At 70.1% G+C, this 41,090-nt stretch carries 45 protein-coding genes; 8 read left to right on the top strand and 37 right to left on the bottom strand.

Going from position 1 to position 41,090, the window contains the following annotated elements; genetic code table 11:
- Positions 1 to 430: 430 nt before the first annotated feature.
- The 6 genes from OG251_RS44855 to OG251_RS44830 all read right to left on the bottom strand — a co-directional run bounded on the left by OG251_RS44855 (position 431) and on the right by OG251_RS44830 (position 6,525).
- Positions 431 to 859 (bottom strand): hypothetical protein, encoded by a 429-nt coding sequence (locus OG251_RS44855; RefSeq protein WP_326683084.1) that lies wholly within the window; start codon positions 857 to 859, stop codon positions 431 to 433.
- Positions 860 to 929: 70 nt separating this feature from the next.
- Positions 930 to 1,463 (bottom strand): hypothetical protein, encoded by a 534-nt coding sequence (locus OG251_RS44850; RefSeq protein ID WP_326683083.1) that lies wholly within the window; start codon positions 1,461 to 1,463, stop codon positions 930 to 932.
- Position 1,464: 1 nt separating this feature from the next.
- Entirely contained in the window at positions 1,465 to 1,866 is a 402-nt protein-coding gene (locus tag OG251_RS44845) for a DUF3846 domain-containing protein (RefSeq protein WP_326683082.1), read from the bottom strand.
- A gap of 780 nt (positions 1,867 to 2,646) precedes the next feature.
- On the bottom strand, positions 2,647 to 3,204 hold the full coding sequence (gene tpg / locus OG251_RS44840) for a telomere-protecting terminal protein Tpg (RefSeq protein WP_326683081.1): 558 nt from the start codon (positions 3,202 to 3,204) through the stop codon (positions 2,647 to 2,649).
- A 3-nt stretch (positions 3,205 to 3,207) separates the two neighbouring features.
- Positions 3,208 to 5,406, bottom strand: coding sequence for a telomere-associated protein Tap (gene tap / locus OG251_RS44835; RefSeq protein ID WP_326683080.1), 2,199 nt, complete (start codon positions 5,404 to 5,406; stop codon positions 3,208 to 3,210).
- Between the two features lie 75 nt (positions 5,407 to 5,481).
- Positions 5,482 to 6,525, bottom strand: a complete 1,044-nt coding sequence (locus OG251_RS44830) for a DUF6292 family protein (RefSeq protein WP_326683079.1) — start codon at positions 6,523 to 6,525, stop codon at positions 5,482 to 5,484.
- A gap of 379 nt (positions 6,526 to 6,904) precedes the next feature.
- Between OG251_RS44830 and OG251_RS44825 the strand changes: the two genes are divergently transcribed.
- Together OG251_RS44825 and OG251_RS44820 are read left to right on the top strand one after the other, a co-directional pair.
- Positions 6,905 to 7,207, top strand: coding sequence for a hypothetical protein (locus OG251_RS44825; protein WP_326683078.1), 303 nt, complete (start codon positions 6,905 to 6,907; stop codon positions 7,205 to 7,207).
- A gap of 56 nt (positions 7,208 to 7,263) precedes the next feature.
- Positions 7,264 to 7,890: a type II toxin-antitoxin system prevent-host-death family antitoxin gene (locus OG251_RS44820; RefSeq protein ID WP_326683077.1), complete on the top strand. Its 627-nt coding sequence runs from the start codon at positions 7,264 to 7,266 to the stop codon at positions 7,888 to 7,890.
- A 134-nt stretch (positions 7,891 to 8,024) separates the two neighbouring features.
- Here the strand turns inward: OG251_RS44820 and OG251_RS44815 are convergent, their stop codons facing one another.
- From OG251_RS44815 to OG251_RS44760, 12 genes are all read right to left on the bottom strand, one after another.
- Positions 8,025 to 9,215, bottom strand: coding sequence for a hypothetical protein (locus OG251_RS44815; RefSeq protein ID WP_326683076.1), 1,191 nt, complete (start codon positions 9,213 to 9,215; stop codon positions 8,025 to 8,027).
- Positions 9,216 to 9,333: 118 nt separating this feature from the next.
- A complete protein-coding gene (locus OG251_RS44810) occupies positions 9,334 to 10,122 on the bottom strand; it encodes a hypothetical protein (RefSeq protein ID WP_326683075.1) in 789 nt (262 codons plus the stop codon).
- An 18-nt stretch (positions 10,123 to 10,140) separates the two neighbouring features.
- Positions 10,141 to 11,331 (bottom strand): NlpC/P60 family protein, encoded by a 1,191-nt coding sequence (locus OG251_RS44805; RefSeq protein ID WP_326683074.1) that lies wholly within the window; start codon positions 11,329 to 11,331, stop codon positions 10,141 to 10,143.
- Positions 11,332 to 11,333: 2 nt separating this feature from the next.
- Positions 11,334 to 12,074, bottom strand: coding sequence for a hypothetical protein (locus OG251_RS44800; RefSeq protein ID WP_326683073.1), 741 nt, complete (start codon positions 12,072 to 12,074; stop codon positions 11,334 to 11,336).
- A 2-nt stretch (positions 12,075 to 12,076) separates the two neighbouring features.
- Positions 12,077 to 13,999, bottom strand: coding sequence for a hypothetical protein (locus OG251_RS44795; RefSeq protein ID WP_326683072.1), 1,923 nt, complete (start codon positions 13,997 to 13,999; stop codon positions 12,077 to 12,079).
- A gap of 43 nt (positions 14,000 to 14,042) precedes the next feature.
- Positions 14,043 to 14,597 carry a hypothetical protein gene (locus OG251_RS44790; RefSeq protein WP_326683071.1) on the bottom strand — a complete coding sequence of 185 codons (555 nt, stop codon included), beginning with the start codon at positions 14,595 to 14,597 and terminating at the stop codon, positions 14,043 to 14,045.
- A 17-nt stretch (positions 14,598 to 14,614) separates the two neighbouring features.
- A complete protein-coding gene (locus OG251_RS44785) occupies positions 14,615 to 17,152 on the bottom strand; it encodes an ATP-binding protein (RefSeq protein WP_326683070.1) in 2,538 nt (845 codons plus the stop codon).
- Complete coding sequence (locus OG251_RS44780; protein WP_326683069.1) at positions 17,149 to 17,637, bottom strand: hypothetical protein; 489 nt, start codon at positions 17,635 to 17,637, stop codon at positions 17,149 to 17,151. The genes OG251_RS44785 and OG251_RS44780 overlap by 4 nt, the downstream gene beginning before the upstream one ends.
- 80 nt (positions 17,638 to 17,717) lie before the next feature.
- Entirely contained in the window at positions 17,718 to 17,951 is a 234-nt protein-coding gene (locus tag OG251_RS44775; RefSeq protein WP_326683068.1) for a TcpD family membrane protein, read from the bottom strand.
- A 69-nt stretch (positions 17,952 to 18,020) separates the two neighbouring features.
- Positions 18,021 to 19,052, bottom strand: a complete 1,032-nt coding sequence (locus tag OG251_RS44770; protein WP_326683067.1) for a conjugal transfer protein — start codon at positions 19,050 to 19,052, stop codon at positions 18,021 to 18,023.
- A gap of 104 nt (positions 19,053 to 19,156) precedes the next feature.
- Positions 19,157 to 21,361: a type IV secretory system conjugative DNA transfer family protein gene (locus OG251_RS44765; RefSeq protein WP_326683066.1), complete on the bottom strand. Its 2,205-nt coding sequence runs from the start codon at positions 21,359 to 21,361 to the stop codon at positions 19,157 to 19,159.
- Between the two features lie 143 nt (positions 21,362 to 21,504).
- Positions 21,505 to 22,185 carry a hypothetical protein gene (locus OG251_RS44760; protein WP_326683065.1) on the bottom strand — a complete coding sequence of 227 codons (681 nt, stop codon included), beginning with the start codon at positions 22,183 to 22,185 and terminating at the stop codon, positions 21,505 to 21,507.
- Positions 22,186 to 22,789: 604 nt separating this feature from the next.
- On the opposite strand from OG251_RS44760, the gene OG251_RS44755 reads away from it, so the two are divergent.
- Entirely contained in the window at positions 22,790 to 23,305 is a 516-nt protein-coding gene (locus tag OG251_RS44755) for a DUF6233 domain-containing protein (protein ID WP_326683064.1), read from the top strand.
- A gap of 37 nt (positions 23,306 to 23,342) precedes the next feature.
- Here OG251_RS44755 and OG251_RS44750 read toward each other — a convergent pair whose 3' ends face one another.
- The 4 genes from OG251_RS44750 to OG251_RS44735 all read right to left on the bottom strand — a co-directional run bounded on the left by OG251_RS44750 (position 23,343) and on the right by OG251_RS44735 (position 25,241).
- Positions 23,343 to 24,191, bottom strand: a complete 849-nt coding sequence (locus OG251_RS44750) for a hypothetical protein (RefSeq protein ID WP_326683063.1) — start codon at positions 24,189 to 24,191, stop codon at positions 23,343 to 23,345.
- Between the two features lie 178 nt (positions 24,192 to 24,369).
- Positions 24,370 to 24,636: a hypothetical protein gene (locus OG251_RS44745; RefSeq protein ID WP_326683062.1), complete on the bottom strand. Its 267-nt coding sequence runs from the start codon at positions 24,634 to 24,636 to the stop codon at positions 24,370 to 24,372.
- Complete coding sequence (locus tag OG251_RS44740; protein WP_326683061.1) at positions 24,633 to 24,935, bottom strand: hypothetical protein; 303 nt, start codon at positions 24,933 to 24,935, stop codon at positions 24,633 to 24,635. The genes OG251_RS44745 and OG251_RS44740 overlap by 4 nt, the downstream gene beginning before the upstream one ends.
- 24 nt (positions 24,936 to 24,959) lie before the next feature.
- Entirely contained in the window at positions 24,960 to 25,241 is a 282-nt protein-coding gene (locus OG251_RS44735; protein ID WP_326683060.1) for a hypothetical protein, read from the bottom strand.
- A 130-nt stretch (positions 25,242 to 25,371) separates the two neighbouring features.
- Between OG251_RS44735 and OG251_RS44730 the strand changes: the two genes are divergently transcribed.
- Both OG251_RS44730 and OG251_RS44725 read left to right on the top strand, forming a co-directional pair.
- Entirely contained in the window at positions 25,372 to 25,668 is a 297-nt protein-coding gene (locus tag OG251_RS44730) for a helix-turn-helix domain-containing protein (protein ID WP_326683059.1), read from the top strand.
- Positions 25,669 to 25,742: 74 nt separating this feature from the next.
- Entirely contained in the window at positions 25,743 to 26,165 is a 423-nt protein-coding gene (locus OG251_RS44725; RefSeq protein ID WP_326683058.1) for a hypothetical protein, read from the top strand.
- 66 nt (positions 26,166 to 26,231) lie between these two features.
- Here OG251_RS44725 and OG251_RS44720 read toward each other — a convergent pair whose 3' ends face one another.
- The 15 genes from OG251_RS44720 to OG251_RS44650 form a co-directional block, all read right to left on the bottom strand.
- Complete coding sequence (locus tag OG251_RS44720) at positions 26,232 to 27,167, bottom strand: hypothetical protein (RefSeq protein ID WP_326683057.1); 936 nt, start codon at positions 27,165 to 27,167, stop codon at positions 26,232 to 26,234.
- Positions 27,164 to 28,105, bottom strand: a complete 942-nt coding sequence (locus tag OG251_RS44715; RefSeq protein ID WP_326683056.1) for a ParA family protein — start codon at positions 28,103 to 28,105, stop codon at positions 27,164 to 27,166. The genes OG251_RS44720 and OG251_RS44715 overlap by 4 nt, the downstream gene beginning before the upstream one ends.
- Positions 28,106 to 28,259: 154 nt before the next feature.
- Positions 28,260 to 28,607 carry a hypothetical protein gene (locus OG251_RS44710; RefSeq protein WP_326683055.1) on the bottom strand — a complete coding sequence of 116 codons (348 nt, stop codon included), beginning with the start codon at positions 28,605 to 28,607 and terminating at the stop codon, positions 28,260 to 28,262.
- A 167-nt stretch (positions 28,608 to 28,774) separates the two neighbouring features.
- The gene (locus OG251_RS44705) at positions 28,775 to 30,661 is read right to left on the bottom strand and encodes a DUF2637 domain-containing protein (RefSeq protein WP_326683054.1); all 1,887 of its coding nucleotides are present in this window, start codon (positions 30,659 to 30,661) and stop codon (positions 28,775 to 28,777) included.
- Positions 30,662 to 30,813: 152 nt separating this feature from the next.
- Positions 30,814 to 31,302 (bottom strand): hypothetical protein, encoded by a 489-nt coding sequence (locus OG251_RS44700; RefSeq protein ID WP_326683053.1) that lies wholly within the window; start codon positions 31,300 to 31,302, stop codon positions 30,814 to 30,816.
- 239 nt (positions 31,303 to 31,541) lie between these two features.
- Positions 31,542 to 31,676, bottom strand: a complete 135-nt coding sequence (locus tag OG251_RS44695) for a hypothetical protein (protein WP_326683052.1) — start codon at positions 31,674 to 31,676, stop codon at positions 31,542 to 31,544.
- Positions 31,677 to 31,826: 150 nt separating this feature from the next.
- Positions 31,827 to 32,078: a hypothetical protein gene (locus tag OG251_RS44690; RefSeq protein ID WP_326683051.1), complete on the bottom strand. Its 252-nt coding sequence runs from the start codon at positions 32,076 to 32,078 to the stop codon at positions 31,827 to 31,829.
- An 83-nt stretch (positions 32,079 to 32,161) separates the two neighbouring features.
- A complete protein-coding gene (locus tag OG251_RS44685; RefSeq protein ID WP_326683050.1) occupies positions 32,162 to 32,377 on the bottom strand; it encodes a hypothetical protein in 216 nt (71 codons plus the stop codon).
- 91 nt (positions 32,378 to 32,468) lie between these two features.
- Positions 32,469 to 32,825, bottom strand: coding sequence for a ParB N-terminal domain-containing protein (locus tag OG251_RS44680; protein WP_326683049.1), 357 nt, complete (start codon positions 32,823 to 32,825; stop codon positions 32,469 to 32,471).
- Positions 32,826 to 32,831: 6 nt separating this feature from the next.
- The gene (locus OG251_RS44675) at positions 32,832 to 33,329 is read right to left on the bottom strand and encodes a hypothetical protein (RefSeq protein ID WP_326683048.1); all 498 of its coding nucleotides are present in this window, start codon (positions 33,327 to 33,329) and stop codon (positions 32,832 to 32,834) included.
- Positions 33,330 to 33,341: 12 nt separating this feature from the next.
- The gene (locus OG251_RS44670) at positions 33,342 to 33,527 is read right to left on the bottom strand and encodes a hypothetical protein (protein ID WP_326683047.1); all 186 of its coding nucleotides are present in this window, start codon (positions 33,525 to 33,527) and stop codon (positions 33,342 to 33,344) included.
- 180 nt (positions 33,528 to 33,707) lie between these two features.
- Positions 33,708 to 35,825 (bottom strand): FtsK/SpoIIIE domain-containing protein, encoded by a 2,118-nt coding sequence (locus OG251_RS44665; RefSeq protein ID WP_326683046.1) that lies wholly within the window; start codon positions 35,823 to 35,825, stop codon positions 33,708 to 33,710.
- Positions 35,822 to 36,604 carry a hypothetical protein gene (locus OG251_RS44660; protein ID WP_326683045.1) on the bottom strand — a complete coding sequence of 261 codons (783 nt, stop codon included), beginning with the start codon at positions 36,602 to 36,604 and terminating at the stop codon, positions 35,822 to 35,824. The genes OG251_RS44665 and OG251_RS44660 overlap by 4 nt, the downstream gene beginning before the upstream one ends.
- Positions 36,604 to 36,879 carry a hypothetical protein gene (locus tag OG251_RS44655; protein WP_326683044.1) on the bottom strand — a complete coding sequence of 92 codons (276 nt, stop codon included), beginning with the start codon at positions 36,877 to 36,879 and terminating at the stop codon, positions 36,604 to 36,606. Before OG251_RS44655 ends, OG251_RS44660 begins: the two co-directional genes overlap by 1 nt.
- A complete protein-coding gene (locus OG251_RS44650; protein ID WP_326683043.1) occupies positions 36,879 to 37,346 on the bottom strand; it encodes an RNA polymerase sigma factor in 468 nt (155 codons plus the stop codon). The genes OG251_RS44655 and OG251_RS44650 overlap by 1 nt, the downstream gene beginning before the upstream one ends.
- A 210-nt stretch (positions 37,347 to 37,556) precedes the next feature.
- Here OG251_RS44650 and OG251_RS44645 point away from each other — a divergent pair, with 210 nt between their 5' ends.
- From OG251_RS44645 to OG251_RS44635, 3 genes are all read left to right on the top strand, one after another.
- The gene (locus tag OG251_RS44645) at positions 37,557 to 38,348 is read left to right on the top strand and encodes a GntR family transcriptional regulator (RefSeq protein ID WP_326683042.1); all 792 of its coding nucleotides are present in this window, start codon (positions 37,557 to 37,559) and stop codon (positions 38,346 to 38,348) included.
- Positions 38,349 to 38,461: 113 nt separating this feature from the next.
- A complete protein-coding gene (locus OG251_RS44640; protein ID WP_326683041.1) occupies positions 38,462 to 38,746 on the top strand; it encodes an acyltransferase in 285 nt (94 codons plus the stop codon).
- A 206-nt stretch (positions 38,747 to 38,952) separates the two neighbouring features.
- Positions 38,953 to 39,906, top strand: a complete 954-nt coding sequence (locus tag OG251_RS44635) for a hypothetical protein (RefSeq protein ID WP_326683040.1) — start codon at positions 38,953 to 38,955, stop codon at positions 39,904 to 39,906.
- Positions 39,907 to 41,090 lie beyond the last annotated feature (1,184 nt).

The raw sequence follows: 41,090 nt of genomic DNA, 5'->3' as shown, positions 1-41,090 counted from the left end.
GGTCCCACAGCGCTGCGCGCTGTGCAAGCGGCGCGGCTCGCTTCGCTCACCGCCCGAGGCTGCGCCTCGGGCAACTCCCCCGCTTCGCGGGGGAGTTGTGGCCCTTCCGCTTCGCTTCAGGGCCAACGGCAGGGCTTTGCCCTGCCGTTGGGTGAGATCCGCTTCGCTCCCTCACCCTGGCCCCTTGCGGCTCCGCCTTCAGGGGCAAGAGCCCGCTGCGCGGGCAGCTGGCTACAGGGTGGGGGCGGTCGGCGGAAAGGCGGCGGGGCGTGCGTCAAACTGTGGGGTAGCTAAACTCTGGACTGAGGTGCATCCACCCCAAATGATGCATGTACCTTTGGTGGAATCAGCCCATACACCCTGGACGCGGGAGCCTTCCAAAGCGAAACAGCCCCGAACCAGACTGGTTCGGGGCTGCTTTCATGACCGATTAGACGTCCGGGGCGTCTGTGTATTCCGCATCGGACAACGGCCCACCGTATTCCCCGGACTCGCTGCTGTAGCAGTAGGCGTCGAACAGCTGGGACTTAGTGAGCGGCTTCGGTTTGCCGTCGTGGAATTTCCATCCGCAGACGCGGTCTTCCGTGCCCCAGGTTCGCATAACCATGACGCTAGAGTTTGTCCCCTTTACGGCGACACCCAGCAAGTCACAGAAAGGGATTCCCATTTCAATGACCGGCAAGAATCCATGGTCTTCGCGCTGGGCAAAGTGAAATTGCCTAACGGCTGCTCCTCCGAGCCCTTGGACGCTCAGGGTGAGCGTGTGAATTCCGTCGCCCGCCTTCTCCAGCAGCGATTCGAAGAGATCGAATGCGCGCTCCATATCGTCGTCACTCGGAATGGGGAGGAGAACTGACATGTGCTTCCTTCTTTCACGCTTTGGGCGCGGCCGGGGGCGCCACCCCCCGGCCGCTGGTGGTGGGGCAGGGTCAGGCGGTCGTGCGTCCGGTGCATCCGGGGTGCCGGAAGCGGGAGGGGGGATTGCCCTTGCGGGGCCTCAGGTGGGACCAGTACTTGATTCCGATCCAGCCGCAGAGATCGCAGCGCAGGAGCCACGGATTGTCTGCTCCGGGATATCCGCCGAGTGCGGTCCAGGAACGGACAGAAAGGCGGTACCGGGCCCACAGGGCGGCCGAGCGGTTATGGGGCTTGTCCATGCGGCGGTGGAGCAGCGGCACGGGGCCGTGTCCCGATTCCGGGACGGAATCATCGGGGGCCTTCTGGCCGGGTGCGATTCGTCCGGCGTCGAATTCGTCGCAGAGGTACCGGGCCGCTGTGTCCTTGCCGATGGCTCCGGCAGAGACACGAACTTCGATGTGCATTCCGGCGGGAGTGGTAATTCCGGCGGGAATGGCGAACCACGCGCGGTGCCAGCGGAATACCAGTCCGATGTAATTCCCGGTCAGGGTGACCGGGTATCGGCATTCCATGTCCGCTGCGCCGAGTGTGTACCTGTCGGCCATTTCAGATTCCCCGGTTGTCGCGCTGGCTGGGGATCTTGGCGTCGCCCACGGTGCAGTGGAATTCCACGATCGCGGTGATCTGATCCGTCGTCAGCGGGAGGCTGTTGCCGTGCCCGTCCGTGCCGCCGGTGATGACGGCGGTGCCGTAGTAGTTCTGGTGCTGCGGGCGGTGGGCGGCGTAGAGCGCCGTTGCGCCCGAGTTGACCGGGGCTCCGCTGTAGACCCCGGTGTCGTCCAGCCACATGGTCAGCTGCGGGCTGATGTCGACGGCGGTGATGGTCTGGCACCCGATCGCGGTGTAGAGCACCTGGAGGGTGCCTGCGGCGGGCCACTCGATCAGCATGAACCGGCCGTCGGCTTCGAGCCGGAGGGCGAGCGGGATGCTCTGCTGAGTGTCAGTCACTTTGTGTCCCCTTGCGTTGATTTGAGCTTTGGACTGTTGGCCGACTGCCACCGCCGACCAACAAGAAAAGACTACATCCCTTACCTACTTCCGAGGGCTGTTCCTGGCCCTAAAACCGCAGGTCAACCCATATGGAGACACCCCCGCCGGGCGTTGTCGTGTCGCCGCCGTCACTGCCGCGCAGCGGCCGTGACATCGTCCGGCAGCGCGGAGCGCTCGGGGCGGCGCGGAGCGCTGGTCCGCTTGGCCGGACGGTCCCGCCGTGGGAAGCGGAGCGCCCCCGGCGGGGAGGGTGGCGGGGTCGAGCGCGCGGAGCGCGCGGCCGGGAAGCGGAGCGGACCGGCGGCCCCGCCACCCTCGGGCGTGAGAGCGCGGAGCGCTCGGTCCGGGGAGCGGAGCGGACCGGCGCGCCCCGGTGGGGGTGAGGAGCGGAGCGGATCACCCCCACCAGCGGCGTCACGTCAACGCCCGGCGGGGGTGACTCCAGCAAGGAAGGGCCTCAACCACGACGTCTGCGCGCCCTTCACACCCTCGCTGCGCCCCGTCCAACCACGACGTCTGCGCGCCCTTCACACCCTCGCTGCGCCCCGTCCAACCACGACGTCTGCGCGCCCTTCACACCCTCGCTGCGCCCCGTCCAACCACGACGTCTGCGCGCCCTTCAGTAGCTGATGCTGTCGGGGATCTTGAAACTTTCGGGCCACCGGCTGACCCGGCGACAGCATCTGGCAGGGGCCCCGAACCTCACGCCGGTTCGGGACCCCTGCCGTGGGCGGGTGATCACAGCTCGATGTCGAGCCGCTCCACATCGGTGAACTCCACGCCCAGCCCTTGGGCGCGGGAGTTGTTGGCGCGGAAGTACATCTGCGCGAGTCCGTTGGCCGCAATCTGCTGGAGCTGCTGGTCGGTGGCGCCCTGCTCCCGTGCGGTGAACAGCTGGTCGGCGAACTCAGGCGGCAGGGCCTGGGTGATGTCGCGGATCCGGGCGTCGTCGGTCGTGCCCGATTCTGCGGTGAACCCGAACCGGGCGCGGGTGGAGACGACCAGGCCGTCCGTGGACGCTGCCTTCTTCCGCGCCTTCGCGCGGATCTGCGGCTGCCACCGCTTCTTGACTTCGCTCTCCATGCGGGAGCGGAGGTCCTTGCGGGGCCGCTTGAGCTTGCCCGTCACGTACCGCTCCACGGTGCGCTGGGAGATCCCGAGGGCCTGGGCGGCGGCCTTGGTGCCCTTGAGCTGCTTGACGAGGTAGTTCATCTGCGCTTGGGCGCTCTGCGGGATGCGGCGGGTGAACGCCCCCTCAAGTGCGCGGTCGAGGCTGTCCCCGAGCGAGTCGACCATGGGTTACTCCCCTTCTCCGGCGCTCTGGTCGGTCTTGATCAGGTTGGAGACGTTGACCACGCCGCCGCGCTCCTCGAACAGCTGCTCCGCCCACAGGACGGTCTGTGTGCCCTGCCACTTGACCATTCCGGGCGAGACCCCGAGCCGGAACGTGCCCGGCACGGGCTTGCCCTCCTCGGTGTGCGGGAGGACGTCCAGTGGGGACGGGCCGGGCGAGGGGTAGACGATCGCGTCGGTGCCGATGGCGACCGGGTACAGGTCGGCGGCGGCTGCCGTCTTCATCAGCTTGCGGTGCAGGCCGGTGCGCTGGGTGGCCAGCACAGCGGCCCGGATGTCGGGGCGCCAGGTCCACCGGTCCAGCGCCGGGTAGGGCTCGTAGTACGGCACCTGGCCCCGGGAGCGCTGGCGCAGCTTGCCGATGGCGCCCTTCGCCGTCGCCTTGATCGCGTTCTCCAGCAGGCCCATGGTCGGGTCGACCTGCTTGCGCCGCGCCATCGCGTCGAGGAACTCCTGGCCTCCGAGGTCGGTGGTGACGCCCATGTCGGCCATCGTGTGCACGTATGCGTCGCGCAGTCGCTTGTACCAGGAGTCGAGGTAGCGGCCTGTCTGGGTGCGGACGTACGCCTCGATGGGCGCGACGTCGAAGCCGAGCTCCACCGCGTAGGCGACGGTCGGGGTGGCGTACCAGGCCGGGCCGGTGGGGCGGTCGCCCTTCGGCGTGAACGGGGAGGGCAGCCGGTCGCCGTCGACGGTGCGGCCGTTGATCCGGACGCGGGACAGGTCGACGTGGGACAGGTCGACCAGCCACGAGCCGGGCAGCGCCGGATCGAACTGCGGGTTGCCGGTCAGGTGGGTCGGCCCGTTCAGCCCGACCGTGAGCCCGTTCGCGGCCGCGGCGAAGCTCATGTTGAGGTCGACGACGACCAGGTACGGGTTCACGCACTCGTCATCGGTCAGCGGCCGGCACCAGTCGTAGGGCTCCTCCATCAGCATCTCGGCCGGGGTGCGCAGGTGGTGCCGGGCGAACTTCCCCTTCAGGACCGGGTGTTCGTCGGGGACCTCGCACTCCACCACGGGGTAGAGCTGGGTGAGCGCGTCGTCGTTGAAGGCCCGCTTGAACTCGCCGGTGGCCGGGTCCTTCTCCGCGCGGGTCGGCGGGCGCAGCGCGGTCATCAGCTCCAGGCCGGTCGTCGCGGTGGTGCCGCGCGGCGTGATCACCCGGGCCGCGTACAGACCGAGGTACTGGACGAGGTCGGCCGGGTGCATCGTCGGCAGCTGCGGGTTGTCCTTCTTGTCCCACTCGCGGGCGTCCAGCGCGTTCCAGGGCAGGATGCACAGCTGAACGCAGCGACGCCGGGAGCCTTCCGGGTCGCGGTAGACGCGGGCCCACGGGCCGAATCCGCGCTGGCTCATCTGGAGCCCGGCCCTGGTGATCTGCTTGACCACCTTGTGGCTCTCCGGCAGCCGGCTCGCGTGCCGCTCCTCCTCCGACAGGACGACCGGCAGGCCGAAGCGCTCCAGGGCGGCGGCGGTGAGGACGAGGATCGGGTCGGCGTCGCGGCCGTTGCGGTGCAGGCGGGCCTGCCCGAGCCGGGCCTCGGTCAGCGTCCAGTCGATCAGGGCGGGGATCGTCTTGGCGGGCACGTCCAGGACCAGGCCGCCGACGCAGTACGCAGACACCTGCCCGTCCTCGCAGTCGATGACCGCGAGAGGGCCGTTCTCGAAGCGCGGGTCGACAGGGCCGGCCGCCGCCTTCTTCGCCGCCGCCTTCTTCGCACCCGGGCGCCGCGACGTCGCCGACGGCCTGGTGGTGCCTGCCGCCTCGGTCTTCGGCCGGGACGACGGAACAGCGGCGGCAGGCACGGCGGGGGTCGGCTCCGGGGCCGGGCCGGTGAACGCTTCGGGGACCACCAGGGCCGGGGCAGCGGCGGGCGCGTCGGCGGCCGGGGCGGGGTAGCGGGCGGCGAGGCCCTCCAGCAGCCGGGCGTACGCGGCGCGCTTCGGCGGCCGCGGCTCGGTCCGACCGGCCTCCCAGTTCCCCACGGCCTCCCGGCGGGCGTCCAGCGCCGTGGCGATCTGCGCCTGACTCAGCCCCGCCGCCTCCCGCAGACGCTTGCGCTCCGCAGGGGTCGGCAGATCGTCCTGCGCGACTTGCTCCAGCAGCGCATCGACCGCGCTGAACAGCTCGTTCTCAGTGGACACAGAGGTCACCTCCAATAGACAGCATACCCGATCGCGCATTGAGTCGCGCACTCAATCGCACATGAATCGCCACTGCTAGGCGGTTGACCTCTCGCAGGGAAGGTTGAGGGCGGCGGTGAGGGCTTCGGGCGGGGGCGTGGTGCCCGCTGCGAGGTAGCGGATGCCGTTGCCTTCCGGCGGTACGGCCGCGCCACGGCCGAGCGGGTGGCGGCGGGACGTCGCGGTGCGCCATCCCTGCCGCTCGTCCCAGACAAGCGCGGGCGCTGGGACCACGGCCGCGTCGAGGGCGAGCACGGCAACAACGTGGTCGTCGGCGGGGTGCTGGATGTCGGGCGCGGCCGTGGTGGTGGTCCAGCCGGCGCCGTGCATGGCGGCGGCGACAGCGGCCAGGTACGGGGCGGCGTCGCGGGCGCGGAGGACGGCTTCGGCCCGGACGGTCGCACGGCGGACCTGTCCGGCCGGGTAGCCGAGGGCCACCGCGGCTTCCTTCGGGCTCAACTCCGGTCGGGCGCCGATGAGATCGGCGATGCGGTCGGCACGGAGGCGGGTCAGGGCATCCTGCGCGGTGCTGGTGTACACGCCCAGCTCGGCAGTGACCGTGGCCGCACTGATCGTGGGGTCCGCATCGAGGAGCGGAGCGGTACGGGCCAGCAGCTGATCGCGCGGGACCTGGTCCCCGGTGCCCTCCGGACGTCCGGTCACGGTGGCCCTACCGGGGCGGCCGGTCCGGTAGCGGTGCACGACACCCCTGGGCCAGTGCTCCACCCCGCCCACCTCCGTCACGTGCTCGGTCAGCAACGGGTGATGCTTGTACGTGCCCCAGGTACGCGGGGCGACACCGAGCACGGCGGCGGCCTCCCGGCGGTCCAGGAGGTCATCGTCCTCGTGCTCCTGGACGTCGTCCTCGGACCGCAGCGACGGGACCGGTGCACCGGTCAGGAACGCGTCGACCTGGTCGCCGTCGTACAGGAGCGTCCGCGCGCCGGACGAGCTGACCGGCGCCGGGTGGCCGGCGGATTTGTGGTGCGCGGCGTTGAGATAGGACTGGAGCTGTATCCCCTGCTGCGCGGCCAGGTCCGCGAGCGTGCGCACGAGATGACGGCGGCCTGCACAGATCACGGGGAGACTCCTCAACACGGCTCTACAAATGAGTACTGAGCTTTCCTACCGGTCCAGCGTACGGGTACGCTCACCGGGCAAGGCCGACCCTGCGGGGTGTGCTTTGGACCGGCCGGTACCCGTGCCACCCGCGCAAGCGGACTCCGGGTACCGGCCACTTCGCCTTCAGGCCCTGCTCGCGCTCGCCGCGGCGGTCCTGGGGCCAGTAGCGGGGCCGCCACCGGCCCCAGGGGTCCTGGCCGTACTCCGGGGACCCGGACCTATCCCGCGCACCCATACGGCACGGTCTGCCCCGACCCTATCCAGCACGACCGCCGGACTTCGACACGCCCTCTGCGGTGCGACGTAACTGCGACACACGACCTGATCTAGTCGCCACATGGACGAGATCACCGGGATGAGAATCGTGTACGACCTGCTGAAACCTTTGAGCTCTGGGGACCGCGTAGCCGCGCTGGGATGGCTGACGGCGATGCTGGGCGAGAGCGAGCTGTCGCCCTCGGACCGGGCCGCCGCCGAGGTGATCATGACGGGCGGCGTGCTGTCGTACCAGCTGTACGCCCGCGGTGCCGCCCTGGCCGCACTCGGCAAGCTCGCCCCCGCAGCACGCAGCCGAACACAACGGTGGGTGTCCTCCGTGCTCCTGGCCCCGAGCCCCGCAGCAAAACCTGTCACCTCATGACAGTGAAACCGCATCTGACTTGACATCAAAACCTTAAGGTCCTTAAGGTCCTAGGCATGAGCAAGAAAGTTGGAATCGAGAAAGCTCGCGGGATTCTGGGTGACCTCGTCGCCGGAGTGCACGCCTCGGGAACCGACGTCATCCTGACCCGCAACGGCCGGCCGGTAGCACGCATCACCACCCTGGAGGACACGACCGTGACCACAACCCTGCCGCTGACCATCACGCGATCCACGTGGAATGAGGAGATCACTCCTCACCCCACGAGCCGCTGGGTGCTGGCCACTGAACGCGTCGGGGAGCGGGACACCATGATCACGCTGTCCGAGCCCGGCAGCCACGAGAGCGTCGGATCGGTCGTCATCGGCGCCGCCCACGATGACGAAGAACTCATCCGGGAATGGGCCGAGATCCTGACACGCACCGTCACCGTGCTGGAGGCTGCCCGTCCGCGCATCGATGAGGCGCTGGCCACGGTCGAGAGCGCACGTCTTGACTGGGAGACCTCGGACCCCGGAGCGGAGTCCGAGGAAGCGCGCGAGGCCCTGGACGACGCCAAACGGCAGTCCGACGCCCTGCGCAAGGAAATCTGGTCCGAGGTCCGCGACGCCTTCAGGCTCAGCGACAACCCTGCGGCCGCTTTCAAGCGCTGGTACGACGGAATCAACTCCCTCGCGCTGTAACACCTCGCAGCGTGGCCCCTGCCGGTCGAACCGGCAGGGGCCACGCTGCGTTCGCCGCCCGACGCTGCGCCCCGTCTCCCCAGCGACGACGGCCCCGCCGGATTCACCGGCGGGGCCATTCCGGAATGGCGGTCTCAGTTCAGCTCCTCCAGCGCGGCGCGGAGGGTGGTCATGTCCGCCCCCGCCATCGGGTAGCTGATGTAGTCAAGCTCGCCCATGACCTCGCCCGCCTCATCGGACGGGGTGACCAGGAGATAGGTGGTGTCGTCCGCGCCAACACCGTTCTTCTCTGCCCAGTCCAGGACCACGCTGGGGATGTCGAGCCCGACGCGGCCAGGCTCGACGGCGCGGGCGTCGGGGGACTCGCCCCGCACGACGGACCAGACCGCGGTGTGGCCGATGTCCAGGTACTCGCGGCCCCCGGCTCCTGCCGCAGGACGCCCGGCGGCGGCGTCCCCCATCAGGTCCAGCCCGGCCGAGGTGGACCAGGTGGCGATATGGGTCAGGCTGCTGGTGTCCCTGCCGTATCCCGGGATCTGCCCGTCGCTCTCGCTGGGCTCCCACTCACCGTCACGCCAGGCCGCTGCGTCCGACGCGAACGGGCCACCGAGCTGCCCCGCGTCGTATCCCATCGACCACACGGTGGTCTCGCCCCGGCGCCGCAGGTACAGACCGCCCGCGTTGTCCTCGTAGAGGTCCACCGTGAACTGTGCCCGAATGAGCTTCCGGCCCCGGTCCGCGATGTCCTGCACGGTCGGCGTCGACTTCCTCACGCGGCCGGCCAGGAGGATCTGGCCGCCCCGCCCGTAGGCGTCGATGGCGCGGGCGTAGGCGATCTGACGGTCTTGCGCCTTCGCTGTGGCCACCTGCTGTGCCTTCTCGGCCTCTTCGGTGGTCCACTCGGCGACGAGCATGTACGCCTCCGCGTCGCCCGCTCCCTCCGCTCCGTCCTCGTACCCGTCGATACCGGGCACGTCTGTGTGGTCGAAGAGAGGGGTTTCCCGGCCGTCCTCGTCGCTCTCGGGAGCGGCGCCCTGCGCCTCGTTGCGGACGGTCTCCTCGTACAGGGCGCGGGCCTCGTCGTAGTCCTCGGTGTCCTGCTGCCAGTCGACGCCTGCGGGGTTGCTGTAGAGGACGGCGAACCGGTGCTGCCCGTCGGGGTCGGAGTACGCCCGGACCTCGACTCGAATGCCCTTCTGCCCATGCTCGTTCTTGGCGTAGGTCTCGCGGACGAGCCCGCCGGCCTCGGCGGCGTCCGCGAATTCGCCCTCGCGGTCCTCGGTGATGTCGAGTCCCTGGAGGGTGGACCTGATGACGCGCAGCATGTGATCTCCCTTGACCGTTCCGGGAGCTCCCCCGGACAACACGAAATTAGCACCCCCCTAATTCCGAAAGCAAGGAGGGTCCTAATATTCGCATTAGCGGTCTAGTGCCGACCTGTGCTCAAGCAGTCCGGGAGGTCGCCCAGTCGATGATGTCGCCACGGCGTCGCGGGTGGTCCTGGAGCAACTCCAGTAGCCGGTCAGCGAGTTCGAGGGCGGTCTCCGGGTCGTCGTCGCGGATGTGGTGCCAGAGGCTGTGGGCGTTGCGGAGGGCGCGGAGGGTGTCCGAGTGCGGTTCGGCCCCGGCCGCGAGGCGGCGTTCTGCGGCCTCCAGGAGCAGTTCCAGGGTCTCGGTGGTCCGGGCGGTACTGGGGTCGCTGAGGGCCAGCCAGGCACGGACGGTGAGCGCGCCGAGGGTGTCGGGGTGGGTGGGGCCCTGCTCGGCGGCCAGCTCGGTTTCCATGCGGTCGGCGGCGGCGCTTGCGGCGCCGGGGTCACCGGCTGCGCGGTGCGCGGCAATCTCGGTGAGCGCCTGGTGGTGAGTGGTGGAGGGGGTCACCGCGGCTTCGGCGGGGAGCTGGAGGATGGGGCAGAGCTGGGTGTCGTTGTCATCGAGGACCAGGAGAAAGGGGTCTTTGCGTGGTGTGGGGTGGGGGGTGTCGAGAACGGTCGTGGTGCCGTCGAGATCCACGATGAGGGGCACGGTGGAGTGAAGGTCCTTGACCAGGGCCCGGACGGGCCGGCCGAGGTAGGCCGCTTTGATGCGGACTTCGGAGAGGGCTTCGCGGCGGGTCTCTTCGGGGGTGGCGCCGGGCTCGGTGAGGATGTCTTCGCCGTCGATGGCCATCGTTCCGGTTGATGTGACGGTGATGGTGTAGACGGGCGTGGCCGGGACGTCTGTGCGGGTCATGGTTCTGAACTTTCTGGGTTATCCGCCGTTGGGGAAATATGGGGGCGCCCATCCCAGATAGGTGGAGCCCCATTTCGTTTCGAATTCGGTTGCGTCGGCTACGTCGATGTATCCGGGGCGGCGAATGTCGTTGCTCACCACTTTGCCGTTTCCGATATAGATGGCGACGTGTCCGGCGGGGTGTCCGGTCTCCCAGTACATGAGCGCCCCGGGTGAGGGGTTCCGGTCTTTAGAATGCTTCATCCCTTCAGGCATATTCTTATAGTTGTCCACTGCATAGCGGACACCGGATTGATTCCATCCGTAGGCGATGGCTACGAATTTCAAGCACAGCCGGAACCATTTTTTTCCGCCCGTTCTCGATTCGCGTCTTGCCCATGCGATGGCCTCTTCCGCGCTTCGCGGGTTCTTCACTACCTTTGGCCATGAGGAGTTGCCGTCATAGAACGGATTCCCAGGCTTTCCCTGATTTTGTGCATTGTCGGGGTAGCATTCACCGCTGCTGCCCGGGGGGCCTTGATTTCCTTGCGGCGTATCGATTTCGGCGGTATGCCCTTCGCCGGTGCGGTCCAGATTGATTCCCGCGTGCTGGGCAATCTCCCGGGCGGCGCTTTCCTGCCCCATATACAGCTCAATGGTTGCGACGTCCGGGCGCTGGACTTCGAGGATGAGCGCCCGGACGCTTTTGGTTTCCCATCCCGGAACGTCGGTGAGCCCTGGGGGGTCTCCGTCTTCCGCTCCGTAGAAGAACATGGATGCGGCGTACCGGGGCTGCATGATCTGTTTCCGGCTTCCCCAGCCCATTGACGGCCTCTGCTGAAAGAGGCCGATGGAATCCAGGTGCCCATAGGGGAGGTTGAGGAGCGTGCTTTCCTGAAGGGCAGTCATCAAGGCAATGAGCGTGGCGCGTCCGGAGAGCCCTTTCGTCTGCGCCACGGAGTCGATGATCAGGGCGTTTTCTTTCTGATTCTTGCGGGTCTGCGCGCCGGGTGTCTGTGCGCTGTCGTCGCCGAGGTCGCCCAGCTCGGCGCCGGGGGAACCCCGGCGCCCGCAGGAATCCGCGCTGGCCTGCCCTGCTCCGCTGGCTCCGATCAGGCCGACGATCAGCAGGAAGACGATGAAGAGCAGGGCGGCCGCTCCGGATGCCTTCAGGGTGGCCGCGCGCCCGAATACGGTGGTCGCGGTTTGGAGTGCGGCGCGTCCCTCCACGGCTACAGGCCCAGCATCCGGGAGACGCGCCACTCCGCTCCGAGTGCCATCAACTCGACTTGCAGCGTGGGGTGTTCGGTGTAGTCGGTGTATCCCTGGACGGAGACGTCGGCCGTGGCGGTGCGCCATACCCGCAGGGGGGTGTCGACGGGCAGCGCTGCCCCGGCCGGGCGGACGTCCACAGTGGTCACGGTGGAGATGCCTCCCCTGCTGACGAGCCGTCCGTATGCGGGGTCGGCGGACTCGCTGAGGTTCATGGCCAGGCTCCGCGTCATGTAGGGCGCTGCGCGCCGCACTGCTGCGGTGTGGTCGCCGTCCTCGGGCGGGTTGCGGGTGAGGTAGTGGCGGACTGCCGCTTCCGCGACGGCGGCGGGGTCGCTCATGTCGACGGCCGCCGGGTCCTGGCTCGGCTCGGGCGCCGGTGCCGGGCTGGGTGTCCCGGCCGGTTTGTCGTCGGCGGAGGCGGTACTCGTGGCGACCTTGGACGCGGGATCTCCCGCCGGCCACAGCAGCCGGGCGCCCGCGCCGATGACGAGCACCAGGAGCACGATCACGAGAGCAGCGGTCGGAGTGATCGGGTCGCGGCGCCTCTCCTCGCGCACCCATTGCGCGGTCCGGCGGCTGGCCCCTCGGTAATGGGCCTTCTTGGCCCTGCGCCGCTCGCGCCGGGACTCGGTGGGAGCGTCCTCGGGGTACTCCCAGCCCCGGAGGATCTCGCGCCACTCATCGGGCGAATCCGTCACGTCTAGGCTCCTTCGGACGGGCGCCGCGGCTTGCTGGGCCGAGAGCTTCGGGGGACAACGGACTTGTGGCGGGGCTTGTCCTGGTGGGGCCGGTCCGAGGGACCCGAGCCGGTTTCGGGATAGAAGACCCGGGGCTTCTGCCTCTGGGAGGGGCCTGTCGGCTTCACTACCTCACCCTTGATGATCTTTGTTCCTGGGGCGGGGGGCGGGGGCGGGACCGTGCGGAAGGTGGGGGGATCGCCGCCAGTCCGGGGGGAGCCGCCACCTCCTCCGGGGGGACCGCCGGCCCCGGGGGAACCTCCCGGGGGAGGGGGTGCAGTACCGGGGCCGGGAGCGCTTCCGCCGGGCGCTCCGCCGCCCGTGGGGAGTGAGGGCCGGGGTGTGGGCGGCAGTCCCGGCGGGGGCGCCGTGGGGCCCTTCCCGGGGCCGGGCGGGCGGGTGATCGTCACGGTCGTCGGTGGCGGGGTGGACGTGGGTGGCCCGTGGTATGTGCTCGGGCCGAGCACGAGCGGGCCGCCCCCGGAGGGGCCGCCTCCCCCGCCGCCGGGCCTGGGAGTCGGGATGTGGACGGGTGCCTGCGGGCCCGCCCCCTCTTTGCGGACTGCCTGGCGGGTGGCCCTGCCGATGGCGCGGTAGCCGAGGTACATCAGGCCGCCGATCGCGGCGGGTGATCCCCCGCCGACGCCGAAGATCGCCGCGATGATGCCCCGGAGCCTCAGGGCGGTGATGGCTGCGGCGATGGTGAGCCCGGTGGACGGCAGCCAGCCGTAGACACCCATCATCGCGGAGCATGCGGTCTGCACCGCCAGGACGGCCCCCAGGACAAGCGTCACGATGACCGACTCAAGGGCTTTGCCGAGCAGTTGATCGAACCAGGCGTGTCCCCATTGGCGCGGACGCCCGGGGATGACCCACAGCGAGGCGAAGAATACGCCGCAGAGCAGCAGCATCAATGCGGCGATGAGACTCGCGAGCGAGGAAAAGGCAAGCGTGATGATCAGGAACGCGAAAATGATGACGCTGATCAGGGCGGGAATCATGACCGATGCCCGGAGCAGGGGACTGTGGCCTTCACGCCACGCCACGGAGGCACTTCCTACGGCTTCTTCCGTGACCGTGTCCTCCAGCCAGTCTCCGCGCTTTTCCTTGTCGGTTCCCTGATCGAGGAGCCCTTTTCCGTATTTCTCGCACACTTCAAGACTGCCGAATTCTGCCAGGCACCACGGAGTGGCAACGTAGGTGCGCCATACAGAATCCGCGGACCGGCGCAGTGTGTCGTCACGTCCAACGCCCGTGAATTTCGGCTGGTGATCCATTTTGAACGGGAATTCGCCGGACCCGTCCCCCACTCCCGCGCCCGCCGCCTGCATCGTGACCCCGGCGCCCACAGTGCGCACCGTGTCGACTCCGGACACCCACGCCTGAGGGGTACTCAGGAGCGATACGGATACGACGGCGGAGACGAGCACCCACATCACCTGTGAGATACCGCCCCCGCCGCCGCCCCCTTTGCTGGACTGCGCGAAAGCGACCAGAGCACCGGCAGCGAGAGCGGACGGGAACAGAATGACGCTCAGTTCCTGCGCGGCGCCGCCGATGCTTTTCGTGATGGCGTCTTCGAGTTCGGGCACGCTCGTGAGCTGGAAAATCCATTGCACACACACCACGCACGCATTGCCGATGACAGCCACCAGGATCATGCAGAGATCCGGAATGGTTTCCAGCATGGTGTCAATTGCGTCGAAGAGGCCGAGATCGGAGTCGAGCATCCACAGACTTGTATTTGAATACGTTTCGTAAAGCGTTCCCTGGCCTTTGGGTACCGGGGCGCTGGGAGAGGGCATCAGGTCGCCCGTGCCCACGGGATCGATGTCGGCCGCGTGAGCGTGCCCGGCCGCAGCGAAAAGGGTCGTCAGGCCGAACATCAGGGGAATGGCGAGGGTCCGCAGACGCGGTACGTGAGTCATGTCAGCGCCCCAGTGCGGCGCGGAGGGGCGACCCGTGGCCGGTGTCGCCGGGGTGCACGGTCGCCTGCTGGTCGACCGTCCAGCCGTCGCCCTCCTGGACCAGGCGCAGCGCGCGGTATGCCGTGGTGCGGTCCTTGCCGGGCCACTGCACGGTGTAGGTGATCAGCACCCCGATGCCGGGCGGGTGCTCGGCCGTGGCCGGTAGATCGACCGCGCCGGACGCGGAGACGGGGCCGGTGTCGGCGCGGTCGGGTCCGCCGGTGGTCCTGGTCCGGCGGGGGGCGGGGGTGGAGCCGTCCGCGTAGGTCGGCGGTTCCGCCCCGGCCGAAGGGAGCGCGGAGGGTTCGGGGGCCGGGGCGGGGGCGTGCGCGGCGACGCATGCCGCGACGGACCCGCCGCGCAGCCGGCCGGAGGTGAGTGCGCATGCCGTGGGCCAGTCGCCCCGCGTCTTGGCCTCCTGGTACGTGCGGGCGACCGCGTACGGCTCCGTCTCCGGGGCACGGGCGGTGTCGTCGGCGGTGGTGCAGCCGGTCGTGAGGAGTCCGGCTGTGATCATGGCGCGTGCTGCCCGCCTCATACTGCCCCTGCCGTCTCTTTGTCGGTGTCGGCCCGCTGCTGCGCCTTCGGTGAGGTGTCCAGCATCTGTTGCAGTTCGAGCGACGGAATGTCCCACTGGGCGGTCGCGCAGCGGAAGTTGGGGTCCCGGATGATGCTGTGTCCGTGCCTGATCGTCCCGTCGGGGTGGCGGCCGATTGCCTGGATCAGGGCTCGGACGAAATCGGTCTGCGGGAGGCCGCAGAGGGCGGCCAGTGCGTTCTGTTCCGCCTCGGTGGTGAGCTGGAAACCGACGACGGTACGCAGCTGCTCCACGACGCCGACGATTTTGGAGAGGGCCACGGCGTCTTGGGTGTCCAGGATCAGATGTGTGCCGAGGGCGCGGCCCACTCGGGCGATGTACGACAAAAACGCCATTCCCTGGCGGGTGGCGGTGAGTACGTGCACCTCGGGGACGGCCAGGAGCTTGGGGAGCCCGCGCAGATCTCTGCGCCCGGCGGCGGTGACGCCGAATGCCAGCATGGAGTGCATGAGCGCCACGGAGATCCGCTGTGCGGGGTTCCACTGCTCCTGGTGCGTCGCGGCGTCGGGCAGGGAGAGGCCGGGCATCTGGACGACCCATACACCCGGTTCCGGGACGAGGAGCGTGGACTCGGCGGCCGGCCGCCCCATGAACGGAGCGCCGAGGCCGGTCTCCGCCAGCTCGTACAGCGCTTCGCCGGTTTCCCGGGCGAGGCCGTCCTCCATGCCGCGCAGGTACTCGATCACTTTCCAGGTGGCGGGGTCACCGCGCTTGATGACCTCATTGGTCGCGCGGGTGATGGGGGTCTCCGCACCCCGGGCCCGCAGGTGCGGCGGCACGGCGATGCTGAGCTGCGCGGGCACCTCGACCTGCGCCGCCTCCGATCCCCCCAGCAGCCGGAACAGGTCGGCGAATCCGGCGTACTTCCCCGTGGCCTGTACGAGATGCGCGTTCAGCCCGTACGCCCTGGCGGCGGTCACCACGCCGCCAAGGTCCCCCTTGAAGTCGAGCGCCATCGTGAACGCCCCGCGAAACGCCGCGTCGAGCATGCACATCGCCACGGCGGTGGACTTGCCCCGCCCGGACCGGCCGATGACTGCCGTGGTGGTGGCGTCGCCCTGATCCGATCCGGCGGTCACGTCGAGCCGCACCGTGCCGGGTGTGCTGCCGGTTAGGTAGCCGATGATGGGGCCGCGCTCCTCACCCACCTGAGCACCGCCCCAGAACCAACTGGCGGAGAGGCCCGTCACGTCCCGGACGTGACCGAGGTCGGGCACCCGGAGCCGGTCCCCCGGCAGTGCCTCGCACCAGAGTTCGCGCTGCTCGTCCTCCGCCACCCCGACTTCGATGCTGAGTCCGACGTAGTGGGAGATCACCGCGTCGGTACGGGCCCGGAGGTCATCCAGGGACACGGTGCTCGTGACCACGATCCGCGGGTGGTCCTCGACCAGGTCGACGCCGTCGCGGGACATGGTGAGCTGAAGCTCCTCCATCATGTGCTCGGTCTGCTCGATCTCGCGGCCGGGGTCTTCGGCCGACTGCCGGGAAGCAGACCTTCGCTGCTCCTTCGCGACTTTCCGCGCCGTGTTGGCCTTGCTCTGTGCGTCCCGCTTGGGCAGCACCCTGAACCGGACGGACGCCTCGGGGGAGACGGGCTGGGGGAGGGCGCTGCCGATGTCGTCCGCGTCGCTGAGCTGGTCCTCGGGGACGTAGGTGATGTCGGAGAGGGCCCGGAGCCATTCGCCGCCGCCGGGCGTCTGCATCTGTGCCGGGAATCCGGTCATGGTCAGCACCGATGTCCACGCCGCCACACTGCCGTCGCTGCCGATCACCCGCAGGTGATCGGGGTACGGCTCGACTCGGCCACGGGTCAGCGTCGCGACTTTCGCGCCGCTGATGATTCCGGCCTGCGCGGCGGGGACCGGCGTGGCCCGGTACTGCTCACGGCTGATCATCCAGGCGAGCGTCTCGACCGGGGCCGGCTCCGCCTTCCACGGCGACGCCTCCAGACGGCGGGCGAGGCGCCGCATCTGCCCGGACAGCCGGGCCAGTTCCCGGTTTCCGACCGTGGGCGCCCCCGTCCCGAGGGCTTCGCGCATACCGCGACGTCCGGCCTGCTGGGCGGTGCTGGTGCGGTAGGTCAGACGGACTCCCAACAGGAGGTGCCGGGCGTCCATACCGATCTGCTCCAGGCGCTTCACCCGCAGGTCCGCCCACGCCTGCCAGTCCCCGCAGCGGAACATCTGCTCGGCCTCCTGCGCGTAGTCGTCCGCCCGCAGCGGCGACCACAGCACCCGCAAGTGGCAGTCGTACCCGGCCAGCGTCCGCCCCAGCGCGCTGTCCGCCTGGTCCAGCTCCGCATCCCGCTCCGCGGTGCTCATCAGGTCGGTGTTCGAGGACGCCAGCACGTACCAGGCGTCGGCGTAGCTGTCGGTGATGAGCAGGCCGTCCGCGAGTGCTTCGTACTGCGGTGGCGGCGCCGACCGCTCCCCCCCGATCCCGAGGAGTGTCCCGAGGCGCTGTCCAAGCTTCATGCTGCGATCCCCCGCGTCCGTCGTGCTTTGCGGCCGTGCGCCCTGACGACGGCATCGGGTCCGTACAGCCGTGGCCGTGCGCCGAGCCGCAGCGCGCTGCCCGCCCCGGCCGGGGCGGTGTCCGTGTCCGGGCCGAGCCACCGCTCCACGGCCGGGCCGAGCACCGAGGACTCTGTGAGCAGAGTGAGTCGGGGGGCCCACCGGCCCCGCCGGCCGATCCACTCGGCGCGGGTCGCTGCCCTCCGGCCGCCGCAGATCACGGGGCGGTGCCCCACCACCAGGTACCGGGCGGTGAGGGTCCAGGAGGTCAGGGTGATACGGCGGCTTGCCCTCCGGCTCGGTTGCGCCCCGTAGGTCACGATGAGCCCGGGGGGCAGCAGATAGGCCGTGGCCGTGAATTTGGACGGCAGACCGAAGACGAGCAACAGGATTCCGTCCCATGCCACATAGAGGGCGAGGCCGAGCACGAGAATCCGGCGGGGCACTCCCTCCCCCAGGTCAAGTCCAAGAAGTTCATGCTGCCGGGTTTCCAGACTGAAATGGTCGGTGTATGTGTGTCCGGTCCTCACGCTTCACTCACCTTGGACCAGACGGCACCGATGACCGCCTGAACGGTTTCGGGTGAATAGACTGTCGCGCCCACGAAAACGGACGCGGTGAAGCACGTGATCAACTTCCCCCATTCCTCTTTGAAGAAGAACATTCCCGCCCGTCCCATCAGGACGACGGCAAAGGCGTTCCCGCCGAGAACGAAAGCCCACTGCTTGAATTCAGAACCCGTCGTCAATGCCAGATTCATTTCCCAGCTCCATTTGATTGATCGATGTTGGAGGCCACCATTTTTTTGCTGACGTGCCGCGTATCGGGGTCACATCTGTCCGCCTTTCAGGTCGGCCACCTGCCACCGGGCGGCATTGCCACTGGACACACGGGCCAGCACGACGCGGTACGTCTGCTGGAGCGAGGCGCCGCCGACAGTCCAGGTGACAAGGGCGGTGCCGGTGCGGTCGTCCCCATTTCCGGCGTCGACCGCCCAGGAATCGAGGGCGGCGAGCGCGATTCCGGCGGGCAGCGGCGGCACCTTCGCGCCGGGAGCCGTGACTGCGTCGACGTCGCCGTGCGCGTACGCGGCCAGGAACCTGCGGACCGCGCCCTCGGTGCGCCGCGAGAGGTCGTGGTCGGTCTCCGGTACGGGCGGTGCGGGGATCTTGGGCCCGGCGGCGGGGATACCGACGAGTCCGGGCGGTCCGGTGACGACGACCCGGCCGCCCGTCTCCGCCACGGGGACGTCCAGCCCCACCCACCGGGCCGCCGCCCCCGGACCGGTCGCGGTGACCAGGACGTCCACGCGCACCCGGGCCCGGCGGTCGGGGCCCGGGGTCACCGCCCCGGGCTCCACCGCCGTGACGTCCTGGTGCCCGTGCCCGTCCCATCCCATCGCCGTGTCGGTGCTCGCGGGCAGGACGGCGGCCAGGAGCGCGGCGCGCTCCTCCGGGGCGTCCTCGTCCCACGTGAGGTACGCCCGCGCTGCCCGCGCGGCCACGGCCTGCGCGGCGGCGTCCGGGTAGGCCGGAGCCGTGGCGGCGGGGGCCTGCGGCGGGGCCTTGGCCTGCGGCGGCACGACCCACGACCGGACTCCGGTGACCACGGCGAGGCCGAGCACCGTCCAGACCAGACCGCGGCCCACACGGCGGGCGGCCACGGTCCCGGGCGGTTCGGTCTCAGGCGTCCAGGGAGCGGCCCGGCCGCCGGCCGGAGGGCCGGAATTGCGCTGACGCGCGGCCAGCTGTGCGCCCGCCGCTTCCCACTCGGCGGCGCCCGTCTGCGGGGGCGCCGCTTCCTCTTTCGCCGGTTCCGGCAGTCCAGCGATTTTCCGGGCGATCGTCCCTAGTGACGGCACCGGATACCTCCCCCGAATCAGCGCATAGCGCGCGGCGTCCGCAAATCGCGGCTCACCTTTAGAACGATTGAACGGGGCAACGGTTTCGGGGATACCGGACTCGACTATGAAACAGTTTTCGATTCGGCGGAATCCTTGGCGGTCTTCACGGAACCGTTTTTCTCCTGCCAGGCAGTCCAGGCCGCCAGCCACGATTTCAGCTCGGCCTCGCTGTAATAGACCTTCTGACCGTCCGTGATCCCCTCCGGGCGCTCGATTCCGCGCTCCGCGCTGCGCTTGAGATAGGACCGCACGGTGGCGGGAGCCCACGGCAGGATGCCGCGCTCGTGAGCCTCCGCCAGGCCGTACGTCTCGGGCAGGTCCTCGTCCTCCTGGCCCTCGTCGACTGCTGCCACGGGTGCTGCCACGGGTGCTGCCACGCTGCCTGCTGCCACGGGTCCTGAGCTGGGACGACACCCCGTTTCCCCCGTGCCTGCCGCAGGCGTGGCAGCAGTGAGTCGCTGCGGTCCGTACTTGCCTCCGGGGAGGAAATCGGTCACCGCGGCGGCCTCGCTCACCTCGGCCAGGATCTCGGCGGTGATCCATGGGGCCATCGCCCCCCGGTCGAACCAGGCGGGCGCCTGCGGGCATTTCGCGAGGAGGTCCGGGACTTCCGGGGTGATATAGCAGGGCTGCACTTCGCGGACCCACACATGGTCAGCATCGGGCGCCTTCCTTTTGTCCGAGTAGGCGCCCCTGCCCTTGATATCAGTGGGATATCCCAGCATGGGTGTGCTCTGCCCGAAAGCAACACCCCACGAGACGCGGTCCGTCTGCCCGACAGTGATCCGGGTACCGATCTGTGCACGCTCCATCGTGCCGCCGAAAAACGCGTTGGCGAATTGCTGTGTGCCGATGACGACACGGTGATCCGAGGAACGCCCCTGGAGAAGGATGATTCCCAGCCAGTCCGCGAAAGGCGGCGCCCCTTTCCCTTTCAGACCGTACCGCCACCAGCAATAGGCGAGTTTGAAAAGGGTGGGGAGTTCATCGATCACGAGTGTGCGGGGAACGAGCTGATCCCTGAGTGCGGGATCTGCGCCCTTTTCCATTGCGGCCTCTGCCGCCATCATCGAAGCGAGGAATTCACCGAAGGCGGCGATGCACTCGCGTACCGTCTTGTGCACGCGGACACCCGAAAACCCCTCGGCCTGCCGAAGGGAATTTCGCTTCGTGTCGAGAATGTCAACGAGACCACCGCTCTGACGAGCGTGCACAACCGGAATGTAGAGCGCCGTCGACTTTCCGGAACCGGTGTCCCCGGCCACACCCCAATGCGGCGTGGCAGTCTGCGTCATGATGACCGCGTCGACAATCTCTTCTCCCTCGATCGCCTTCCCGAAGAACACCGCGTACGGGTCTCCGGTGGATCTCCACGGGACGTATTCAGGAAGGACCGGCTTCTTTTTCGGCCTCGGCTTCGGGGTCCACTGGGCGTAATGCTCCCGGTCGGTCCGGGCCCATTTCGAATCCCACTCGCCCGGTACCCGGGCCTCAATGATCCGCTCGATCGCCGCCACCCCTTCGGGGCCGCCGATCCACTGCACCGGCAGCCGCAGCACGATGCGTGCACCGTCGGCCCGCATGTCGTCGGGGACGGCCAGCCATCGGGCGCGGGGCTCGGTCTCCTCCATCCGGAGGACCTGCCGCACAGCGGTCCAGATGCCCGGCCCGTAGATCTGACCGTCGCTCCACACGGGGGTGACGGACCACCAGCGCAGCGCGGACGGCCCGGTGATCGCGGCCACGGCCGCCACGGCGGCCAGCACCACCAGGACGGCGACCATGAGGTCGAGGTGCCGCCACATCCCCCACGCGGCCGGCAGCAGCGCGAGGCGCACCGCCGACCGTGCGGCACGGGGCCAGCGGTGCCAGGCGCGCAGCACCCGCCACACCCCCGCCAGGGAGCCGCCGAGCACGCGGAACGGGGCGGTGACGGCACGGGCGGCGCGGCGCTCCACGGCGGGTGGAGCCGTCGATCCGAGATCGGTCACCGGGGTCTCGGACCGGCGGTCGTCGGGCATCGGCGCGCCCGCGTGCCACCATGTCGCCTCGCTCCGGGGCTCCCCGGTCAGGTCCCGGCCGGAGACGTACCGCGCGACCGCTGCGGCCACGGCCCCGGCGGCGGCCTCGATGCTGGCGTTGAATTTTGCGTGATCAGCGGGGCCGCCCTGATTGGCCATCACGGTCAGGATCACGAGCAGGGCCAGGGCGGCGCCGCCGAGCCCGGCGGCGCCGCCGGGCAGCGGCAGATCAGTGAACAGCTCCATGCCGGGTCAACGCACCCCGGCCCCGATGGGGAGCGGGTCCGGGGGCGCGAATCCGGGCCGGCCGACCGGGGGCGGACGCGGCCAGCCGCACGTACGCGGTCGTCCCGACCGGCCACGGCCGCAGCACCGCGTGATCCCCGCCCCTAGGCCGAGCGAGTCGGCCCGGTGCCGTCCGTCCACCATCCGGTGATGGCGGCGGGGCGCCCTCCGACAGATCCACGGGGGCGGACCTCCCAGGTGTCGCCGTGATCGTCGCGGGCGGTCCGCATGACCCCGGAGCGGGCAAGGACCATGCCGCAGCGGTCGGCGGCGGAGCCGTCATCCGGCTCGGCCCGGAACGGGTAGCCCAGCACGCGGAGTTTTCCGCGCAGGTGGCCGTGCCGGTGGTACTCGGCCTCGACAGTCCGGATGACCCCGTTGAACGCGATGGTGAGCCGCCGGGGCTCGGGAGGTTCGGCGGTTTCCTCGCAGGGGCACCGGTCGGTGTAGGCCGTGCCGTCTGCGTACCTGGGGCGCGATGCCTGGTACCAGAGCCCATCGGCGCATACGCGTGCCGCGTGGCAGGGGCAGCCGGGGCAGTCCTCAGCGAGGCGGGCCCATACGTGTTCGTCACCGGCCGCGCCGGTGGGAACGTAGCTGTAGGCCCGAACTGCTGCGCTCGGTTTGGGAGTTGTCTCGTTGAGGCGTCGGGCCGCGGTGAACTTTTGGCCCTTCTCCCGCGCGGCTGCACGCGCCTTCCTGCTCGCGGTGCTCTGGTTCTTCGGCATGGCGTACTCCAACGCGACGGTGCCCACGCTTCCGTCGACCGTGTACGTCGGGGCCATCGGAAGAACTCGCTTCGCGGGCCCCTTGAGACCTTGGCCGACTGTGCCTCCAGGCGGCGTGGGCGCTGGGCGGCGGCGGCGAACGGCGTACGCGACTTGCCGTGTCCTCATGGTATCGAAGAGCGATGACACACACCCGGGAATCGGGCTGCTGTGTCCCCGGGGCCGGGCACGTGCGGCCGGGACTCCCACAGTGCGGCCCGCAATGTCCCACCAGCCCCACCCGTCACGGATTTGTATTCCTGCGTGCCCGGCCGTGCCCTGCTCCGCGTGAGCCGTTATCCCTTGAGCCGGTCCCGACCGGGGACCACGGAGCACTGGAGGACCCGTGATCGATATCCAGGACCACAGCCAGGAGGGGCACCACTGGACGTGCCCCGGGGGCCTGTCCGAGCATGATCCCTGCCCTTGCCGGGCGCCGGGCACCGGGACGGAGACGCAGGCGGAGCGCCATTACTGGGCGTGCCCCCGGGATCTGTCGGACGATCAGCCCTGTCACTGCGAGGGGATCGCGCTCGCTGAGGATGCGTACGATCTGGAGCCGCCCGACCTGACCGCCCGGGAGAGCTGCTGCTAGCCCCGGGGGCCGGATTACGGTGGTGGCATGCCGGACGAGCCGACCCTCCCCACGCCTGATGCCGCTCCGCCGGTCGTGGTGAGGACTCCCGAGGGTCAGACCCTGCGGGGTCGGCTGTACGCGCAGCGGGAGACGCCGCAGGGGTGGCTGCTGCTGGTGGGTCTCGTGCTCTGGCGCACCGTGGACGAGGAGCACGCGGCGCCGGGCGAGTACCGCTCCTGGATGCCTGCCGGGCAGGCGTCCAGGGTGCCCGGAGCGGATTACGGGGCGGTCGTCACGGACCGGATGCCCGACTGGACCAGTCCCCCGGCGCAGCCCGCTGTCCCGGCCGTCCCGGTACCGGGGTGGCGGATCGTCGCGGAGCGGCGCGCGGACGGCTCGGCGGTGCGCCGCACCGTGGTCCACCGTGCCGACTGCTGGCAGGCGCGTGATGCCCGGTACACCGAGACCACCGACGCGGGAGAGGCACGGGCGGCACTGTCGCGGCCGGGTGCACGCGGGTGCACGCAGTGCGGGACCGACATGTCACTGCGCCCGGAGTAGCGCCCGGGGCCCTGTGAGGGGCCCCGGGCGGTCGCTGTCAGCGCAGGTCTGCGGTCCACAGCCCCCGGGCGGCGACACCGCCGTCACGGGCCTGCGAGGCCCGTACGGCGGGGTCCGTGAGCGCCCTGCGGATGGCCTGCTGCCGCGACGTGCCGCAGGTGTGGGTGAGGACGGTTCCGGCCGCGTCCAGGATCAGCCACCAGCCCTCGATCTGCTCGCCGAGGTCGGGCTCCTCGGGCACCGGAACCGGGGCGAGCGCATCGGCGAAGACGCTTGCCTCTCCGGTGATCAGGAGGAGGTCGGCGGCGGCGCGGCCTCCGGCCCGGTAGTAGAGGGAGACGACGACGCCGCGCGAGGTGATCCCGCGCCGGTCGGTGTGGCTGACGACCGATCCGGGACGCAGGTGCTCGCCGTGCTCGGCCACGATCGCCTCTGCGTCCGTCGCGGGCTCGGCGGCCGGGGTCTGGGGGGCGGGCCCGGTGACAGCGGCGGGGGCGCGGGGGCCGACGAGCGGTGCGCAGTCGGGGCAGTGCGCGGCCTCGGTGCCCCACGGGCGCGCCCCGTGGCCGGTGAGGGGCCAGGGGGTGATGCCGAGCTCCTGGAGCCGGGAGAGGAGCGCGGCGCATCCTCGGCGGCGGGCGGCGCGGGTGGCGGGCGGCGCTTCGCGGTCGGTGTCGACGAGGTCCCACAGGTGGGTCGCGAGGTCCGCGAGGTGACCGGCGAGCCATGCGGGGACGGTGGTGGCGCCGCTCGCCACGTGGGCGGCAATCGCGCGGTACGCCGGGTCGTCGCTGTCCTGGTGCGTCTCCGCCAGCTCGGCGTCGTACGCCCGGACGAACCAGACCGGGAGGGAGAGGCGGTTCCTGGTGGCGGTGGTGGTGTTCATGGTGGCCCTTCCGTTCGTTGCTGCTGACCACCACAACGTGACACATTTACAAGCTGAACTACAAGTTGAACTACAACTTTGGTTGCCAGTTTTCCCCCATTCGGCCTACCCCCCGCCACACAGAAGAGCCCCCGCCGGATTCGGCGGGGGCTCCCGGAGAGCGACGTCCGGCGGCGGGTCAGGGGCCGGAGATCAGCGCCACCACCAGGACCTCACGGGCGGCGTCGTCCACCCGGTAGAGCACACTCGTCCACGCGGGACGGCCCCCCACCGTGAGCAGCGCGGTGTAGAGCCCCCCAACCCGGTCAGGGTAGATCTCCCCCGCCGCGTGCGGGTCGGCGCAGAGCCCCTTCTCGAACTGCACGACCGCCGTACGCTCCTCGGCGGTCGCCGTGGCGAGCGAGATACGGCCGGTGTCGCTGTAGACGACGGACCACGACGTCACCCGGTCTCCCCGAGGATCTGCGCCGACGTCCAGCGGCGCGCGGAGGAATCCGCACTCGCCGCCACGGCGGTCAGGACCTCCGGCCGGGTCCGCATGAGCAGCCGGTGACGCCAGGCGCGGACCAGGGCCGCGTACTGCTCCGGGTCATCGAGGTCGAGCCCCCCGAGCTGCTGCTCAAAAATCTCGCGGTCCGCCGGCGAAGCCGCGGTGAGCGCGGCGCGGAGCTGGGTGATCGTGCGCGGTCCCGCGTGTGCCTGCGTGCGGTACGGCTCTGGCCTCTCGGCCGGTGCTGCGCTCATGTCCGGGTCTCCCTGCGTCGTCGGTCAGGCGGCGCGCTTCGCGCCGGCCTTCTGGGCCTTGGCCTTGTCCGCCTCGCGCTGCGCCGCCGCCCGGTCGAGCCACCCGGGGTGCTCAGCCTCCACCAGGGTGCGCAGGTACTGACTCGTGATGCCGGATTCACGGGCGACGGCGGAGAGGTGCCCGAACCGGGTCGAGGTGATCGCCTCGGCGACGGCGGCGGCGAGGAGAGCGGCCTTGTCCTCGGCGGCCCGCTTCTCGGACTTCTCGGATTTGGCGCGCAGGGCCGCAAGGGGAGTGGTCGTCATGGGACCGAGGATGGCACGGCCACACGCGGACTACAAGCTTGGGTTGTAGGTCATTTACACATCGCGCCAGTGACCTTCCGCCCTCCGGCGCCGTTATGTCCCCAGCTCATAGAAAATGGGGAACCCGCATATGCCCAAGAACATGTCCACCGAGGACACACTCCGCATCACCGTCGCCGCACTCATGCGCGCCTGCGGCGAGACACAGGGCGACCTGGGCCATGGCATCCGCGTCAGCCAGGGACAGGTCAGCAGGAAGCAGCAGGGCAAAGCCCTGTGGTCCCTCTCCGACGTCGACCGGCTGTGCGCGCACTACGGCATCCCGGTGCCCGATCTGCTCGCCGGACCGACCCACGCCGTACAGATGCTCCCGGCCGCCCGCCGGGCGGCACTACTGGCCGGACGGCAGGAGGTCATCAGGATGTGACACCACGTCACTCGTACCGGTGGGGCGCAGCGCGCCACGGGACGGAGGCGCCGCGCCTCCGGCACCGTGGACGCATGCGCCCCTTGATTTTCACTGTTGTGACCGCCGCGCTCCTGACCGGCTGCATGTCCGTGCCCGCGACGGACAGCCCACCCGCACCCCAGCACGCCCCCGCCACCCATCCCGCACCCGCGCCGCCGGCCGTCCCCGTGCCGCCCGCCGCCCCCGCGCCGTACTCCGATGAGCTGACGAAGATCGAAGCCTCGCCCTCGGCCGCCGCGAAGAAGCGGACGGCACCGGCGAAGGCGGCGCCGCCCCGCCGGGCCCGCCCCTACCCCCGCCGGACGTACCGGGCCCCCGCTCCGCGTCGCGCCCAGCCCCGGACACCTGGTGTCCCCCGGGTCCCGTCCGGGGGCATGCGGTCGGTGTGCCGGGCCGCGCAGGGAGTCACCTCTCCGTCCCTGGCCGCTCTGTGCCGGAACGCCTGGGGGCGCTGAGACATCAACCCGCACACAGAACGGGGCCCCGCCACGCTGGCGGGGCCCCCTTCCTTCTGCGTACGGTCAGCCGGTCTTCGGCGGCTCCCAGCGGGCTGCATTGAGGATGGCGCGCGCCTCGGCGGCCACGGCGGCGCGAAGCTGTGCGAGGCGTGCGCGGCGCTCGCCGTCTTCCCCCTCTGCCGTCTCCGTCTCCGTCTCCGTCTCCGTCACGTCCAGCCATGCCGCGCGGAAGGCCGGTTTGTCGAGGGCTCCGCGAATCTCGCGGAGCCTCAGGAGCGCGGCCTCGATCACGTCCAGGACGTCAGGCTGACCGGCCTTCGGGGTCTCCCCGTTCGGCCCGTCCTTCTCGTCCTCCGCGTCCGTCGCGTTGAGACCGAGTTTCTTCGCGGCGGCCCGCAGCGAGGCGACGGTGATCTTGCCCGTGTCCAGTGCTTCCGTCACCACGTCCCGCGCCCTGGCCTCTCCGTGGGTCTCCACGATGGGAGCGAGGACCTTGGCCTGTGACGGCACGAGCGGGCGCTCCAGGGCCTTGACGACGGGCGCGACCAGGACCAGCCGCTTCGCGTCCTTGATGTACTCGTACACCGCGCTGCGGTCCATCTGGAGGACGGCGGCGGCGTACGCGTCCAGCGACGTGTACCCGGCCACCAGGTGCAGTTGGTCCTCTACGAAGAACTGGAGGGCGGTCCCGGCCTCGATGCGTCCGCGCACCCGGGCCGCGCGGACGCTCTCCATTTCGGTGAGCTTGGCAGCGCGGAGAGCGCGCTCCACGATGGCGAGACGCTCCTCCGGGGACCCGGTCACGGCCGCCCGGTCCAGCGGGGCAGGCGCGAACGGGTCGGGCGGCGGCGGCACCACTTCGGCGGCCCTGGTTCCGGAGCCGGCCGGAGCCTGGCCGTCACGGCGCGGCATCAGCCCGGCAAGCCCCGCCGCCCGCCCCTTGGTTCCCAGGAGAGCCCCCGTGGACTCGGCGGCTGCGGTGCTGTCAACGGTGGTCATGCGGCACGGTCCCATTCAGCGGCTCGGAGGAAGACCTCGCGGGCGAGATCTGACAGGTCTTCGGCTACCGATCCGGAGGTAGCCGACACGACGTGGTCACTGGTGGCGCGGCCCGCCTTGATGTCCCAGAACCGCGGATTGTCAGCGACGGCCCGCTCCAACTCGTGGGCGAGCATGCCGCGCGCCCGCGCGTCCACCCCCACACCCTCGGCGTATCGGATGAACGTCTCGAAGACGATCGACTCGTCCGTCTCCAGCTCTTCAGCGATCCACTTGAGAGCGCGACGGCGGATCGACGTCGACCCCTGCCCGCTACCGAAGAGCACGACACCGAGCAGTTCGAGATCCGGGTTCACCGTGCGCCGCACCAGATCGAATTGGAGCGCGATGCTGCCGAGTCCGTCATTGATCGACGCGCGGTCGGTCCGGGTGGGAGCGATCAGCCACCGCGCGGCAGCGAGCGCGAGTTGCTGGAGGGGCGGATTCTCCGGCGCCGAGTCGATGCCGATCAGGTCGTACTGACCGGCGATCGGCGCAAGGGAGATCGCGAGGGCGAGCGCCTGCCGCCGCTGAGCGAGGCGGTACGTCGACTGGAGCATGTCCGGCACAGCACTGACGTGCCGACCACCGACCACGACATCAAGCCCGGGTCGGACGTCCTTGATGGGGACAAGCGGGGTGCCGTGGCGCAGCGCCTCGTACATCGCTTCACCCTCATCGTCCCGGCCGGTCTTGCGGTAGCCGAGATCCCGGCCGATGTTGCCCTGGCCGTTCACGTCCACCAGCAGTACGGATGCGTCCGGGGTGGCCTCAGCGGCAAGTCCCCCTATGTTGCTGGTCAACGTGGTCTTCCCGACACCTCCTTTGCCGTTCCCGAAGACGTAGGTACGGGACAGTGCCGACCGGTCGAACAGCGGCACTTCGTCGTCTACCAGCATTTCTGGTTCCTCTGCTTTGGCTTGGCTCAGCAGCATCGTCCCACGGGGGCGCCGTCCGGCCGGCATGACGGTGTCGAAAATTTTCGACACCGAACGCGCATCGGCCCCGCCACGAGGGCGGGGCCGATGCGGTTGACGTCGGGCTGGGGGTCCGTCAGCTATGGATGGTGGCGCATGCCCGCTGGTCACGCCCCTGGAAGTTCACGCACAGCTGCGACCCGTCAGGGAACCGCCGGTTGATCCGCCACGTCGCAATCTCGTACTTGAGTCCTGCGGCCTGCTTCGAGGACGTGTCCTTCCACTTGGTCACGGTCTTGACCCGCGAGCCCCCCCTCCACAGGGAGACACGGGCACGCTCCCCCGCGTGCCATCCGTCGAGAGTGGCGCGCACCTCCCGGACATGCAGCGCGGTGCCGATGACACCGATACCCACGGGCCCGCTCTGTCCGGAGCCGCTTGCGTGAGCCGGTACGGTCGCGGCGAGCGCGGCGCCGACAGCCATTGTGATGATGATCTTTCGCATGCCCTCTCAACGGGCGACACGTCCGGCGGGTAACGCCCTGACGGGCCTATGACCTATGAGGTACGCGCGCCCTCGCGGTCCGGGGTAGAACAGAGAGAGGCCCGGGGCGATTGCCGCGCCCCGGGCCTCTCGCATCCGTCGACCGGTCAGACGGTGATCTCAGTCTGGCCGGGGATGACCGTGGCAGCGGTGTCCGCGAACCACGGGGCCGACAGGTCGGGGTCGTGGTCCGGGTAACCCTGAGCAATGAGCCCTTCAGCAGCCTTGCGGTAGGTGCTGGCGGTGGAAGCGGACGCCCCGCCAAGCCGCTCCGCGATGGCGGCGCCGTCCGCGTGAGGATTGGTCAGCAGCAGCCGCGCGACGACCCTTTCCTTGATCTGCACCTGCGACAGGTCGGACAGCGCCTCAGCGGACGCGGCACGCGCCCGCGTTTCGGCAGCCAGTTCCGCGATTTCGGCGGCGGTGCGCTCGCTTGCAGCGGCCAGCTCCGCGATTTCGGCAGCCGCGCGCAGATGTTCGGCGGCCTCCGCCTCAGCCTGAGCGGCCCGCGCTTCGGCCTCCTTCTCCTCAGCCTTCGCGCACTCCTCCCCTGCCCGCGCCTTCGCGATCCGTGCGGTCTCTTCGGCGGCCGTGCGCTCGCTTACGAGGAGCGCGGCCTTGCTTGCGGCGGCCCGCGCCCTCGCTTCGACGGTGCGCGCGGTCTCTTCGGCGGCCTCCTCCATGGCGGCAAGGCGCTCTTCCTCCGTCGCCGCCCGCTTGACCGCAGCGAGCGCCGCCCGCGCCTCCAGTTCGGCAGCCGCGCCCGTCCCCTCGGCCTCGGCCTCGGCCGCCCGGGTCGCCCCGGCGGTCTGGGCGCGGAGCACCGCCAACTCACCGGCACGGCGGGTTTCCTCCGCCTCGGCTGCCAGGACCGCGAGGCGTTCCCTGTGCGCGTCCTCGCGCGCCTGCCGCTGCTGCTCCCGCGCATCCTCGCGCGCCTGGACCGCGTCCCTGCGCGCGTCCTCCAGGCGCTGTCGCTCCACCCGGTCCTTGCGGTCCTTCTCGGCCCGGTCCGCGCGTTCCTTGCGCTGCCGCTCCCGCTCCTGCATCAGGTCCGGAAGGGCGCGGGCGTCCTTGACGCTGACACCGTAGGGGGCCAGCAGCTCGGGCATGCGATCCAGGACACCCACCCGATCCGCGGCGAGACCATCCTCAATCTCCTCGCGGTGCTCCAGCCAGATGCGGTAGACCGCCAGGTCGCGGACGTGCTTGCGGGCCTCCGAGTAGGTGGACGGCCATGTCTTGGCGTGCCGGAAAATGTTCCACGTGGTCGGCAGACGCAGCACCCAATCGGCCAGGGTGAGCCGGTCGCCGTCATAGGCGCCGGCCTCAAGCTGGGCAGCCCGCACGATCGCCCAGCGCGCCGCCTCCGTCAGCAGCACGTACGCGATCGGCATCCCCGCGTGAGCCAGCAGCCGCGCAGGATGCTCCCAGAGAGCGTCCGCCAGTCCAGGTGAGCCGGGCGCCGATCCGGCGGCCGACGCCATGTTGAGGATGATCGTCACGGCGGTGAGTGCGTGCGCCGACATCCGAACCCACGGGCGCGCCATCCCCCGCCACGCCAGTACCAGATCGATCGTGTACAGGGCGATGATCAGCCCGTCGAGGGCGAACGGGAACGCGTAGCTCTCCCACCCCGCATCGAACCCCCAGCCGACAGCAGCCGACCGCAACGCCCCGTAGGACAAGGCGAAACCGATCGCTGCGGCCCCCATGCCGGACAGCACCGCGACGCACGCGAGAGGGATCATCAGCCAGAGGTGCCGCCCGCCTCCCCGCTTCGACGCCTTCTTGGCTCCGCCGTCCGCAACCGGCGGCGCCTCCGCCGCAACAGGGGTGCCGTCTGCCGAATCCGGGACCGGCACCGCCGAAAGGTCCGGAGCGGTCGCCGAAACGGCGTCATCGGGCTCACCCGGAGCGGGGGTTGTGGTCGGGTCGGGGGCGGTCGGGGGTGGGGTCCGGCGTACGGCCTGGGCCTCTGCGATGGTGGTCACTGCTCTCCTCGTGTGTGCCTGGGGGCTACTTTGCCCCACTGCCGGGCCGCGCCTGAAATGCTGGACGCGGCTCCTGAAATGCTGGGCGCGGCTCCTGAAATGTGTTCGGGCGTCCGGGACCGGCGGGGGCCGGTCCCGGAACTGGTCTCAGATCAGGTGGACATGTAGCGGTCGGGGATCTCGCCTCGCCCGAAGGTGTGAGCCTCCGCCCGGTACTCCTGCGCGTGCTGCCGGGCGTACTGGGCGGCGACGGCGGCCTGCTGACGGAGGGTCGGGGGTGTCGCGGGGTCGGCGGCGACGCGTTCGCCGTCCTGCGCGGCGGTGTCCGCGACGGCGGCGGCGCGGAGCGAGTCCACCACGCACGCGGCGTAGTGCCCGGCGTCGAAGGCGTCGCCGTCGGCCGGGGGAGGGGTCGGCTGCTCTCCGGCCGCGATGATCCGGGCCGCCTCCCTGCGGATGTCGACCCGGAAGCGAAGCTCACGCGCCGCCAGGATCGCCCGCTCCAGCGCCTCGGGAGTGATGCCCACAGCAGCCGCGTCCTGGTCGCGGAGACGGGCGCACCCCTCCGCGATCTTGGCGGCGTCGTTGTAGACCTGCGCGAGTTTGGCCCTGCCCTCGGGGGTGGTGATGTCAGCGTGCATGGCGGTTCCTTGGGGTTGTCGAGAGATTCTGAGCGTCCGGGAGCCGGGTCGAATCGGGCTCCGGGGCGTCGCTCCGGAGGTTGTCCGGCGGGCGCACACCGACCATTGCACACTTGGAACTCAACTACAAGTTGATTTACAAGTTGCGTTGCGGGATTCCAAGCATGCGCAGCGGCGGCGAGGGGGTGTCACGGTGGGGCGCCCCGGGCGGGTGTCCGCCCGGGGCGCGGTGAGGGGTGTCAGCGGCGCTGGGCGGCCTCGGTCGCCGCACGGGCGGCGGCGGCGGCCTCTGCGGCTGCTGTGGCCTCGGCGATGCGCTGCTGGGCGAGGGCGTCGGCTGCCTGCTTCTCGTCGTTCTTCTCGTCGTTGCTCATGACCGGCCGCCCTTCGCAGCGGCCTTCTCGGCGGCCTGCTTCGACTGTTCGTTGGCCTTGCGGAGTGCCATGATCGGGGTCCTGTCTCGTGAGGGATGGGACCCGCGGGGCGGCCGGTCGCCTGCACAGTGAGTCGGCCGCCCGGCGGGGTCAGGAGCGGTGGAGCCTCAGCTGAATAAGCGCGGCCTGACTCATGCCGGGCTCGTGGCGGATGTCGGCCAGCACCTCGGCCGCGAGCGGCATGGCCGACTGCGCGTACTCGATGCGGGTTTCGCCGTAGCGCTCGACGGCCTGTACGGCGGCGGCGCGGGCGGTGCCGTCGACGGCGACGACCGCCGTCCACCGGTAGAGGCCGGGCGGGAGCTGGGGGTAGGTGCCGGGTCGGATCACGTAGGTGCCCATGTGTCCTCCAGGGGTGTGCATGTGGGGCCGTCGTCTGACGGCTCCCCTCACCGCCCGTCTCACTCGGGCGGATCGGGCAGCCGTCAGGCGGCGTGCTGGGGCGTCCAGCGCCCGGCGTTGAGGTCGCTGAGTTCATCCACGAACCGGTCGGTCTCCTGCCGCATGGCCTCGCCCGCACGGTGGTTCCCGGCGGCCTGAAGCTCGCGCTGTTCGCGGCGGCTGGCCGCGATGTCGTTCTTGATGTCCTGGCGGATCTGGTCGGGGGTCTGGTCGGTACGGTGGTGACGGCTGGCTGCCATGTCTGGCCTTCCTGAACGTGGGCTGGAGCGGGCTTTCCGGCTCCCCGCCCGCTCCGCGCGGCACCGGCCGCGCGGGGTGGACGGGCAGCCGTCAGCGGCGCTCTTCCAGGAGGTAGTAGGGGAAGGGCCGGTCCTCGATGCGGACGCCGACGTTCTTGATCCAGTACCAGTGGAACGGGAAGCGCGGGGCGCGCAGGACCCGGAGGGCGACGGCGCGGTGGTGTCCGTCGGCCACGTACACGTCGCCGTGCCGGTCGCTGACACCGAGGACGATCGGGGTGCGCAGGCCCTGGTGGGGGATCGTCTCCAGCAGGTTCTGGAGGATCGCGGCGTCCTTCTCCCGGCGGGCGAACCGGGTGTGGGCGTGGGCCCAGCGGGTGTACTCGGTGGGGCGGATCACGTCGTCGCGCAGGAGCGCGGTCGGCAGCGTGCCCTGGTAGCGCGTCACGTCCTCTCACCTGCCGTTTCGTGTGCTGGTGGTGGCCTTGCCGCCCCAGCGGGCCGAGACGTGGTTGTGGGTGGTGTAGGTGGTGTGGGAGGGGCTGCGGCGGGCGGCGGCGGCGAACACGACGACCAGCGCGATCGCCCACAGGCCGCCGCTGGAGGCGACCGCGACGACCGGCGCGAGGGCCTGGCCGAGCCCGTAGCCGACACCGGCCGCCGCGGCTCCGGTCCCGAGGCCGGCCGCGAGAACGGTCTGGGCGCGGGGGTCCAGGAGCGGCTGGGGGGACAGGTCGCGGGGGCGGGTCGCGGGCACCATCGCGAGCATCGCGTCAGCCTGCGACCGGCTGACGGGCACCATCCGCCCGTAGCCGTCCGGCACCCACACGATGACGTCCTGGTGCTCCTGGCGGCGCTCGCCGTGCAGCTGCACGGGACCGGCGAGCGGAGCCGGGGCGGGCACGGCGTACGACGGGGCCGGGGGTTGGGCGATGGGGTTCTGCTGGTTCATGTCGTCGTCTCCTCAGGTCCGTACGGTCCACTTGGTGCCGGTACGGCGGATCTCGAACCCGGGTCCGGCGACCGTGCCGCGCACGGTCCCCTCACCGGTCAGGACCTCGATCCGGGTGAGCAGCCGGGCCACCTCGACGGCCAGGTCGGCCGCTTCGCGCTCCATGCGGCGCAGCTCTTCGGCGCTTCCTTTGAACACGTTTCCTCGATCACTTTGAGTAACTGTCAGGCGGAATGTCAGAGGGGGTTTTTGACAGTCAGAGAGCGATGTCAGGGCCTTTCACGTGGGAAAACCGTGACTTCCCTATAGGCCCCGGCGGGCCTGACTGTCAGAAGTCAGGCCCGACTGTGACTGTCAGACCGTCACAGTCCGTGACGGCTATGCGGGCTGGAGCGGGGACGCGACGATGGAGTACGAGCCGTGGGAGTCGCGGTGGATGAGTCCCGTCTCGACCAATTTTTTGAGTTCGCCCTGCATCCAGGGGCGCTTGCGGCCGGCGGCCGTGGTGGCGGGGATCAGGTCCGCAGGCTCGAACTCCAGGCGGCCGGAGCGCACCCAGCCGTCGATCTCGATGTAGAGGATGTGCCGGGCCTCTTCCTTCGAGACGGGGGTGGGGGCCTCGAACTCCATGTCCGAGTCGGGGTCCGGGTCGGGGACGTCGTCCTCCAGGCGCAGCGAGGCGTAGTCGGCGGTGGGCTCCGGGTCGGCGGGGATCGCGCCCATCACCTCGTCGTACGCCTCCTGGAGTTCGGCGACGGCGGCGGCCTTCTGGGCGGTCATGTCCTCGGCCATGTCGTCGGTCTCCTGGTCGTGGGCAGGTGCCTGTGCCGGGATGGCGGCGGGGGCGGGGGCCTGTGCGGGGACGGCGCCGGGGACGGCCTGGGCGACGCCGGGGGTGAGGCGGTTGGTGCCCCGGTGGGTGCGCTGGGCGTATGCCTGGCCCAGCGCGGTCGCGGTCGTCTCGTCCAGCGGGTCCCGGACCACGGCGGCGGCGGTCACCAGGTCGGCGAGCACCTGCCGGTCGGTCAGGCCGGAGCGGACCTCTGTGGTCCACCGGGGCTGGGGCTGGCCCATCCCGGTGGAGAAGGCGTAGCCGGGCCGGTCCGAGCCCCACGCGGGAACCGCTCCGGCACCGGTCACCGAGTCCGGGAGGCAGAACCCCGCGTCGGCCGCTTCGTTCACGCCGAAGCAGACGGTGGCCTGGAGGTTGGCGCGGACGTCGGTGCTGACGTTGGTCCAGGTGGCGCGCTGGAGGCTGATACCCAGCCAGATCCCCACCGAGCGGGCCTTGCGGGCGATCTCTTCCAGCTCCTCGAAGTCCGCGACGTCGGCCGCCTCCTCGATCCACACCACGACCGCGTTCAGGCTGGAGGCGGGGGTCCACTGGTCCAGCCCCTCCGAGGCCAGGACGTCGCCGCGCGCCTTGATCGCGCCCGGGAGCGAGCGCAGCAGCCGCTTCGCCTCCTTCGCGTCCTGGATCAGCCAGTCCAGGCCGTCCGCGATGTGCCCCACGGTCTGCCGACCCTTGGCCAGGTCGACAAGGAAGATCGACATCTTCCGGCGGGTCGCCAGATGCGCCACCAGCGAGCGCAGGAACTCCGACTTGCCCGCGCCGGTCACGCCCATCACCAGAAGGTGCTGGAGGATCGCCGCGCTGAAGGGGTTGAGTGCCCACACCTCGCCGTCCGCGTAGAGGCCGACCGGGATGTCCTCCGTGGGAAGCAGCCCCAGCGCACGGGGCATCGCGAACGGAACGCCGTCCTTGAGCAGGTCGGCGACGCGCAGGGAGAGCGTGCCCTGGGACGCGTCCTCGGGGTCCGGGGTGACGATGACGCCGGACGGCGGGACCTGGAGAGCGGCGGCGACGCGGCCGGTGGTCGCCTGGACCGCCTCCATCGTGCCGCCCGGCTCGACCGCCACCGTCGCGGAGACCGTGCCCTTGCCGCTGCCCTTCGCGTCCTTGACGCGGACCTTCTCCCAGCCGATCGCCGCAGCGAGCTTGCCCAGACCGCCGCCGGTGCCCTCCTCCTCGACCTCACCGGCCGCACCGTTGCGCACCAGCTGGCGGAGATTCCAGGAGGCGGCGAACAGACCGCCGCCGAACAGCCACAGGTCGACCATGGGGTGACCGACCGGCCCGACTGCCGTGGCCGCCGTCAGCCAGCCCATCCCGGCCGCGACCGATGTGGTCGCCTGGATACGGCGGTAGCGGGCGAACTTGCTGGTGCCGGGGGTGGCCTTGTAGGTCAGGCCGGCCAGGGCCGCGCCGCCGATCGCGAGACCGGCCGACGCGAGACCGGCCGACATCGGGTCGCCGCCCCACAACAGGTTCGTCGCCAGACCCGCCGCCGGGGGGAGCGTCGCCGCCCCGATCCACGGTGCCGCGTACGGCAGCGACTTCGCGACGACGTACCCGGTGATCGCCTTCCCTGCCAGCGCGAGACCCGAGCCCACCGTGTTCACCGGGGCCGCCGCGGCGGCCTCCTTGCGCCTCATGACTGGTCCCCGATCGTGAAGCTCTTCTTCTGCGCCTTCTTGCCGTTCCGGCGCTCCTTGGCCTCACGCTCCGGCTTGACGAAATGCCGGTCGAACGCGTGGGCCATCTTCAGCGCGCCGACGCCCAGCGCCTTCGCCGCCTCCGCCGACACCTTCAGGTGCGCGGAGACCAGACGGGCCTTGATCTTGCTGGAGGCGCCGAAGGTGTACCACTTGCCCTTGTACGTCGACAGGACGCCGTTGATCTCCTCGGCCCGCATCCCCAGGATCAGGTGGAGCTCCCGGCCCAAGTGGTTGATGGCCTTGGCCATCGCCAGGATGTCCTTGTCGGACTTGATCTCGATCCGCTCGATCAGGTAGATCATCCGGTCGCCCTGGTGCCGGTCGTCCGACGCACCGGGACCGGCCACACTCCCGCCGTTCCCGCCCCGGCCGCCGCCACCACCGCCGCCGCCACCGCCACCGCCCAGATTGACCGTGACGGGCGGGATGATCGTGCTGCCGAGACCACCGACGAACCCGCCGACCGCCGCACCGGCCGCACTCGCGGCCCGGCCGCCACCACCACCGAACGGCCCGGCCGCCGGAGCCGGAGCCGGGGCGGGCACGGTCGGCGGAACCGACGGCATCGGCGGCACGACCGGAGTCGACGGCCCGCCGAACAGGTCATCAGCCCAGTTGTAGACGTCGGCATCCGCCGCCGCCGGGGGCCGCCTGCGCCCCAGATTCACATCGACACCGGCCTCCGGGTCGTGCACCCAACCGCTGCTGTTCGCCATCACTTCTCCTCGAAGAGCGTCGTGCCGCCGAACCACAGCGGCTGGGAGAGGTGGACGACGTCCACCTCGTCGTCGTCCTGGACCGCGTCGGCGGTCCGCTCGATCAGCTCGTGCGCCGCCATGAACCGGGCGGTCGCCAGAGCGGCGTAGAGGTCGGTCGGACCCATCCGGGTCGCCGTCGCCAGCCGCACCGCGAGACCCGCCACCCGGGCCACCCGCGTCACCGCTCCGGCGAGCCGGTCGACCAGGAGCACGCGCATCTGTCCGTGCGCCATCAGGCCACCGCCCCGATCCACGACACCAGCCGGTCAACCGCCAGCTCGGTCACCTGGAAGTCGGTGGCCGACTCCCGGCGGACCCGTGCGGAGCGGTAGTGCGCCGACACCCGGGAGCGGGCCATCACCGCCAGCAACCCCACCGGACGCGCCACCTCGTTACCGCGAAGCAGGTACTGCCACGCCTCGACCCACACGTCCTGCGCAAGGTCCTCGACCAGGTGCGCATCTTCACGCCGCACCGCACGCCCCACGACACGCAGCACCATCGGCGCGTGCAACGCGAACCACTCGCCCAGCAGTTCCCGCGCCGGACCGTCCGCCGGCCGCGCCGCTGACGACTGACGACCCGCCTCCGGCTCCGGCTCCGGGCCACGCGCGGTGTCCTCGCGCTCCCACCGCTCCGCCTTCTCCTTCAGGTCCGCCCGTAACACCCGCGCCCGCACCTGCTCAGCCACAATCACCATGTCGGTCCTCGCCTCAGTCGATTGGTCCGACAGGTCCGGCCGGGGTGGCACCCCCGGCCGGGCCGCTGCATTTGCAGGTCGGACCCCCGGGACCGCTTGAGCAGTACCGGTACTCAAACTCTGCCCAGATCTAGCCCAGTTGTCAACAGTACCGGTACTGTTGGGCATGAGAGGATGAGTACCGTTACTCAGAGAATGGAGGTCTAATCGATGGCACGCTATGACGAAGTGGCCCGTGACCTGCGGGAACGTATCCACACAGGGGAGTACCCACCCGGCGCCACACTGCCGAAGTACAGCGACATGACGACTACGTATGGTGTCGGGCGCGGCGTCGTCTCTCAGGCCATCGCTGTCCTTGAGCGGGAAGGACTTGTCCGACCGATCAAGCGAACTGGAATCGTCGTACTCGACTGGACACGCGAGCGGCGCAGGATCACCCGGGGTCTGCTCGTGGCGCGCGACCCTCACCGCGGCTATATCTTCCCTGCGGCATCCCGGCCGGATGAGCCATGGCAGGTCCACGGACGCCCGTTCCGCGAGTACGTCCCAGCATCGGCCCGGATCGCCGAGATCCTCGGCGTGGACGCCGGCCTGCCCACCCTGCGGCGGCGGCGCGTGACGTCCCCGGAGGGGGAGGTGCCGTTTCAGCTGGTCGATACCTGGATCAGCCCCACGGCTGTACGGGATGCCCCACAGGTAGCCGACCCGAGCACGGGTCCGGGTGGGTACATCGATCGTTTGGAAGAGGCGGGACATGGCCCGCTGGCGTGGACCGAGCACACCCGGGCCCGTCTACCCGATCGAGAAGAAGCCCGCCTCCTGGAGATCTCCCCGGAGATGCCCGTCTTCGAAATGGCGCTCCTCGGCACGTCCGCCATGACTCAAGAAGTCATCGAAGTCACCGTACGAGTGATCCCGGCCGACCGCGTGGAAATGGTCTCAGAGCTGAAGCGGGCCAGTAGCGCAGCATGGCCTACCGAGCCGGTTCAGCCCGGATGAGGGGCCCCTCACTCATGCCCTCCTGCTCGCTCCGCGAGATCCGGTCAGCCGATCTTCGGTTACATCGGCGCGCCTCCCACCCCTTCAGCGCATCCCCGATGAGGATTACGCATATGCCCAGTACAGAGCAGCATCTACGAGTAACCGTGGCGGCACTGATGTATGCGACTGGTGAGGATCAGCGGACGCTCGGCGCCGGTCTGCGGCTCAACCAGGCTCAGATCAGCCGCAAGCAGTCCGGGTTGGCCGCATGGTCCTTCACGGACCTGGATCGCTTGTCGGCCCACTACGGCATCTCGCCGTTGGATCTGCTGGCCGGGGCCGACCACGCCGTATCTCGCCTGCCCGCGCACCGCCGAGCCGCTGCCATCGGCGGCGTGCAAACTGTGCTGGTCTAGCCGTACGCTCTCACTGCAAGATCATCCAAGAAAGCGCAAAACCCGCGTCCCGGACCCTCTCTGGCGTCGAAACCAGTGAGGGGTCGAAATCCGGTAGGCGGGTACTGCGCAGCCACGCAAGGCTCGATATCGAGTGTAGAGGGTTGAGCGCTCCTCTACCACCACGGCATCGGGCCATGGCCCGTACGCGGGCCGGAAAGGGCCCAATGCAGCACCTCAAGTCGCCATCCCGTTGCACTCACTGCCGGAACACATGGGACTACCTGCGCAAGCTCTGGGAAGCCGACGTTCGCGGCGATGAGATCACCATCGGGATGATCGCGTCCGCGGTCGGAATCGCCCCGCGCACCCAACGTGTCCACCTGTCCGTGATGGTGCGGGATGGCAACGTCGACGTAGACCGGCGCACGCCGCTCCACCCTGTTGTTCCTGCGCCGGCACCGCCGACGACGCCGGGCCGGTGGGCCGCAACCGTCAAGCTGACGTGCGACACGTGCCGCCGCGTGCTGACCGTGGTTGCGGAGCTGGCGGGGGCCGACTGGACGACGCGGGGGATCACCGCCGCCGAGCTGGCCCGATACGCCCAGATGACGCCCAAGACGTGGGGAGTGCACGTCGGCCACCTGGAGGAGGGCAAGGTTCTACGCAGGGAGCCGGACTCGTTCCGGGCCGATGGCGGGCAGTGGGGCGGGTCCCGCCCGGACCGGTACGTGCTCCTGTCTGACAGCGTTTTCGATGAGCTGCTGACGGCGGGCCAGCAGTTGCCCGGCGCGAGGTGGTTCGAGGACGCGGCGCACGAGCTGCTGACGGAAGTGGCGCCGTGGGCGGTGGGGAGCAAGGTGGTGCCGTCCGACCGTCGGGCGCTGATTCGCCGGGTGGCGGGGCACATGGAGTACGGGCGGTATCCGCGCGATGTTCTCCGGCGGATGATCGCCCGGCGGGACATCCGTCCCCACCACGGCATCACGGACGCGTACGCACTGCTGATCAGTCTCCTGCCGCCCCCGACGTCCACGTACACCCCGTCAATGGGCGAGGTCATCGGAGTGATCGGGCGGCGCGCGCTCTGCCTCACCTGCGAGCGACCGCACGACGATGCCCGGATGCCGGAGGGCATCATGTGCGACAGTTGTGCACGCGCATTGACCCCCGCATTTTGAATTGATCTCGCTTTTCTGAATTGAATTGCCGAATTCAGCTCGCGCCCCTCGGGCGCGGGCAATTCGGCATGCCGGGGCGTGTTTTCCGTTCCGTTCCGGTGCCACCCGGCGAACCCGCGAGTGCCGCCCTCTGGTTCGCCGTGCCGCCCCGGCGCCGACTGCTCCGGGTGCCACCCGCGGCGGCTTTCGTGCGCGAGGACCAGGCCGTGAAGGCACCAGAGTGCAGGGTGCCGGATCGCATGCCGGAGGCTGTCTGAGTGCCGACCGCACCCTCCGGATGGGCGCAGTAGCAGCCGCAGCCTCAGGAAGGCACCTGCGCGCCCTTCTGGGGCGTTCCCCTGCGCCCCGCGACCAAAGGCGCGTCACTGGCTCCGGCCCGCCCTTCCTGTGCGCCCTCAGGGCTACCGTGCCGAAAGAGCGCGGGCCACTTGATTCGGTAATCACCTGCCGGGGTGAACGGGTGTTCGATTTATCTTAGGTTGCCCTCTGTGGATAACCAGTACTACGAATCCGAAATGGACCGATACGCTCCAGCAGGGGCGGCACACGACTACCGAACGCGCGTAGCGCCCTGACCTGCGACTCCACAAGATCATTTACGCCCCTGTGGATAACCTTGGCCCGGTTGCCCAGCGGGATATGGCGGGACGCGGGGCTTTGACCTGCGGAAACGCGGCACTCGGCGCCCTTCCGGGCCGAGGGGCGGCAGATCATTACCGAACGCCATATATAAGTAAGCCGCACCCAACGCATCCGCTACCCCGTAGACCTACGCGCGAGGCAGCGGTCTGCGGGTGCCGGGGGCGGGCTGCTGAATTTCGCAGCAACGAAAAGGGATGTGTGCAACCCTCGTGGTCCCCCAGGGGTATAGGGCGGTTCCGCCAAAGGTACATGCATCATCTGGAGGGGATGCATGTTCATTCCAGAGTTCAGCTACCCCTCAGAATGAAGCACCCGAGACAGCGGGGGAAGGCCCGGAAGCGAAGCGGACGGCCCTTGACGGACCGCTTCGCGGCCTCCCAATCCCGAAGCGAAGCGAAGGGACCAGCCCTTCCATTCAGGGCCAAGAGCGAAGCGAAGGGCCCGCGCAGGCGAAGCCGGCGCCGAGGAGCGCGGAGCGCTCCTCGATCACGCGGAGCGAAGCGCAGCGTGGATCACTGGCATAGCGCGCAGCGCTATGGAAC

Origin of the sequence: Streptomyces sp. NBC_01237 (assembly GCF_035917275.1) — a bacterium.
In the GTDB taxonomy this organism is placed as follows: domain Bacteria; phylum Actinomycetota; class Actinomycetes; order Streptomycetales; family Streptomycetaceae; genus Streptomyces.
Note: the sequence above shows the minus strand (reverse complement) of the source record. Positions and strands in the feature narration are given on the sequence as shown.

Excerpts from the sequence above, each read along its gene's own strand:
- OG251_RS44715 (WP_326683056.1), bottom strand. The coding sequence starts at position 28,105 with ATGCTGGTAGACGACGAAGTGCCGCTGTTCGACCGGTCGGCACTGTCC.
- OG251_RS44695 (WP_326683052.1), bottom strand. The coding sequence starts at position 31,676 with ATGAGCAACGACGAGAAGAACGACGAGAAGCAGGCAGCCGACGCCCTC.
- OG251_RS44725 (WP_326683058.1), top strand. The coding sequence starts at position 25,743 with ATGCGCCCCTTGATTTTCACTGTTGTGACCGCCGCGCTCCTGACCGGC.
- OG251_RS44775 (WP_326683068.1), bottom strand. The coding sequence starts at position 17,951 with ATGAATCTGGCATTGACGACGGGTTCTGAATTCAAGCAGTGGGCTTTC.
- OG251_RS44760 (WP_326683065.1), bottom strand. The coding sequence starts at position 22,185 with ATGGCCCCGACGTACACGGTCGACGGAAGCGTGGGCACCGTCGCGTTG.
- OG251_RS44810 (WP_326683075.1), bottom strand. The coding sequence starts at position 10,122 with ATGACCCGCACAGACGTCCCGGCCACGCCCGTCTACACCATCACCGTC.
- OG251_RS44735 (WP_326683060.1), bottom strand. The coding sequence starts at position 25,241 with ATGACGACCACTCCCCTTGCGGCCCTGCGCGCCAAATCCGAGAAGTCC.
- OG251_RS44675 (WP_326683048.1), bottom strand. The coding sequence starts at position 33,329 with ATGAACCAGCAGAACCCCATCGCCCAACCCCCGGCCCCGTCGTACGCC.
- OG251_RS44850 (WP_326683083.1), bottom strand. The coding sequence starts at position 1,463 with ATGGCCGACAGGTACACACTCGGCGCAGCGGACATGGAATGCCGATAC.
- OG251_RS44660 (WP_326683045.1), bottom strand. The coding sequence starts at position 36,604 with ATGGCGAACAGCAGCGGTTGGGTGCACGACCCGGAGGCCGGTGTCGAT.
- OG251_RS44700 (WP_326683053.1), bottom strand. The coding sequence starts at position 31,302 with ATGCACGCTGACATCACCACCCCCGAGGGCAGGGCCAAACTCGCGCAG.
- OG251_RS44635 (WP_326683040.1), top strand. The coding sequence starts at position 38,953 with ATGCAGCACCTCAAGTCGCCATCCCGTTGCACTCACTGCCGGAACACA.
- OG251_RS44665 (WP_326683046.1), bottom strand. The coding sequence starts at position 35,825 with ATGAGGCGCAAGGAGGCCGCCGCGGCGGCCCCGGTGAACACGGTGGGC.
- OG251_RS44820 (WP_326683077.1), top strand. The coding sequence starts at position 7,264 with ATGAGCAAGAAAGTTGGAATCGAGAAAGCTCGCGGGATTCTGGGTGAC.
- OG251_RS44825 (WP_326683078.1), top strand. The coding sequence starts at position 6,905 with ATGGACGAGATCACCGGGATGAGAATCGTGTACGACCTGCTGAAACCT.
- OG251_RS44740 (WP_326683061.1), bottom strand. The coding sequence starts at position 24,935 with ATGAGCGCAGCACCGGCCGAGAGGCCAGAGCCGTACCGCACGCAGGCA.
- tpg (WP_326683081.1), bottom strand. The coding sequence starts at position 3,204 with ATGGTCGACTCGCTCGGGGACAGCCTCGACCGCGCACTTGAGGGGGCG.
- OG251_RS44750 (WP_326683063.1), bottom strand. The coding sequence starts at position 24,191 with ATGAACACCACCACCGCCACCAGGAACCGCCTCTCCCTCCCGGTCTGG.
- OG251_RS44815 (WP_326683076.1), bottom strand. The coding sequence starts at position 9,215 with ATGCTGCGCGTCATCAGGTCCACCCTCCAGGGACTCGACATCACCGAG.
- OG251_RS44795 (WP_326683072.1), bottom strand. The coding sequence starts at position 13,999 with ATGTTCGGCCTGACGACCCTTTTCGCTGCGGCCGGGCACGCTCACGCG.
- OG251_RS44720 (WP_326683057.1), bottom strand. The coding sequence starts at position 27,167 with ATGACCACCGTTGACAGCACCGCAGCCGCCGAGTCCACGGGGGCTCTC.
- OG251_RS44730 (WP_326683059.1), top strand. The coding sequence starts at position 25,372 with ATGCCCAAGAACATGTCCACCGAGGACACACTCCGCATCACCGTCGCC.
- OG251_RS44755 (WP_326683064.1), top strand. The coding sequence starts at position 22,790 with ATGCCGGACGAGCCGACCCTCCCCACGCCTGATGCCGCTCCGCCGGTC.
- OG251_RS44655 (WP_326683044.1), bottom strand. The coding sequence starts at position 36,879 with ATGGCGCACGGACAGATGCGCGTGCTCCTGGTCGACCGGCTCGCCGGA.
- OG251_RS44855 (WP_326683084.1), bottom strand. The coding sequence starts at position 859 with ATGTCAGTTCTCCTCCCCATTCCGAGTGACGACGATATGGAGCGCGCA.
- OG251_RS44690 (WP_326683051.1), bottom strand. The coding sequence starts at position 32,078 with ATGGGCACCTACGTGATCCGACCCGGCACCTACCCCCAGCTCCCGCCC.
- OG251_RS44650 (WP_326683043.1), bottom strand. The coding sequence starts at position 37,346 with ATGGTGATTGTGGCTGAGCAGGTGCGGGCGCGGGTGTTACGGGCGGAC.
- OG251_RS44685 (WP_326683050.1), bottom strand. The coding sequence starts at position 32,377 with ATGGCAGCCAGCCGTCACCACCGTACCGACCAGACCCCCGACCAGATC.
- OG251_RS44790 (WP_326683071.1), bottom strand. The coding sequence starts at position 14,597 with ATGATCACAGCCGGACTCCTCACGACCGGCTGCACCACCGCCGACGAC.
- OG251_RS44785 (WP_326683070.1), bottom strand. The coding sequence starts at position 17,152 with ATGAAGCTTGGACAGCGCCTCGGGACACTCCTCGGGATCGGGGGGGAG.
- OG251_RS44765 (WP_326683066.1), bottom strand. The coding sequence starts at position 21,361 with ATGGAGCTGTTCACTGATCTGCCGCTGCCCGGCGGCGCCGCCGGGCTC.
- OG251_RS44645 (WP_326683042.1), top strand. The coding sequence starts at position 37,557 with ATGGCACGCTATGACGAAGTGGCCCGTGACCTGCGGGAACGTATCCAC.
- OG251_RS44640 (WP_326683041.1), top strand. The coding sequence starts at position 38,462 with ATGCCCAGTACAGAGCAGCATCTACGAGTAACCGTGGCGGCACTGATG.
- OG251_RS44710 (WP_326683055.1), bottom strand. The coding sequence starts at position 28,607 with ATGGCTGTCGGCGCCGCGCTCGCCGCGACCGTACCGGCTCACGCAAGC.